The organism is Thermostichus sp. MS-CIW-37, assembly GCF_054060065.1.
The window spans coordinates 115,344-173,014 of record NZ_JBSSCV010000001.1 but is presented as its reverse complement, the minus strand read 5'-3'; the positions used below and the strand labels follow the sequence as shown (position 1 = coordinate 173,014).

General features: G+C 59.1%; 46 protein-coding genes and 2 tRNA genes (2 of these 48 cut by a window edge). 21 read left to right on the top strand and 27 right to left on the bottom strand.

What is annotated here, in order from left to right; genetic code table 11:
* From ACVWYZ_RS00730 to ACVWYZ_RS00715, 4 genes are all read right to left on the bottom strand, one after another.
* A protein-coding gene (locus ACVWYZ_RS00730) for an Hsp70 family protein (RefSeq protein WP_457465495.1) crosses the window boundary here: on the bottom strand, nt 1-685 show its 5' end (the start). The gene continues 908 nt to the left of window position 1, outside the view; the window shows 685 of its 1,593 coding nt (coding positions 1-685); the start codon lies at nt 683-685; its stop codon lies beyond the left edge, outside the window.
* Nucleotides 685-1,248 (bottom strand): helix-turn-helix domain-containing protein, encoded by a 564-nt coding sequence (locus tag ACVWYZ_RS00725; RefSeq protein WP_457465493.1) that lies wholly within the window; start codon nt 1,246-1,248, stop codon nt 685-687. Before ACVWYZ_RS00725 ends, ACVWYZ_RS00730 begins: the two co-directional genes overlap by 1 nt.
* Nucleotides 1,249-1,296: 48 nt before the next feature.
* A complete protein-coding gene (locus ACVWYZ_RS00720) occupies nt 1,297-1,839 on the bottom strand; it encodes a hypothetical protein (RefSeq protein ID WP_457465491.1) in 543 nt (180 codons plus the stop codon).
* 259 nt (nt 1,840-2,098) lie between these two features.
* Complete coding sequence (locus ACVWYZ_RS00715) at nt 2,099-2,458, bottom strand: hypothetical protein (RefSeq protein WP_414344375.1); 360 nt, start codon at nt 2,456-2,458, stop codon at nt 2,099-2,101.
* A 208-nt stretch (nt 2,459-2,666) separates the two neighbouring features.
* Between ACVWYZ_RS00715 and trpB the strand changes: the two genes are divergently transcribed.
* From trpB to lysS, 7 genes are all read left to right on the top strand, one after another.
* Nucleotides 2,667-3,920 carry a tryptophan synthase subunit beta gene (trpB, locus tag ACVWYZ_RS00710; RefSeq protein ID WP_457465489.1) on the top strand — a complete coding sequence of 418 codons (1,254 nt, stop codon included), beginning with the start codon at nt 2,667-2,669 and terminating at the stop codon, nt 3,918-3,920.
* A gap of 37 nt (nt 3,921-3,957) precedes the next feature.
* Nucleotides 3,958-4,740: an AMMECR1 domain-containing protein gene (locus ACVWYZ_RS00705; protein ID WP_414351904.1), complete on the top strand. Its 783-nt coding sequence runs from the start codon at nt 3,958-3,960 to the stop codon at nt 4,738-4,740.
* Nucleotides 4,730-5,494, top strand: coding sequence for a pantothenate kinase (locus ACVWYZ_RS00700; protein ID WP_011433124.1), 765 nt, complete (start codon nt 4,730-4,732; stop codon nt 5,492-5,494). Before ACVWYZ_RS00705 ends, ACVWYZ_RS00700 begins: the two co-directional genes overlap by 11 nt.
* 53 nt (nt 5,495-5,547) lie before the next feature.
* On the top strand, nt 5,548-6,684 hold the full coding sequence (aroC, locus tag ACVWYZ_RS00695; RefSeq protein WP_414351901.1) for a chorismate synthase: 1,137 nt from the start codon (nt 5,548-5,550) through the stop codon (nt 6,682-6,684).
* Nucleotides 6,685-6,696: 12 nt separating this feature from the next.
* On the top strand, nt 6,697-8,091 hold the full coding sequence (gene radA, locus ACVWYZ_RS00690) for a DNA repair protein RadA (protein ID WP_457465488.1): 1,395 nt from the start codon (nt 6,697-6,699) through the stop codon (nt 8,089-8,091).
* Between the two features lie 266 nt (nt 8,092-8,357).
* A complete protein-coding gene (locus ACVWYZ_RS00685) occupies nt 8,358-9,170 on the top strand; it encodes a Uma2 family endonuclease (RefSeq protein WP_457465487.1) in 813 nt (270 codons plus the stop codon).
* Between the two features lie 50 nt (nt 9,171-9,220).
* Entirely contained in the window at nt 9,221-10,756 is a 1,536-nt protein-coding gene (lysS, locus tag ACVWYZ_RS00680; protein ID WP_457465486.1) for a lysine--tRNA ligase, read from the top strand.
* 88 nt (nt 10,757-10,844) lie between these two features.
* On the opposite strand, the gene ACVWYZ_RS00675 is transcribed toward lysS, so the two are convergent.
* The 5 genes from ACVWYZ_RS00675 to ACVWYZ_RS00655 all read right to left on the bottom strand — a co-directional run bounded on the left by ACVWYZ_RS00675 (nt 10,845) and on the right by ACVWYZ_RS00655 (nt 17,717).
* The gene (locus ACVWYZ_RS00675; protein WP_457465485.1) at nt 10,845-14,609 is read right to left on the bottom strand and encodes a tetratricopeptide repeat protein; all 3,765 of its coding nucleotides are present in this window, start codon (nt 14,607-14,609) and stop codon (nt 10,845-10,847) included.
* Between the two features lie 157 nt (nt 14,610-14,766).
* The gene (locus tag ACVWYZ_RS00670; protein ID WP_457465483.1) at nt 14,767-16,362 is read right to left on the bottom strand and encodes a copper resistance CopC/CopD family protein; all 1,596 of its coding nucleotides are present in this window, start codon (nt 16,360-16,362) and stop codon (nt 14,767-14,769) included.
* Nucleotides 16,363-16,379: 17 nt separating this feature from the next.
* Complete coding sequence (locus ACVWYZ_RS00665; RefSeq protein ID WP_457397589.1) at nt 16,380-16,973, bottom strand: YcnI family protein; 594 nt, start codon at nt 16,971-16,973, stop codon at nt 16,380-16,382.
* 55 nt (nt 16,974-17,028) lie between these two features.
* On the bottom strand, nt 17,029-17,328 hold the full coding sequence (locus ACVWYZ_RS00660; protein WP_457397592.1) for a hypothetical protein: 300 nt from the start codon (nt 17,326-17,328) through the stop codon (nt 17,029-17,031).
* A 47-nt stretch (nt 17,329-17,375) separates the two neighbouring features.
* Nucleotides 17,376-17,717 carry a c-type cytochrome gene (locus ACVWYZ_RS00655; RefSeq protein WP_011433133.1) on the bottom strand — a complete coding sequence of 114 codons (342 nt, stop codon included), beginning with the start codon at nt 17,715-17,717 and terminating at the stop codon, nt 17,376-17,378.
* Between the two features lie 135 nt (nt 17,718-17,852).
* Here ACVWYZ_RS00655 and dnaG point away from each other — a divergent pair, with 135 nt between their 5' ends.
* On the top strand, nt 17,853-19,793 hold the full coding sequence (gene dnaG / locus ACVWYZ_RS00650; protein WP_457465481.1) for a DNA primase: 1,941 nt from the start codon (nt 17,853-17,855) through the stop codon (nt 19,791-19,793).
* A gap of 147 nt (nt 19,794-19,940) precedes the next feature.
* Here the strand turns inward: dnaG and alaS are convergent, their stop codons facing one another.
* A complete protein-coding gene (gene alaS, locus ACVWYZ_RS00645) occupies nt 19,941-22,595 on the bottom strand; it encodes an alanine--tRNA ligase (protein ID WP_457465479.1) in 2,655 nt (884 codons plus the stop codon).
* 284 nt (nt 22,596-22,879) lie between these two features.
* On the opposite strand from alaS, the gene ACVWYZ_RS00640 reads away from it, so the two are divergent.
* Nucleotides 22,880-24,541, top strand: a complete 1,662-nt coding sequence (locus ACVWYZ_RS00640; protein WP_457465477.1) for a protein kinase domain-containing protein — start codon at nt 22,880-22,882, stop codon at nt 24,539-24,541.
* Between the two features lie 232 nt (nt 24,542-24,773).
* Here ACVWYZ_RS00640 and ACVWYZ_RS00635 read toward each other — a convergent pair whose 3' ends face one another.
* Nucleotides 24,774-25,277 (bottom strand): hypothetical protein, encoded by a 504-nt coding sequence (locus ACVWYZ_RS00635; protein WP_414342275.1) that lies wholly within the window; start codon nt 25,275-25,277, stop codon nt 24,774-24,776.
* Nucleotides 25,278-25,326: 49 nt separating this feature from the next.
* Here ACVWYZ_RS00635 and ACVWYZ_RS00630 point away from each other — a divergent pair.
* From ACVWYZ_RS00630 to ACVWYZ_RS00620, 3 genes are all read left to right on the top strand, one after another.
* Nucleotides 25,327-25,400 (top strand) — tRNA-Asp (locus ACVWYZ_RS00630).
* Nucleotides 25,401-25,558: 158 nt separating this feature from the next.
* Complete coding sequence (locus ACVWYZ_RS00625; RefSeq protein ID WP_457465475.1) at nt 25,559-26,740, top strand: aldo/keto reductase; 1,182 nt, start codon at nt 25,559-25,561, stop codon at nt 26,738-26,740.
* Nucleotides 26,741-26,874: 134 nt separating this feature from the next.
* A complete protein-coding gene (locus ACVWYZ_RS00620; RefSeq protein ID WP_457465473.1) occupies nt 26,875-29,271 on the top strand; it encodes an exonuclease domain-containing protein in 2,397 nt (798 codons plus the stop codon).
* A gap of 227 nt (nt 29,272-29,498) precedes the next feature.
* Here the strand turns inward: ACVWYZ_RS00620 and ACVWYZ_RS00615 are convergent.
* Nucleotides 29,499-29,572, bottom strand: a tRNA-Pro gene (locus ACVWYZ_RS00615).
* Nucleotides 29,573-29,862: 290 nt separating this feature from the next.
* On the opposite strand from ACVWYZ_RS00615, the gene rpsB reads away from it, so the two are divergent.
* The 5 genes from rpsB (at nt 29,863) to ACVWYZ_RS00590 (ending at nt 35,637) form a co-directional block, all read left to right on the top strand.
* The gene (gene rpsB / locus ACVWYZ_RS00610) at nt 29,863-30,657 is read left to right on the top strand and encodes a 30S ribosomal protein S2 (protein WP_011433146.1); all 795 of its coding nucleotides are present in this window, start codon (nt 29,863-29,865) and stop codon (nt 30,655-30,657) included.
* A gap of 144 nt (nt 30,658-30,801) precedes the next feature.
* Complete coding sequence (gene tsf, locus ACVWYZ_RS00605) at nt 30,802-31,593, top strand: translation elongation factor Ts (RefSeq protein WP_457387299.1); 792 nt, start codon at nt 30,802-30,804, stop codon at nt 31,591-31,593.
* Nucleotides 31,594-31,815: 222 nt separating this feature from the next.
* Entirely contained in the window at nt 31,816-33,231 is a 1,416-nt protein-coding gene (locus tag ACVWYZ_RS00600) for an amidohydrolase (RefSeq protein ID WP_457465471.1), read from the top strand.
* A 2-nt stretch (nt 33,232-33,233) separates the two neighbouring features.
* A complete protein-coding gene (queG, locus tag ACVWYZ_RS00595; protein ID WP_457465469.1) occupies nt 33,234-34,235 on the top strand; it encodes a tRNA epoxyqueuosine(34) reductase QueG in 1,002 nt (333 codons plus the stop codon).
* Nucleotides 34,236-34,437: 202 nt separating this feature from the next.
* Nucleotides 34,438-35,637, top strand: coding sequence for an AAA family ATPase (locus tag ACVWYZ_RS00590; protein WP_414408708.1), 1,200 nt, complete (start codon nt 34,438-34,440; stop codon nt 35,635-35,637).
* Nucleotides 35,638-35,713: 76 nt separating this feature from the next.
* Here the strand turns inward: ACVWYZ_RS00590 and dnaN are convergent, their stop codons facing one another.
* From dnaN to pyk, 4 genes are all read right to left on the bottom strand, one after another.
* Nucleotides 35,714-37,105 (bottom strand): DNA polymerase III subunit beta, encoded by a 1,392-nt coding sequence (gene dnaN / locus ACVWYZ_RS00585; RefSeq protein WP_457465467.1) that lies wholly within the window; start codon nt 37,103-37,105, stop codon nt 35,714-35,716.
* Between the two features lie 741 nt (nt 37,106-37,846).
* Nucleotides 37,847-40,129 (bottom strand): RelA/SpoT family protein, encoded by a 2,283-nt coding sequence (locus ACVWYZ_RS00580; RefSeq protein ID WP_457465466.1) that lies wholly within the window; start codon nt 40,127-40,129, stop codon nt 37,847-37,849.
* A 150-nt stretch (nt 40,130-40,279) separates the two neighbouring features.
* A complete protein-coding gene (locus ACVWYZ_RS00575) occupies nt 40,280-40,510 on the bottom strand; it encodes a DUF4327 family protein (protein ID WP_457465464.1) in 231 nt (76 codons plus the stop codon).
* Nucleotides 40,511-40,647: 137 nt separating this feature from the next.
* Nucleotides 40,648-42,507, bottom strand: a complete 1,860-nt coding sequence (gene pyk / locus ACVWYZ_RS00570; RefSeq protein WP_414408711.1) for a pyruvate kinase — start codon at nt 42,505-42,507, stop codon at nt 40,648-40,650.
* Between the two features lie 170 nt (nt 42,508-42,677).
* Here pyk and ACVWYZ_RS00565 point away from each other — a divergent pair, with 170 nt between their 5' ends.
* A complete protein-coding gene (locus ACVWYZ_RS00565) occupies nt 42,678-42,920 on the top strand; it encodes a hypothetical protein (protein WP_414329067.1) in 243 nt (80 codons plus the stop codon).
* Nucleotides 42,921-43,008: 88 nt separating this feature from the next.
* Here ACVWYZ_RS00565 and ACVWYZ_RS00560 read toward each other — a convergent pair whose 3' ends face one another.
* The 4 genes from ACVWYZ_RS00560 to tnpA all read right to left on the bottom strand — a co-directional run bounded on the left by ACVWYZ_RS00560 (nt 43,009) and on the right by tnpA (nt 46,122).
* Nucleotides 43,009-43,671: a hypothetical protein gene (locus ACVWYZ_RS00560; protein ID WP_414423997.1), complete on the bottom strand. Its 663-nt coding sequence runs from the start codon at nt 43,669-43,671 to the stop codon at nt 43,009-43,011.
* Nucleotides 43,672-43,814: 143 nt separating this feature from the next.
* Entirely contained in the window at nt 43,815-44,561 is a 747-nt protein-coding gene (locus tag ACVWYZ_RS00555; protein ID WP_011433160.1) for a GvpL/GvpF family gas vesicle protein, read from the bottom strand.
* Nucleotides 44,539-45,660, bottom strand: coding sequence for a sugar phosphate nucleotidyltransferase (locus ACVWYZ_RS00550; protein WP_457403506.1), 1,122 nt, complete (start codon nt 45,658-45,660; stop codon nt 44,539-44,541). The genes ACVWYZ_RS00555 and ACVWYZ_RS00550 overlap by 23 nt, the downstream gene beginning before the upstream one ends.
* A gap of 54 nt (nt 45,661-45,714) precedes the next feature.
* Nucleotides 45,715-46,122, bottom strand: coding sequence for an IS200/IS605 family transposase (gene tnpA, locus ACVWYZ_RS00545; protein ID WP_457465461.1), 408 nt, complete (start codon nt 46,120-46,122; stop codon nt 45,715-45,717).
* Nucleotides 46,123-46,156: 34 nt separating this feature from the next.
* Here tnpA and ACVWYZ_RS00540 point away from each other — a divergent pair, with 34 nt between their 5' ends.
* Nucleotides 46,157-47,350 carry an RNA-guided endonuclease InsQ/TnpB family protein gene (locus ACVWYZ_RS00540; RefSeq protein ID WP_457465459.1) on the top strand — a complete coding sequence of 398 codons (1,194 nt, stop codon included), beginning with the start codon at nt 46,157-46,159 and terminating at the stop codon, nt 47,348-47,350.
* Nucleotides 47,351-47,360: 10 nt separating this feature from the next.
* On the top strand, nt 47,361-48,185 hold the full coding sequence (locus ACVWYZ_RS00535) for an RNA methyltransferase (RefSeq protein ID WP_457465457.1): 825 nt from the start codon (nt 47,361-47,363) through the stop codon (nt 48,183-48,185).
* 140 nt (nt 48,186-48,325) lie between these two features.
* Here ACVWYZ_RS00535 and ACVWYZ_RS00530 read toward each other — a convergent pair whose 3' ends face one another.
* The 3 genes from ACVWYZ_RS00530 to pstS form a co-directional block, all read right to left on the bottom strand.
* Nucleotides 48,326-49,285 (bottom strand): DnaJ C-terminal domain-containing protein, encoded by a 960-nt coding sequence (locus ACVWYZ_RS00530; protein WP_457465455.1) that lies wholly within the window; start codon nt 49,283-49,285, stop codon nt 48,326-48,328.
* Nucleotides 49,286-49,493: 208 nt separating this feature from the next.
* The gene (gene dnaK / locus ACVWYZ_RS00525; protein WP_011434322.1) at nt 49,494-51,386 is read right to left on the bottom strand and encodes a molecular chaperone DnaK; all 1,893 of its coding nucleotides are present in this window, start codon (nt 51,384-51,386) and stop codon (nt 49,494-49,496) included.
* Nucleotides 51,387-51,676: 290 nt separating this feature from the next.
* Nucleotides 51,677-52,777 carry a phosphate ABC transporter substrate-binding protein PstS gene (gene pstS, locus ACVWYZ_RS00520; RefSeq protein WP_414329476.1) on the bottom strand — a complete coding sequence of 367 codons (1,101 nt, stop codon included), beginning with the start codon at nt 52,775-52,777 and terminating at the stop codon, nt 51,677-51,679.
* 439 nt (nt 52,778-53,216) lie between these two features.
* On the opposite strand from pstS, the gene speA reads away from it, so the two are divergent.
* Nucleotides 53,217-55,139, top strand: a complete 1,923-nt coding sequence (gene speA / locus ACVWYZ_RS00515; RefSeq protein ID WP_414407052.1) for a biosynthetic arginine decarboxylase — start codon at nt 53,217-53,219, stop codon at nt 55,137-55,139.
* Nucleotides 55,140-55,252: 113 nt separating this feature from the next.
* Here speA and ACVWYZ_RS00510 read toward each other — a convergent pair whose 3' ends face one another.
* From ACVWYZ_RS00510 to ACVWYZ_RS00495, 4 genes are all read right to left on the bottom strand, one after another.
* Nucleotides 55,253-55,492, bottom strand: a complete 240-nt coding sequence (locus ACVWYZ_RS00510) for a hypothetical protein (RefSeq protein ID WP_414329398.1) — start codon at nt 55,490-55,492, stop codon at nt 55,253-55,255.
* Nucleotide 55,493: 1 nt separating this feature from the next.
* Entirely contained in the window at nt 55,494-55,868 is a 375-nt protein-coding gene (locus tag ACVWYZ_RS00505) for a hypothetical protein (protein WP_414350220.1), read from the bottom strand.
* Between the two features lie 82 nt (nt 55,869-55,950).
* The gene (locus ACVWYZ_RS00500; protein ID WP_011434318.1) at nt 55,951-56,196 is read right to left on the bottom strand and encodes a GlsB/YeaQ/YmgE family stress response membrane protein; all 246 of its coding nucleotides are present in this window, start codon (nt 56,194-56,196) and stop codon (nt 55,951-55,953) included.
* A 529-nt stretch (nt 56,197-56,725) separates the two neighbouring features.
* Nucleotides 56,726-57,671 carry the 3' portion of a metallophosphoesterase family protein gene (locus ACVWYZ_RS00495; RefSeq protein ID WP_414417917.1) on the bottom strand. The gene runs 359 nt beyond the window's last position, so only the last 946 of its 1,305 coding nucleotides appear in the window; its start codon lies off the right edge, out of view; it ends in the stop codon at nt 56,726-56,728.

The following is a 57,671-nucleotide window of genomic DNA, read 5'->3' as shown; positions in this document are numbered from 1 at the left end:
AGTCGGCAATCCAAATGTCGATGTCCACCCCGCCCACATAGGCATCGGCCTTGGCGATCACCTCCGCTTTGAGGACAGGGCTACCCGCTTGGGGAGCGAGGGTGCGCACCAAGCTGAGATCCAAGGTACCGCCGCCGAAATCCACCACCAGCACTAGGGATCCCGGCTGGCCAACCGCATAGCCCAGGGCTGCTGCCGTGGCTTCATCGACAATTTGAACGGGATCCCAGCCACAGGCACTGGCCACTCCCCGCAGCCAATTGAGGTAGCGCTCAAAAGAGCCGACAGGGGCGGTGAACACCAGCTGTTGCGGCTGCAGGTGTTCTTTCGGGACAGCTTCCATCACCGTCTGCAAAAAAGCTTGGGCCACCCTCTCGGCGTCGTAGCGCTCTCCATCTAGAACTCGCGGCGGAGGGACAAACTCCGCCACCAAGTCCCGCTTAAACCCCTGAAACAGCCGTTGCGGATCCACTGCCCCCCACCGACCGGCGCGCACGGTTTCCCCCACCAGGAGCTGGCCTTTTCCCTTCACGTAGACCAAGCTGGGAATAGCCGAGTGGTCTGGGCGAGAGAGGCCGGGAAGAGTGAGGAGACGGGGCACTGCTTGGGCGGGATCCCAAACTGCCACCACCGTGTTGCTGGTGCCAAAATCAATGGCTAGGGTCGCTTTGGGGGCAGGTGCCATCAGCTCAATCCTCCAGGCAGGGAACGGCTGACTTTGGCCGGGCAAAGGATGTGATCTCCCCGACGGTAGCCGACAAAGCGGATGTAAACGGGATCCCCCTTCTGAATATCCGGCTGATCCGGTTGATGCAGTTGCGGATCAAAGGGGACGGACTCCAGGGGGTTGCCGATGGGCTCATACCCCCAGCGCTGCAGCAGAGCGTCTAAGGATCGAAACAAGGCAATCACGTTTTGGGCCGGCCAATCGGGCTTGCGCTGGGCAATCTGGCGGACAGTGGGGTAGCTGGTCAGCAGCGGCTGCAGCAGAGAGAAGAGGACTTCTGAGGAATCGGTGGCTCCCATTTTGTCATTCCCGTTGAGGCGCAGCAGGGATCCCAAATCCCACTGCAGAGCGGCAGCCAACTTTTGCAGTTGCTCCAGGCGCAGGGATCCCCACTTCCCTCGGCGCACCTGATCAAGGGCGCGGCGGCTGATCCCGGCCTGGGCCTGTAAAGCCCGCCAAGAAGACAGGCCAACAACCCGCATGCGTTCCTGCAGCCAACTATCCAGCGGTCTCTCGGCCATTGGGTTTTGCCAGGGATCCCTACGATCATGCCCCAACTTGGGTCTAGCTCAGGGATCGGCAAGGCGCAGGGAACGGGCTATAGCTTCCACATCTCGGTCATAGCGCTCGCGCCGGCTGGCCGGGTACACGAACTCAAAGCCAGCTTGCAGCGAAGGGCGGACAACTGTTTTGAGATAGAAAATCCGCTGGCCAAAGGGCTCCGCACCGCTGACACGAACGGGCTCGTAGCCAGAGACCACAAAGAAATCCCGGCCAACAGCTTGGTAAGTAACCCGGCGTTGGTTTTCCCGGCTGCGGCGAAGTTCTTCCTGCAGGGCGCTGGCGGGCGTTGCTTGAAAAATGTTGTACCCACCCCAAACGCGCAGCTCAGCCCCGTCTTGACCGAGAAACACTTGGCCGTCGCCATTGTCGGATTCCCCTTGCGGGATAAAGTCTGCCGGGTAGTCGATGCGGTAGCCAAAGCGGGCGTTGACGTAGGGCTGGAAACCAACTTGGGCAACGGGAAGGGCGGGGGCGGGAGCAATGACGGGGATCCCCGCTCCTAGGATCAGTCCGGCAAGCAGACAAGCTAGGCGAGCAGCAGACTTCATGGTTTTGATTGCTCTAATCTGTAGCTATCCTAAGCTCTCTCACCTCCAGCCCCTCTCCTAGGGGGACAGAATTTGGTTTGTCCAAGCTCTTTCCCAAAAGACAAAGGGAATAGGAATCCAAGTTTCACTGCCGTTGAGAATGGGTCGGTTGCGCCGCTTGTATCTGGGTGCCACTTGAAATAGTAGGTATAGCATCTTTTTCGAGAGTTTGAAATAAAATACCGATTTTTGGGCCACTATTTTGTTTTGTCGACCAAGTTTAAGTTTGCCGATCAACATCAGGGTTTTGGCCGGAGCGCAGCCGTTCGATTTCTTCTCTTGCCCGCTGGATAGCGCTGCAATTGTCTACCGCTGCCCAGGTAGAGGCCAGAAACAGCCCAGGGAGAGAAACCTCTCCTTCTTCGTCGCTAAACAACACGCCGATGAAGAGACACCACCCCAGAAAGATCATCAGAGCTTTCCACCGCCGCGTGTAAATGTAGGCTGCAAAAGCAAGCAGAATGGACAAAAAGATCGCCACCCCCTGAGACTTTTGAGAAAGGGCATAGGTACGACGAATTTCTGCATCCGCTCTTTTTTGATCTTCTTGCCGCAGCAACTCTTGTAGATGTTCGTCCATAGGCCACCCAAACCTGACGGCCTCATCTTAAAAATCCTTGGAAGCCCCCTGTTCAAAGACAATTGTTCGGGATCCCTGTTGGGGGAGAACGGCAGGAAAAGAGAGGAGAGGTTGGCCACCCCCCCTTCTCGAGTTCCCAACTTCTGTAGAATGGGAAAGCTCGTCTCAATCTCTTATTGCAGGCTGCAAGGCCCGGACGGATTTTGCCATGACCTCAGCTCCTCTTGCTTCTCCCCCTCGTGTTTTGGATCCTCTCGACCCTCAAGTGCGTCCGGATCCCCAGGGGCGGTTTGGGCCGTTTGGGGGCAGGTTTGTGCCGGAAACCTTGATGAGCGCCCTGACAGAGCTGGAGGAAGCCTTTGAGCAGCATTGGCGGGATCCCGATTTTCGCGCTGAGTTTCACAGCCTGCTGCGGGATTTTGTCGGGCGGCCCAGCCCTCTCTACTTTGCCCAGCGGCTCACAGAACACTACGGTGGCCCGCAGATCTACCTGAAGCGGGAAGATCTCAACCACACCGGCGCCCACAAAATTAACAACGCCCTTGGCCAGGCCCTGCTGGCAGTGCGTATGGGCAAGCGACGGGTGATCGCCGAGACCGGCGCCGGGCAACATGGGGTGGCCACGGCAACCGTGTGTGCTCGTTTTGGGCTGGAATGCGTTATCTACATGGGGGCACTGGATATGGAGCGGCAGGCCCCCAACGTGCAGCGAATGCGCCTGCTGGGTGCTGAGGTGCGGGGGGTGGAGGCGGGCACGCGTACCCTCAAAGATGCTCTGTCGGAGGCGATCCGCGACTGGGTGACGAATGTGGAGACCACCCACTATGTGATCGGTACGGTGGCAGGGCCCCACCCTTACCCGAAGCTGGTGCGGGCCTTTCACGATGTCATCGGCCAGGAGACGCGGCAGCAATGCCAGGAGAAGTGGGGAGGGCTGCCGGATGTGCTGCTGGCCTGTGTGGGAGGCGGATCCAATGCCCTGGGCCTGTTTAACGAGTTTGTCCGGGATCCAGGGGTGCGACTGATCGGCATCGAAGCCGCCGGAGAAGGGCTGCACACGCCCCGCCACGCTGCCACCCTCAACCGCGGTCGGATTGGAGTCCTGCATGGAGCCATGAGCTACCTACTGCAGGATGAAGAAGGGCAGGTGCAGGAGGCCCACTCCATCAGCGCCGGCTTGGATTACCCCGGTGTAGGGCCCGAGCACAGCTATCTGAAAGAAATTGGACGAGCCGAGTACTACGCTGCCACCGATGATGAGGCCGTAGAGGCGTTGCTGCTGCTGTCGCGGCTGGAAGGGATCATCCCCGCGCTGGAGACGGCCCATGCGCTGGCCTACCTGAAAACTTTGGCCCCACAGCTCGGATCCCAGCAACGGGTAGTGGTCAACTGTTCTGGGCGCGGCGACAAGGATTTGAACACCGTTTTCAAGTATTTGCAGCAGAGAGGGCGTAGCTTTTAGAGTACGGTTGTTGTGACCACCAACGGGATTCTCTTGGGTGTTCACCTGCCGAGTTCACTTCACGGTTCGATTGCTGGGTCTTCAAGGACTCCGTCCCGCTAACGCGATCGGCCTGCTCCTGGCTGCGGGGCTGGGCTTGTGGACGGGATCCCTGCCGCAGCCTTCTGAGACAACTGCCCCTGTTCCTCCGCCGGAGTCCATGGGTGCCTCGCACCGCTTACGGGATCGCACTGGCGGGACGGAGTCCGATTCAGAAGGGATCCCCTCTCCCAGCCGGCGACAACCTCTCCCTGACACCCTGCCGGCGCTGGCGCGTCAGGCCATTGCCTACTACTTTGCCACCGGCCAGGTGCTGCCACCTCCAGAGGAGATCCCGCCCCACTGGCGGCGCTCTGCGGGGGTTTTTGTAACGGTGAGTACAGAGGGTCGGCCCCGTGGCTGCTGGGGCAGCTTGGATCCCAGCGGCGAGGACCTGGTCAGGGCCACCATCCGGGCGGCGGTGGGGGCAGTCACCCGCGATTGGCGCTACGTACCTCTGCAACCCGGGGAGCTGGAGTCGGCCTCCATTCAGGTAGCCATTGTGCGGCGGGTGGTGCCCATTGCGTCGGCGGGACGGAGTCCTTTTGCCGCTGTGGAGCAGGTGGATCCCACCCGCATGGGCCTATTTGTCCGCTCTGGAACCCGGGGAGCGGTGTTGCTGCCGGGAGAGGCTTTGACGACAGAATGGCAGCTTGCTACCGCTAAGAGGTTGGCCGGGATCCCTGCCGACCAGCCGGTGGAGCTGTTTCGCGTGGAGGCAGAGCTGTTGCATGAGTTTTGAGGAGGGGGCAGATCTCAACGCTTCGCACTGTTGTCGTGAGTGGCTGGCAGCCGTGCTGGGCAACACTCACGTGCGCTGGGGTTGGTTTGTGGAGGAGACCCTGGTGAAGGTGGAGCGGTTTCCTGCTCACCAGCCCTTGTCCTGGCCGCAGCAGACAGAGCTGTGGCTGGCTCCTGTGGGCTCTGCCCCCCTGCCGCCAGCATCGCCCTGGGTGCATCAGTTGGAGCTGTCGCAGGTGCCGCTGCGGGATCCCTACCCGGGGTTGGGGCTGGATCGGGCTTTGGCCCTGTGGGCTGCTGGGATCCACTACGGCTGGCCCTGTTTGGTCATCGACGCGGGTACTGCCCTGACCCTCACAGGAGCTGACTCTGAAGGATCCCTGGTGGGAGGGGCCATCTTGCCCGGCCTGGGGTTGCAGGCGCAGGCGTTGGCTGATCACACAGCCCTGCTGCCCAAAGTGCAGTGGGATCCGCAGGATCCCTTGCCCCCTCGCTGGGCCAACGACACCGTGGCTGCCATCCGCAGCGGCATCCTCCACACCCTCTTGGCTGGCTTGCGCGAGTTCATTGCCGACTGGCGTCGCCGCTTTCCCCAAGGCCCCCTGCTGCTGACCGGCGGGGATGGGAAGTGGCTCCACCCTCACTTGGGCCCGCTTGACCCAGAGCTGCGCTGGGATCCCCACCTGGTGTTGCGGGGAATTGCCGGCTGCCGCCAGCTGCACCGCACTGCCCGCCACTCCCCTAGTGCAGAATAGAAAACAGTCTCTCCCAGCCGCCTGCGAGTAACGACTTCTTGCTTGGGGATCCCATGGCCAACGGCAACTCCTTCGGTGTCCTGTTTTGCGTGACCACCTATGGCGAGTCCCACGGGGGGGCGGTGGGGGTGGTGGTGGATGGCTGCCCGCCGCGGCTGCCCTTGAGCGAGGCCGACATTCAGGCAGAGCTGGATCGGCGGCGTCCTGGCCAGAGCCCCATCACGACGCCCCGCCAGGAAGCGGATCGCTGCCAGATCCTCTCCGGGGTTTTTCAGGGCTTTACGCTGGGCACCCCCATCCACATCCTGGTGCGCAACCAGGATGCCCGCCCCCAGGACTACCAGGAGATGGCCACCACCTTCCGCCCTTCCCATGCTGATGCCACCTACCAGGCCAAGTACGGCATCCGCAACTGGCAGGGGGGCGGACGGGCCTCAGCGCGAGAAACCATTGGCCGGGTGGCTGCCGGGGCCATTGCCAAGAAGATCCTGCGCCTAGCGGCAGGGGTGGAGATCCTGGCCTACGTGCAGCGGGTAAAAGACGTGGAAGCCCAGGTGGATCCCAGCTCGGTAACTGCAGAGCAGGTGGAGGCCAACATCGTCCGCTGCCCCGATCCCCAAGCGGCGGCGGCCATGATCCAAAAAATTGAGGAGGCGGCGCGGGAAGGGGATTCGCTGGGGGGAGTGGTGGAGTGTGTAGCCCGCCGGGTGCCGCGCGGGCTGGGATCCCCGGTGTTTGACAAGCTGGAGGCCGACTTGGCCAAGGCGGTGATGTCCCTGCCAGCCAGCAAGGGGTTTGAGATTGGCTCGGGGTTTGCCGGCACCTACCTGACGGGTAAGCAGCACAACGACGAGTTTTACATGACCCCCGGCGGCTGGCGCACCCGCAGCAACCGCTCCGGCGGCATCCAGGGGGGCATCAGCAACGGCGAAGACATCGTCCTGCGGGTAGCCTTTAAGCCCACTGCCACCATTCGCCAGCCTCAAAACACCGTCACCCTCAATGGGCAAGAGACGGTTTTGGCGGCGCGGGGACGCCACGATCCCTGTGTCTTGCCGCGGGCAGTGCCGATGGTGGAGGCGATGGTGGCCCTGGTCCTCTGCGACCATCTGCTGCGCCACCACGCCCAGTGCGGATCCCTGGTCTTGCCGGAGGTGCCCCTCCCTGTCGCCGCTGCTCCCCAGGCCTAGGAGTCCCCGGCTATGGCCAAGGCCAAAACCGTCTGGGAGTGCAGCCAGTGCGGCGAGCGCTATGCCAAGTTTTTGGGCCGCTGCGACCATTGCGGCGCCTGGAACACCCTGACGGAAGTGGTCGTCGCCCCAGCGGCCAAGTCCCCACGGGCCCAAGCCCTCGCTCCTAGGTCCAACCGCGCCAATGGGATCCCCCGGTCGGCCCTCCCCCTCTCCCAGGTCTCCTCAGATCGCCACCCTCGCCTCTCCTCCGGCTATGGCGAGTTTGACCGGGTGTTGGGAGGTGGCATTGTGCCGGGATCCCTGGTGTTGATTGGCGGGGATCCGGGCATTGGCAAGAGCACCCTGCTGCTGCAGAGCGCTGCCCACCTGGCCAAGAGCGGGCCCATCTTATACGTGTCGGGGGAAGAATCAGCCCAGCAGATCAAGCTACGCGCCGAGCGGCTGGGGGTGGAAAGCGAGCAGCTCTACCTCTTGGCCGAGACCGACCTGGAGGCCATCGTGGCGGAGATCCAGGCTCTGCAACCGCAGGTGGCGGTGATCGACAGCATTCAAGCCATCTTCTGGGGGCAACTCACCTCGGCGCCGGGATCCGTTTCCCAGGTGCGGGAATGCACCGGCCTGTTAATGCGGCTGGCCAAAAAACTGGGGGTGGCTCTGCTGATTGTAGGCCATGTTACCAAAGACGGATCCCTGGCCGGGCCGAAGGTGCTGGAGCATTTGGTGGACACGGTCTTGTACTTTGAGGGGGATCGCTTCCAAAGCCACCGCCTATTGCGCGCCGTCAAAAACCGCTTTGGGGCAGCCCAGGAAATGGGTGTTTTTGAGATGACCGCCTCTGGCTTGGTGGAGGTGGACAATCCTTCTCAGCTTTTCTTGAGCAGCCGGGATCAGGCCACACCCGGAACGGCCACCATCGTCGCCTGTGAGGGCACCCGTCCTCTGGTGGTGGAAGTGCAGGCCCTGGTCAGCCCCACCAGCTACAGTTCCCCCCGCCGCACCTCCACCGGCATTGAAATCAACCGCTTTTTGCAGATCTTGGCTGTGCTGGAAAAACGGGTGGGGATCCCGCTTTCCAAATACGATGCCTACATCGCCTCTGCCGGCGGTATTCAGGTGGCCGAGCCGGCTGCCGACTTGGGGGTGGCAGTGGCTGTGGCCGCCAGCTTCCGGGATCGACAAGTGGATCCCTTGACGGTCTTGATCGGCGAAGTGGGGTTGGGAGGACAGGTGCGCCCGGTGGCCCAATTGGAGCAGCGCTTGAAAGAAGCCAGCAAACTGGGGTTTCGCCACGCCATCATCCCCAACAGCCCTGTGTTGTCGGATCACGGCCTGCGCCTGAGTCGGGTGCAGCGGGTGTTGGAAGCCCTGCTGGTGGCTCTGCCCGGTTCCCAGAGCGCAGAGTGAACATCCCCTTGCCTTCCACCCGTCGCCGGCTGCTGGGCTCTGCTGCGCCTATCTCCAAAGGCCAAGCAAGGACTCCGTCCCGCTAACGCGATTGGACTCCGTCCCGCTAACGCGATCGGCATCCGCTGCTTCGGTGGCATGTCCATCATGTTCCCGAAAACTTTTGTTACCCTCGAAAAAGGTTACGCCTGCTGGGCAAACAGCTCAGCAGCCTTAGCTGAGCCCTAGTCCGTAGTTAGCAACACCAGCAAGGGATCCCGGTGAGCATGGTTTCCGCACTCTCCAGCCCAGTCCAGCCCTCGATGCCGGAGGCGGCATTTCCTCTGCCAGAGCCACCGGATATTAGTGACCTGGTCATCGAGGACGATGAGCCTGTGGACAGCATTCACTCGGAGAAGCTGCAGCGCCTGCTCACCGGTGCCCTCTACACCTCATTCCAGCCCAAGGCCAAAGACACCGGGGAACCGATCCCCTTTTTGGCCACGGCCAATGTCGGTCTGTTCTATGCCCTCAAACTGCCTCCCCTGATGCCCGATGTGATGCTCAGCCTGGAGGTAGCTCCCCCCGCCAGCTTTGAGCGCAAGGAAGATCGCACCTACCTGGTCTGGGAGATGGGTAAGCCGCCGGATGTGGTCATTGAGATTGTCTCCAAGCGCAAAGGGGAAGAGCTGGGCCGCAAACGCAAAGACTATGCCCGCGCCGGCGTCAGCTACTACGCGGTCTACGATCGCACAGCGGGCGTAGCCTCTCCCTTGCGGCAACTAAGGGAACTGCAGGGATCCCCTCTGGCCCTTTTTCAGCGGCGGGGGGGTGAATTTGTCCCCTTCGCGTCCACCTGGCTGGAGGATATCGGGTTGGGCTTGACCCTCTGGCAGGGATCCTTCGAGGGCGTGAATACCGAATGGCTACGCTGGTGTGATCGGGAGGGGCGGGTTTTGCCCACCGGCGAAGAAAAGGCTGCTCTGGAACAACAGCGCGCTGAGGCAGAACGCCAACGGGCCGAAGCCCTTTTGGAGCTGCTGCGTTCCCACGGCAAAGGACTCCGTCCCGCTAACGCGATCGCACCGCCGGCAGCCTGAAAAATCCCGTCCCTAACGGGGCTTCCATTGTCCATTGCCTATCCACCGCCATGTCTACCCTCCCTAGCAGCAGCGAAGCCGCCCAACGGGCCGCCCGCCTGGAAAAAGCCCAACACCTGCGGGAACAAGGGATCCCGCCCTATGCCTATTCTTTTCCTGTTACCCATCTGGCTGCCGAGCTGCAGGAGCAATTTGCCGACCTAGAGCCCGGCGGCGAGCGGGAGGATGTGCAGGTGGCGGTGGCCGGGCGGATCCGGGCGCGGCGGGTCATGGGCAAGCTGGCTTTCTTTACCCTTCAGGATCGCTCCGGCACCATCCAGCTTTACCTGGAGAAGCAACGGCTGACGGAGCAGATGGGGGAGTTGGCCTTCAAGAACCTGGACAAGCTCATCGACGTGGGCGATTGGCTGGGGGCCAAGGGCTGCCTCAAGCGTACCGAAAAAGGGGAATTGTCGGTGCGGGTGGATGAATACCAAGTGCTGACCAAGGCCCTGCTGCCCCTGCCGGACAAGTGGCACGGCCTGCGGGATGTGGAGAAACGCTACCGCCAGCGCTACGTCGATCTCATCGTCAACCCTGAGGTCAAGCAGACCTTGCTCGACCGCGCCCAGATCATCCGCTCCCTGCGGCAGACTCTGGAAGAGCGAGGTTTTGTGGAAATTGAGACGCCAGTGTTGCAGGTGATCCCCGGCGGGGCGGAGGCGCGGCCTTTTGTTACCCACCACAACGCCCTGGATCTGGATCTCTACTTGCGCATTGCCACCGAGCTGCACCTGAAGCGGTTGGTGGTGGGCGGGATCGAGCGAGTCTATGAAATTGGGCGGGTCTTTCGCAACGAAGGCATCTCCACCCGCCACAACCCGGAGTTCACCTCTCTAGAGGCCTATCAAGCCTTCGCCGACTACCACACCATGATGGAGCTGACGGAAACCCTGGTCTGCAACGCCGCCCTGGCGGTGCGGGGATCCCTGCAGCTCACCTACCAAGGGGAAGCCATCGACCTCACCCCTCCCTGGCGACGGGTGACGATGCAGGAGCTGGTGGAGGAGACCACCAGCATTTTCATCGACGTGGAAGCGGGATCCACCGCCAAGCTGTTGCCCGCCTTGGCAGAACGGGGGATCCCCGATCTCTCCCCCCAGGACTCCCCCGGCCAGTTGCTGGTCAAAGCCTTTGAGCACTGCTGTGAGAGCCACCTGCGCCAGCCCACCTTTGTTCTGGACTATCCCCTGGAGGTGTGTCCTCTTACCAAGCCTCACCGCAGCAAACCGGGGTTGGCAGAGCGCTTTGAGCTGTTCATCGTGGGGCGGGAGACGGCCAACGCCTACTCAGAGCTCACCGATCCGGTGGATCAGCGGCAGCGGCTGGAGGCCCAGGCAGCCCTGAAGGCAGCCGGCGATGAAGAGGCCCATTTTCTGGATGAAGACTTTCTCACCGCCTTGGAATACGGCCTGCCCCCCACAGGTGGCCTGGGCGTGGGGATCGACCGCTTGGTGATGCTGCTGTGTGATGCCCCCAGCATTCGCGATGTCATTGCCTTTCCGCTGCTGCGGCCCGAGACGGGAGAAGTGGCGGAGGAGGCTTGAGAGGATAAAAGAGCAAAGAGGAGAGAGGAAAGAGCAAAGAGAAGAGATTCCGTCCTCACTTCTCACTTCTCCCTCCTCCACTCCTTATCTAAAGCCGACCTTCGTACCCTTGCATCTGGAGGGCAGTTTGAAAATCTTGGCAGGCTCCCTGCCAATCTCCCAGGGCAGCCCGAGCCAGGGCGCGGTTGAAGTGGGCCTTGAGGTGGCAGGGATCCCTATCGCTCGCGTCAGCAGTGCAGAGTGTTATGGCTTGGTCGTAGTCGCGGATGGCCGCCGAAAAATCCCCCTGTTGGGCATAGGCCCAGCCGCGGTTGTTCAAAACCCAGACCCGCTCCTGGGGATCCAGCTCCAGTTGCAGCAGTCGGGTGTAGTCTTCTATCGCTTTGTCCGTCTGTCCCGCGCGATCCCACAAGAGAGCTCGGCAGAGCAAAGCAGAGTGCTCCTGAGGGTTCAAGGCCAGGGCCTGCGTGTAGTCGGCAATGGCCAGCTCAGGGCAATTGGCCTGCCGGTGTAGATCCCCCCGTTGACGGTAGGCCAGGGCAGCATCGGCCACCCCCCAGTTCTGGTCGAGGCTCAGAGCTTGGTTGAGATCCGCCAATGCCGCCTCTTGATCCCCCAAAGCCAGATGCACCCTTGCCCGCAAAGCAAAAGCCTGAGAAGCCTGCGGTTGCTGCTGGATCAGCGCCGTGAAATCGGCCAACGCCCCAGCCAGATCCCCCCTCTCTTGGCGACACAAGCCCCGATACAACAGGGCTTCGGTGACCAGCACTTCTGGATCCCCTGGGCTGGCCAGCTCCAAGACCCGATCCCAATCGGCTATTGCCCCCTCCAGGTTGTGGCGCAGGCGGCGGACTTGGGCCCGCTTCAGGTGGGCCTCCAGATAGAGCTGCCGGGACTGTTCCCCGTCTTGGGCCTCTTCCTGGATGACTTGGTCGAAGTCGGATTCAGCCTGCGCGTAGTACCCCAGCTCCAAGGACTCCGTCCCGCTGACGCGATCCTGCTCCGCACGGTTGGTAGGGCCATCGGTGCCGCGCACCGCCAACGCCAACAACAGAGAGCCGCGGGCCAAGCGGGCCATCCTGTGTTGGGGATCCCGCTGCAGCAGACGGTTTAGATCTTGCAAGGCCGCTTCGGTCTGACCCAACTGCTGCAGGGCTTGTCCTCGGTGCCACAGCGCTTCCCTGTGGTCAGGATCCTGCTGCAAAACCCGGCTGAGATCCTGAATGGCGGAATCCCAGTTGCCCACCTGTCCATGGGCCATGCCCCGTCCCAGCCAAGCCGTCCAGTCCTGAGGATCCTGCCGCAACACCTCGTCGTAGTCGGCAATGGCCTCTGGCCACCGGCCTAGCCGTCGGCACAACTCAGCTCGCTCTTGGCGCAGATCCCGCCGTTCCGGCTGCAAGCGCACCGCCTCGTTCAACTGCTCCAAGGCCGCCTGCAGATCTCCCGTCTGGATTTGGGCCCGCGCCAGATCTCGGCGGATATCCGCCTCGGCCACTGCCACCCCCAGCGCCAAAGCCTGGTGGTAATCCTGGATGGCCCCCAGCCCATCTCCCAGAGCAGCCCGCACTTGGCCGCGATGGAAATAAGCCAAGCCCGACTGAGGATCCCCTTGCAGAGCTTGGTCGAAATCGGCCAACGCCCCCTGCCAATCCCCCAGCCGTTGCCGTGCCATACCGCGGCGCAGATGGGCATTAACCAGCAGCTCCGGCCCGCGTGGGATCCCCCACTGCAACACCTGCGAGAAGTCCTCACAGGCTGCCGGCCAATCTTCCCGCTCAGCATGGAGTTGGCCGCGGTTGAAGTAGAGCTGAGGGTTCTGCGGATCCCGCTCCAGGGCAGCCGTGTAATCCTGCAGAGCCGCTAGGGGATCCCCCAACAGCCAATGGATTCGCCCGCGGCTGCTGTAGGCACTGGCATCTTGGGGATCCAGAGCGATAGCCTGGCTCAAGTCCGACAAAGCCGCTTCGATGTTGCCCAAGTCCAGGTGGGCAATGCCTCGGTTGAGGTAGGCTTTGGCCATGTGGGGATCCAGCTCCAGGGCGCGGTTGAAGTCTGCCAGAGCGCCGCCGGGATCCCCCAGCCCCTGACGGGCCAAGCCCCGGCAGAGATAGGCCCGCGACAGCTTAGGATCCAGATGGAGAGCCTGTTCACAATCGGCCAGCGCCGGCTCCAGGGCGTTGCTGCTCAGGTAGGCCATGGCCCGCTGCAAGTAGAGATCCGCCTGGGCTGCCGCCTCTGCCTCAGGTAGCTCAGTGGCCTCAGCAGACCGTAGGGATAGGGCCTGAGAAAAATCTTCAACGGCCCCTTGGGGATCCCCCAACGCTTGCCGGGCCAGGCCCCGGTGGTAATAGGCTTTGCCGTGGCGAGGATCCAACTGCAGCGCTTGGGTGTAGTCCTCGACGGCCCCTTGCAAATCTGACAACTGGACCCGCGCCACTCCCCGGTTGAAGTAGGCTTCCCCGTCCTGAGGGTCCCGCTTGATCACCTCGGAAAAATCGGCTGCTGCCCCCTGCGCATCTCCCAGATGGCCGCGCACCACGCCGCGGTTGAAATAGGCCCGCACATCTTCCGGGTTGAGCTCAATGGCCCGCGAATAGTCTTCGATGGCCTGCTGCTGCTGATTGAGTTGCCGGTAAGCATTGCCACGGTTGTAGTAGGCCACCGCCCATTGTGGGTTGAGGCCGAGAGCCTGGGTGTAGTCGGCAACAGCTCCCTCGTAGTCCTCCAGCCGGTAGCGGGCAATGCCGCGGTTGAAATAGGCGCGGGCGTCCCCTGCCAGTTGAATGACTTGGGTGTAATCTGCGATGGCCCCTGCCAAGTCCCCACTTTTGTAGCGGGCGCTGCCCCGCTGGCTGTAGGCGCGGCTATTTTGGGGATCCAATTGAATGGCCAACGTACAGTCGGCAATCGCCCCCTGGAAATCCCCTTGGCGGGCTTTCTCCTGTCCGCGGGCCAACAGGCGCGTCACCAAAACCTGATCCACCGAAACATCGCCGAGCGTCGCCTCTTGGGGAAAAGGCAACAGGGGCCGCAGCGCCTCCAACACCTCAGCAGCCGATTGGAAACGCTCTTGCCAGTGGGGGCAGATCAGGCGATCCAAAATCTCGGCCAGCTCCTCGCTGACCTGAACCAAATCCCGCCAGAGCAGTTGGCCGGTGCGGGGATCGTCCCGGATCTTATGGGGAGGACGACCGGTGAGGGCTTGGATGGCCAGCACCCCTACGGAGTACAGGTCGCTGCAGGGCTGGGGCTTGCCGTTGAGCTGTTCGGGCGCCATGTAGCCAACCGAGCCAATCACCGTCGCCAACTGAGTTTGGCCGGGGGCATGGCTGACCAACCGCCCCACTTCCTTGACTGCCCCAAAGTCGATCAACACCAACTTGCCATCGGCATCGCGGCGCATCAGGTTGGCCGGCTTGATATCCCGATGGACGATCTGGTGGGCGTGTACATGGCGCAGGATCTCCAAAATATCCCACAACAGTTTCAAAACCTCGGCCTCGCTCAGCGGCTTGCCCGGGATCAGCTCCTGGCTGAGATCATGCCCGGCAACAAACTCTTGCACCAAGTAAAAATCCTGATCCTGCTCGAAGTGGGCCAAAAGGCGGGGCACTTGGTCGAAGTGGTTGAGCCGGTTGAGAACCTTGGCTTCCCGTTCAAAGAGCTTGCGAGCCGTGGCCAGTGTATAAGGATCCGTGGAGAGGGGGCGAAGGCGCTTGACGACGCAGGGGCTATCGAAGGTGTCTTGATCCACCGCCTTGTAGGTTATGCCAAATCCCCCTTCCCCGAGGGGATGGAGAATGCGATAGCGTCCCCTGAGCACACTTCCCGCTCTGATCTTGTCTTCCATGGCCAAGTCAGTCCCTGAGCGGCGCAGCCTTTTGCCACTGCAAGCTGGCTCGATTCTGCCACAGGCGGACGCCCTTGGGCGGAGCAATCCACAGCTCCTATCCAGGGTCTTTTTCTGCTTTTTCTTTTCGCGATCTTCAATGTCTGTAACAATTCAGTCAGAGAGAAACCGCGATCTGACCTCGCCGCTCTTCAAAATCGCTGATCAGCAGTCTCACCTCGATCTGCCATTCCCCCGCCAGGGCTAGGGGCACATTTTCCACCACAAATTGGCCAGGCCCATCCGGCGCTACAGTGCGGCGTAGAGGGGGGATCCCGTGTTCCGGCAGGGAAAACCCAAGGGTCAATTCCTGAGCCGGGATCCCTTTCACTTCGACTTGGATCTGGTTTTCTCCGGGACGGCAGGGCAGAATCTTCAGGTGCAGGCTGCCTTCCGGCCAGTTCAAGCGCTCTTCACAACTGGTCTGCAAGCCCGACTCCAGTGGGGCTCCCATGCCCTGCCTTCCATTACTGGGAGGAGCCTGGGCCACCAGGAAGCTGGTCAAGGCCAGCACCAGCATCAGCCCCACCAACTCCAGGCGGACGATCCGGCGCAGCGACCGGCCCACCGTCTGCCCACCCTGTTGCAATGCCGGCACCAGCCAAAACTTGTTGTGGGCGCCCAACCCCACCATCATCAGCACCAGCAGCAGCTTGGCCCAGAGATACTGCCCATACGGATGATCCCAGTCCCAGCCGCGGTGGATCCCACCCATCCCCACCCCCGCCAGGATAAGCCCCGGTACCGCCCAGGTGGCCACGTCAGAAAACCGTTGGATGATGCCTACAGATGGGTAGAGAGCAGATTCCTTGCCCAGCAGGCGCTCCAGCCCCCACAACCCTCCCAACCAGAAAGCTGAACCGGCCAGATGCAGCCCCAGCAGCGCCATTGTCCCCATCGGATGCTCACTGGTGAGAGCATGGCCAATGGGCAAAAAGGAGCCGAGCACCAACACCGACCCCATACCGCTGGCCCAGACGGCACCTCCCTCACAGGCCCAGATCAGGATCCCTAGCCCCACCAGCCGCAGCCCTGTACCCCAACCGTAGGGAGAAAGCATCACACGCAGCAGCTCTCGCCCATTAAAGTAAGGGTAGAGCTGGGCCAAATGCAGACTGAAGGCCACCGCGGTCAAACTGAGGGTGATCCAAGCTGTCGCAAAAGCCCAAGATCCGGCCTCGGCGTTTAACCGCCCCCGCAACAGTCGCCACCAGCCCAGCACCCCCACCACAAAAAGGCTGCCCAAGTAGATCCCCCAGCGCACCCCCACCAGCGGCCAGTACAAGGGATCCCTTCCTTGGGCGTGAGCTGTCCTCGCCGCCTGCAATTGCCCAGGATCGGCTGCCCCCACCTGGAAGGCAAACGATCCACTCACCGGATGAGAATCGGCAGAAATGGCCCGCCAGCTGACGATGTAAACTCCCTCGGGGATCCCCTGCGGCAAATCCCCCTGCGGTGCCTCACCCCTGGTCACCCGATTTTCCAAGGGCAGAGCTCGTCCGTTGCTGTCTAAAACCTGGAGCTGTGTGATCTGCACCGGCTCATTGAAAACAAGCCGCACCTGGGCCGGAGCTTCCTGCAGCACCGCCCCATCCTCTGGGAAGGTGGAGAGCAAGCTGGCATGGGCAAAAGCGGGCTGGATCCCGGCCACCCACAGCAAGGCGCAGAGGATCCCAGACCAAATCCAAGCAAAACCCCTTTTGGGATGAAACATGCTCCTAAGCAGACCGCTTAGCGGGTACCGTGTCCATGGCCGTGCCCATGGCCTTGACCGTGACCCTGTCCACTGTCTCCACCTGTCAGCTTCAGCAGCGGAGCCGGCTCCGGCAAACTGTTGGGATCCTCGCCAGGCTGAGCCACCTGAATCCAGCGGTACATGCCCTGCTCGCACTCCTGAATCACTGGGATGGGGATGACCTCGCCGGGCCGATCCGGCAGCTTGGCGCGGATGCTGAACTCATCCATGAACTCATCGGGCAGCGAGCCGCCGCTCCAGATCACCTCGGCAACCGTTTCGGTAATCATCTTCCCATGCGACTCATAGGGGGTCTCCAGCGGCTTTTTGACCGTCTCGATTTTCCACAGGGGATGCACCATCGGCTTCACAGAGACGAATCCCTCTGGGATCTGCACCCGCAGGCGAACGGTCGGGGATCCATCGCAGCCATGGGGCACCCGAAAGGTGAGCTTAGCATAGCTGCCCGCCGGGGCTTCTTTGGGATGGACGGTGACATGAGCCCAAGCGGAAGAAAGAGGCAAAAAGCTCATGCCCAAAGCCAGCAGAGATTTCTTGGCCAGGGTCAAGTAACTTTGCAGACTGAACATTGCCAATGCTCCTTACAAAACTGTGCAGAAAATGCAGAGCCATTCGCCAAGACCTCTAAGGATGGCGATGGGATCCGTGGGATTCCGTTACGCTCATGCTGTGCTGTCCCCAACTGGAGAGGCCCATCGACACCAGGCCGGCACTGGCCAAGCCCATCGACACCAGCCCGAACGAGAGCGCTCCCATAGCCACCAGGCCGATAGAGAGGATGCCGTGGGTCACCACGCCGATGGCCACCACCCCATGGGCGGAAATGCCCACCGCCACCAAGCCATGGGCTCCCACGCCAACCGACAGGATTTTGCGGCGGGATCCCTGTCCTTCACATCCCTGCTCGTGAGGCAGCCGCTCCACTGGTCTCCCCTGGAGCAGGGCTGGATCTTGAGTCCTCTCTTTGGACACTAGCCTCTACTCCAGTTGTGCTCAGCGCGATCCAAGACATAGGCCGCCACCGCCTCGATCTCCTCCGGCTTGAGAATCTTGGCAAAAGCCGGCATGGCCCCTTTGCCGTTTCTCACTTGGGCCTGGATCAGCTCAGGGGTGTCTACGTGGTACTCATGAAGAGCCGCCAGAGAAAGGTTTTTCGCTGCCACCAAAGTGTTGCGCCCGTTCAAGTGACAACCCACACATTTGGCCTGAAAGACCTTGGCTCCCAAGGCCAAATCAGGCTCAGCAGAAGCCATTTGCGGGCCTAAAAAGAGGGCAAATACTGCCACCAAAAGCCCGATAAAAAGGTTGATCATTCGCATTTTCATCTCAGGGACTGACCGAAAACTAGCCTTTAAAGCTTACCCATTATCCCAAGCCCGTTGGGCCAGGTCAAAAGACAGCCTGTCGAGTTTCCCCCGGCTACCATAAGGTCAGGATCCCCCGAAGCCATGAGCGGTCTGCCCCCCGATTTCATTCAGTTGGTGCGCCAAAAGGCCGACCTCGTGGAAGTGGTGGCCGAAAAAGTGGTGCTGCGCAAGCAGGGAAAGAACTTCGTTGGGCTTTGCCCTTTCCACAACGACCACAAACCCAGTTTTCAGGTCAGCCCCAGCAAGCAGATCTACAAGTGCTTCTCCTGCGGGGCAGGGGGAGATGTGCTGCGCTTTGTCATGCAGACCGAGCATCTCTCCTTTGCTGAGGCCGTGCGCCACTTGGCGAGGCGATACCACATACCTCTGCCCACCCGCAATCCCGAGGCGCAGCCCTTGGGATCCCTTGATGAGCGGGAGCTCTCCCACCGGGAAAAGCTGCTGGAGATTTTGGCCATGGCTGCCGATTTTTATCGGCATGCCCTCCGATCCCAGCTAGGATCCGCCGCCCGCCAGTACCTGCACAGCCGCCACCTGAGCGAAGAAACTTTGCAAAAATTTCAAATCGGCTTTGCTCCCCCCGGCTGGCAATCTCTCTACGAATACTTGGTCAACCACAAGCGCCAACCGGTCAAACTTTTAGAAGAGGCTGGATTGCTGGTTCCCCGCCAGCAGGGATCCGGCCACTACGACCGCTTTCGCAACCGGATCATGCTGCCCATTTTCGATGTGCAGGGGCGGGTGATCGGGTTTGCCGGCAGAGCCTTGGGGGAGTCAGGACAGCCCAAGTACCTCAACTCTCCAGAAACAGAGCTCTTCAACAAAAGCCAGGTGGTCTATGGCCTCAACTTTGCCCGCGATGCCATTGCCAAGGCCGATCAAGTCCTGGTGGTGGAAGGCTACTTCGATGTCATCGCCCTGCATCAGGCGGGGGTTGCCTATGCCGTAGCCGCTATGGGCACTGCTTTGACGCCCCACCAGGTGAAGACCCTGCTGCGCTACACCCAGTCGAAGCGGCTGATCCTCAATTTTGATGCGGATCGGGCCGGTTTGAACGCCGCCAACCGAGCCATTGAAGCCGTTGAAGAACAAGCGCGGCGCGGAGAAATTGAGCTGCGCATTCTCACCCTTCCTGAGGGCAAAGATGCCGACGAGTTTTTGCGGGAGTACAAGAGCTCGGCCCCGCCGACGCGAGCGGTTTCTGAACTGCAAACCCTGATCGAGCAAGCTCCCCTGTGGCTGGATTGGCGAATTGAACAGGTGTTGGCTGGTCGGGATCTGAGCCGAGCCACCGATTTTCAGCAGGCCCGTCAAGCCCTTGTGCAACTGCTGGCCGGTTTGGGTGGACAATGGCGCTCTTTGTATTTGCACAAAGTGGCAGAATTGCTCAGCCGCGGCAACGGTCGCCTCAGTCGAGATTTGGAAGAAGACCTGCGCCGAGCCGTGCGGCAGTACCGCTGGGCCAAACCCCAGCAACCTTCCCTCAATAAGGGATCCAAACTCTTGCAGTCGGAGTCCCATCTTTTGCAGATTTTTCTGCATTTTGGCGAGTATCGCCGCGAAATTCGCCAAACTTTGCTGGAGCGGGAGCTGCAATTTAGTTTTCGCCCCCACCGCGAGTTGTGGCAGTGGATCTTGGAGCTGATCTCGGCACAGCCAGAGCTGGAAGAGCAAGAAGAGACGTTGCTGACGGCTTTGCGCACCCTCTGTGCCCAAGATGAGCAGCTCAACGAGCGCCTCAGCCATCTGCTCTGGTTGGACGAAAATACCCGCGTAGCCCTGATGCGTCCACGGATGGTGGTGCGGGCCGCCATTGCCAACATGGAGCTGGAAATTCGCCAGAAGCGCTACCGCTACTGGACCCAACTGTGGGATCAAGCCTTTTCCGAAGGCAACACTGCCCTGGCCGCCCAGTACCAGGCCAGCATCCAGCAGGAATACCAAGCGATTCAGGCGCTGCAGCGGCAGGTGCAACTGAGCTTGGAAGACATGTCGGAAACCCCACTGGCCGAAGATTTATAGTCATTTCGATTCAAACTAGGACACTAAACCCATAACCCAATACGCGGCCAGAAGGCTTCTCTCTATAGCCCGAGTGTCTCACCCTAAACTGAACAGACTGTAGTGGCTGATGGACGGCCTGTTGCTGCTCAAAGGGGCTTCGCTCCGCTAACGGGAGATTAGCTCCGCTTGCAACCGCTCCCGGGCCACCTGCAAAGCCTCTGCCAATTTCTCCGGCTGTTTGCCCCCAGCTTGGGCCAAGTTGGGCCGTCCGCCGCCGCCCCCTCCGGTGAGTTTGGCAATCTCGCCGATGAAGGATCCCGCCTTCAGGCCAAGTTGCTGCACAGCAGGGCTAAAGGCAGCCACCAGGCTGACCTTGCCGGCTTCCGGCACCGATCCCAGCACCACTGCCCCTTCCCCCAGCTTGTGGAGCAGATGCTCGGCAGCGGTTTTGAGGGCCTCAGGGGTGGTGGATCCCAGCTCGGCCACCAGCACCTTGAGATCTGCGACGGCAACCGCTTGGGCCAGCAGACCTTCGGCCTGTAGCAAGGCCAACTGGCTGCGCACCTCCTCCAGCTCCTTCTGGGCAGCTTTCAGCTCCGCCTGTAGGGCGGCAACCCGCTCCGGCAGTTCCTGGGGCTTGGCTTTAAATTGGGCGCTCAGCTCCCGCACCACCCTGTCCCGTTCGTTCAGGTATTCCAGCACAGCCGGCCCGGCCACGGCCTCGATGCGGCGGATCCCGGCAGCCACTCCCGTCTCGGCGATGATCTTGAACAGGCCGATCTCGGCGGTGTTGTTGACATGGGTGCCACCGCACAGCTCCATCGACACCCCCGGAAAGTCGATCACCCGCACCTCAGCGCCGTATTTTTCCCCGAACATGGCCACAGCACCTCTGGCTTTGGCCTCGGCCAAGGGCATGATCGCCACCTGAGCAGCATGGGCCTCGGCAATCCAGGTGTTCACCAAGTTCTCGATCTGTTCCAGCTCCTCAGGGGTGACTGGCCGGGATAGGGTGAAATCAAAGCGCAGCCGGTCAAAGGCCACCAGGGATCCCGCCTGACCAATCGAGGGATCGACAATTCTTTTCAGGGCCGCCTGCAGCAGGTGGGTGGCGGTGTGGTGGGCTTGGGCGCGCCGCCGACAGGCCAGGTCGATTTGGGCTTGGACGGGATCCCCCACCCGCAGGATCCCGCGTTCCACATGGCCAAAGTGAACGAACAGATCCCCTTGCTTTTGCACATCTTCAATCCGCACCAGCAGGCCGTCCCCAGAAAGGTAGCCCCGGTCGCCAATTTGCCCGCCGGACTCGGCGTAGAAGGGCGTGCGATCCAAAACGACCTGCACTGCCTGCCCTGCCTCCACTTGGGGCACCGATTTCCCCTCGACCAGCAGGGCCTCGACCACGCCGCGGGCAGAAGATTGGCTGTACCCCAAAAACTCCGTTTGGCTGAGGAAATCCGCCAGCTCGTCCAGGGATCCCTGGGCTGTGAGGTCGATGGTTTGGTGGGCGGCGCGGGCCCGCTGCCGCTGTTTCTCCATCTCTTGTTCAAAGCCCTCCAGATCCACGTTGAAGCCGTGTTCCTGGGCAATTTCTTGGGTCAGCTCCAGCGGAAAACCGTAGGTATCGAAGAGCTTGAAGGCGTCGGCGCCGGAGATCTGCTTTGGCGAGCCGCTGTCGCGACGGGAAGATTCGACGGCAGTAAACAAATCCAGCAGTAGCCGTTCCCCCCGCTCCAGGGTTTTGAGAAACTGCTCTTCCTCCCGTTGCAGCTCGGTCTTGATCAGGGTTTCTCGCTCCCGCACCTGAGGATAGGCAGCCTCGGCCAACTGAATCGCGGTCTCGATCACCGGGATGGTGAAGGGCTCGCCAATCCCCAGCAATCGCCCGTGGCGCACCATTCGCCGGATCAGCCGCCGCAGCACATAGCCCCGATCCACATTGGAAGGAAGCACCCCATCGGCAATCAAATGCATCACTGCCCGCGCGTGATCCCCGATCACCTTCAGAGAGATCTGCTGCTCCGGGTTGGCCTTGGAGTAGTTCAGCCCGGCGATCCCAGCCGCCGTTTGAATGATGGGAAAGATCAAGTCCGTCTCGTAGTTGTTGGGCACCCCCTGCAACACTTGGGCCAACCGCTCCAACCCCAGGCCGGTGTCGATGTTTTGCTTGGCCAGCGGCATCAGGTGACCTTCGCTATCCCGGTTCAGCTCCATGAACACCAGGTTGTAGATCTCCAGAAAGCGGGAGTCATCCTCCAAATCGATCCGCTCATCCCCCAGCTCTGGCTTGAAGTCGTAGTAGATCTCAGAACAAGGGCCACAGGGGCCGGTGGGGCCGGCAGCCCAGAAATTATCCGCCTCTCCCATGCGCTGGATGCGGTGGGCCGGGATCCCTATCTCATCTCGCCAGAGGGCAAAAGCCTCCTCATCTTCGCGAAAGACGCTCACCACCAGCCGTTCCGGGGGCAGGCCGAAAACCTCCGTCACCAGCTCCCAGGCCCAGGCGATGGCCTCCTTTTTGAAGTAGTCGCCAAAGCTGAAGTTGCCCAGCATCTCGAAGAAGGTGTGGTGGCGCGCCGTTCGGCCCACGTTCTCGATGTCGTTGGTGCGCACACATTTCTGGGCCGTTGTAACCCGTGGGTACTCCGGATCCCGTTGCCCCAGGAAAATGGGCTTAAAGGGCAACATGCCGGCAATGGTCAGCAGCACCGTTGGATCTTCTGGCACCAAGGAGGCGCTGGGCAACACCTGGTGGCCCCGCTGAGCGTAGAAGTCCAGAAAAGTTTGCCGAATGGCGGCACCGGAAAGAGCTGGAAACATGACAGGCGAAGATGGCTGTATTCATCAATTCTAAGTTTTCCCTCTGCAGGGCAGTCCAGCCCTTGTTGTTCTCCTCTGTTCCACCAAACCCCATCCGCCGAAAACCTAAGCGATTTGTCCGATTAACCTCAGGGCGGGCAGACGCTAAGATCAGCCTATCTGAGGCAGTTGTGCAAGATTTGTTTCTTCTTGGTCTAACCTGTATGTATCTCTCACAACTTGCCTGCCGACTTCTTGGCTCCGTCTCGGTTGTCCGGATCGCCAGCCGGTAACCCCAAACTGGTATGCCCAACTGCTACTGCCTTAACCCTGCCTGTTTGCACCCGGAAAACCCGGCGGACGCTTCTACCTGTGCCTCTTGTGGCCATCCCTTGCTGCTGCGCAATCGCTACCGGGCCTTCAAGCGCATCGGCCAGGGGGGATTTGGCTCTACCTTTTTGGCGCGGGATGAGGACATGCCCTCCAAACCTTGGCGGGTGATCAAGCAGTTGCGCCCGGTCGAGGGATCCCCGCAACTGGCCAAGCTGGCGGAGGAGCTCTTCAATCGCGAGGCCCAAGTGTTGGAGCGCCTGGGCGAACATTCGCAGATCCCCAAGCTCTACGCCCACTTTCAGGAAGGCGGCAAGTTCTACTTGGTGCAGGAATTTATCCAGGGCACCACCCTCTCCCAAGAAATGCGTCGCAATGGGCCCTTTTCCGAAGAACAAACCCGGCAGGTGATGCAGGAGGTGCTGCTGATCCTCAGCTATGTCCACAGCCAAAACACGGTTCACCGAGACATTAAACCTGCCAACCTCATTCGCCGCAAAGAGGATCAGCGGCTGGTGCTGATCGACTTTGGGGCCGTAAAGGAACTGGGGCCAGCCCAGGAGCAGGCGGCAGAAGTGACAGCAATCCGCTCCCTTGGCTTTTCTCCCCCGGAGCAAGTAGCCGGCCAGGCGGTCGGTCCCTCTAGCGATCTCTATGCCTTGGCTGCCACCTGCATCAACTTGATGACGTTGGAATCTCCGGCCAAGTTTTATAACCATGAAACGGGACAGTGGGATTGGTCGGATTGCCTGCAGCTCAGCCCGGAATTCGACGCCATTCTGCACCGCATGTTGCAGCCGGCCATCAACCAGCGCTTTGCCACCGCCACCGAGGTCTTGCGGGCGTTGCAAGGGATCCCGGTGGAAGAGGCAGGCGGCCCGATCTCTCAGCCGATTGTGTTGCCCAGCTCTCCCCTGTCTGCCAATCCCAGCACATCGGTGATCTCCGGCTACTGGGCCAAGCGCCGCTCGGGTGGTTTCGTGCCCACACCCCTCCCTCCGTCCACCGCAGGGGGAATGACAGCCAGCAGCCCGGTATCCATCCCCTCTGAGTGGGGGAGCACCACCGGTTTCACCCAACTGGGCCGAGCCAGCAGCATCACAGGCGGCGGACGGATCAAGCCGGCCACCCCACCGCGGATCCCTTCCATGGCGGGAGCGGATCTGCGGGGAAAGTCCTTTGCCAACCAAAACCTAGCCGGCTATGATTTGCGCCAGGCCGATCTGCGGGGGGCCGATTTCTCAGGGGCCAACTTGCAGGGGGCGGATCTGCGCGGGATCCTCTTCAACACCCCTCAACCCCATTGGCTACGGGTTTTGAGCCAACTGTCTGGATCGGCCAAAACATTGGGAGGGATCCTGACAGGCTTGGGGGGGCTGCTGGGCTCAGGGATCCTGGCCTTTTTGCTTGTCCGCCTGACCACGGGCAATTTGGTTTATGCGTTAGGAGCGGCTGGGATCGCCTTGGTGGTGGCCAGCTCGGTGATCTGGTCGATGGGCGGTGGGGTTCGTTTGGCTCGATCCCCAGAAGAAAAGAGCAAGCGCTTCACCAACTTTTGCAAAGCAGATCTGCGAGGGGCACAGATGGACGAGAAGCTGCGGAAGTTTGCCCGTCGGCAGGGAGCCATTTTGAGCTGACGCAGGGCGGACTGCGGATCTGGCGGATCTGGAATTTTGCGTTGCGATCTTTAAACTTTATAGATCTTTAATAGTTTTATAGTTGTTTCAGGTTAGGATGAGACGTCTGGGCTACTGATCGCGCCGGCGGGACGGAGTCCTTAGAAAAGCCTTCTGGCCCTCCGCATTCAACGCTTTGTCCTAGTTTGAATCGAAATGACCACAAAACCATAAAAGAGAAAAGTTCAAGAGCTCAAGCCATCGAAGGGGGTGGAGAGGCCCATCTGCGAAGCGATTGATTGACCTGTTCCATCAAAGCTCGGCAGGCCACGGTCTTGCCCTGTTGCCGATCCCCAGCTTGGTCGTAAAAGACGATGCCATCGGCCCGAGAAAGGCCCAACGCCAAGAACAACAGCTCCAAGACCCCAAAAGAAGCGGTCTCCAGCTCCGGCGCTCGATCCTTAAGCTCTGCCAGCGTGGTGTGGGCATCTTCCAGGTGGCCGAAGGCCGGGATCCACAGATGGGTCGTCGGCTGGGATCCCTCTGAGGATGAGTCGCCAGCAGCAGGATCCTCGACCACCCGCACCGTCAGCCAGCCGCCATCGGGGTAGCGCAAGGTGGTGTATTGCAGGTGATCCAGGTGTTGGGCCACCTGAGTGAGCACATCCGCCACCTGTTGCATCGCCGCCGTTGGGATCCCATTTTGCGGAGCGGTATCCACAAGGGTTGCGGCCTGTGCTGCCAGACTAACCACCATGATTGACAACAATCCTCGTCCACATCCAGAATAGATATTCGCAGCGATTGGGGCTGTAGTTCAATTGGTTAGAGCACCGCCCTGTCACGGCGGAAGTTGCGGGTTCGAGCCCCGTCAGCCCCGTACTCCTAAAACACTCTAGCTTAGTCGCTCTCCTGCAGCCTCATATCTCCAGACTGATCTGATTTCTGATGGAGACTGCTGCGCAACGCGGTCGGCCTGGGGTTTAAGCTTCGGCGGTGGGGCCACTCTAAAATGGGGCTTAGTCCAGGGGAAAAACCATGCAGTATCGCAGATTTGGGCGTACCGAGCTGTCTATGCCCGTGCTGAGCTGTGGTGGCATGCGCTATCAACACAGTTGGCAAGATACTCCTTGGTCAGGGATCCCAGCGGCAAGCCAGCAGAACCTGGAGGCGACGATTCGCCGGGCCTTGGAGGTGGGCATCAACCACATCGAAACTGCCCGCGGCTATGGCACTTCTGAAATGCAGTTGGGCCGCATTTTGCCGCTCTTTCCCCGGCAAGATCTAATTGTGCAGACGAAAATTGGCCCCAGCGCCGACCCGCAGCAGTTCCTGGCCAAGTTCGAGCAATCGATGAGCTACTTGAACCTCGACTACGTGGATCTGCTGGCCATCCACGGGTTGAACACCTGGGAAGACTTGGAACACAGCCTGCGTCCAGGGGGGTGCCTGGAGGTGTGTCAGCGCCTAGTACGGCAGGGACGGGTGCGTTTCGTTGGCTTCTCCACCCATGGGCCGACGGAGTTGATTGTGGAAGCCATACAGTCAGGGGGCTTTGATTACGTCAACCTGCACTGGTACTTTGTCAACCAAACCAACTGGCCCGCCATTGAGGCTGCCGCCCAGCAGGATATGGGGGTATTCATCATCAGTCCCTCAGACAAGGGGGGCAGGCTTTACGATCCGCCCGCCAAGCTGGTGCAGTTGTGCCAACCCCTCAGCCCGATGGTCTTCAACGACCTGTTCTGTCTGTCCCATCCCCAGGTTCACACCCTCAGCATTGGGGCGGCCCGACCCAGCGATTTTGATGAGCACCTGCAGGCGGTGGAGTTATTGGATCGGGCTGATGAGCTGTTGCCGCCGATCCTGGCCCGCCTAGAGCAAGCTTTGATCGAGCAGGTGGGGGAACACTACGCCAAAACTTGGCACCAGGGCCTGCCTCGCTACGACCAAACCCCCGGACAAGTGAATATCCCGTTCATTCTGCTGCTGCGCAATTTGGTCTTGGCCTATGACTTGGTGGACTATGCCAAGAGCCGTTACAACCTGTTGGGCAATGCCGGCAGTTGGCTCCCCGGCCAGCGGGCAGACAAAGTGGATGCCGAAGCCCTGCGACCTTATCTTATCCACAGCCCCCACCGCGACCGGATCCCGGCTTTGTTGCAAGAAGCCCATCGCCTGCTCTCTGGAGCTGAGGTGAAGCGCCTATCTCAGAGCTAGCTTGCTCAGGGATCCCCCCGTTTGACGGTCGAGATCCGGTGGAGAAGATGATATGGCAAGGTTTACTCTTTAACCGCAGGAAAAAAAGAGTTGTCAGCTCCCGCCAGCGGCTCCTTATCTCATTTGGGTAGCTCGTGTTAGAGTCTGAGCACATTAGCATCACGGGATCCCGCCCTTCCATGAGCTACTTGGTTATCGACACCGAGGGCAACCCCAACCTCAAAGAAATCGCCCTTATCGACAGCAGCGGCAAGCTTATTTACCATGCCTACACCCAAGAATACTCGCCCCACCACCCCCAGCCCAAGCCCCTGACCCAGATCGTTGCGGATCTACAGCGCTTGACACAAGGTAAAACCCTTGTTTTCCACCATGCAGATCACGACCTAAAAATCCTTAAACAAGCCTTTGACCAAGTTAACCAAGATTGGCTTCCTAACCCCATCTTCTGTACTTGGTCAGCCGCCAAGCAATGTTTTCCCAACCTCGCCGGTTACGGACTCGAGTACCTGAGCAAACATCTTGGGATCCAACTGGAGAGCGGCTACTTCAACTCCAAGTTAGCCCACGACGCCAGCTACGATGCCCTCTTTACCTATCACCTTTACCGCCACCTCACCCACGCTCAGCTCAAAGCCCAGAATGTTCCCAATCCTTTCGCCAACAGCAGAGTTGACAATCCCTTTCAGCATTATCCCGACGAGACCACCATCTATCAGCCTCAGTACCAGCAGCTCACTGCCACCCTACAGGAGATCCAACGGGATCCCAACCACCAGAGCCGAGGGGTTGTCTTACTGGGAGAACCTGGATCCGGCAAGACCCACCTGATCATGCGGGTGGCCCAAAACCTCCTGCGCTACAACCGTCTCCTGTTTATCCCTCAGCCCACCCATCCCGACAACATCTACCACCACATCTACAGCCACACCCTGGAATCCCTGCGCGAACGGGTAGATGCCCATCGCCACACCCAGCTCGACTACTTGATTGCCAAGAGCTTTGTGGAAATCTTGAAAACCTTCCCCCAAACCTCAAAAACTGAAGAGTTTCTCTCCCTTCTCACGGCGGATCCCCTCAACCTCTTTCATCGCCTGGGAGCAGAAGGCACCGAGCGTCGTCGTCAACAATGGCAAGCCATTGAAAAACAGGTTCTGCGCTGGTGGGCAGAGCAAAACTTCCTTACCGGTTCCACCGAAAACATTCTCAAGGGCATCATCAAATACTGCAGCTACAGGGATCCCAACCGCCGTCACCAGATCATCCGCTGGCTCAGCGGTACCGACCTGGATCCTGAAGAAACCAACTTGATTGGGTTGCCCCCTTGGAGTGCAGATCTGGATCGCAACACCTTTGCCCTAGAAGGGATGAAAGTCATCGGCAGGCTTTCGCTGCTCGACCAGCCCCTGATCATTGTCTTCGACCAATTGGAGGCTCTGGGCCGAGAGGAAAATCGAGATATCCTTCTCAACTTTGGCGATGCTCTAAAAGAGCTTTTTACCCGTATTCCCAACAGTCTGTTTATCCTCAATCTGTTCCCCGACCGTTGGCAACATTTCCAAACCCAATTTGACCGGGCTACCGTCGATCGCCTCTCCCAAACCGTCCTCTCCCTAGATCTCCCCTCTCTTCCCCAGCTTCAAGCCCTTCTCCAGAGCCGCCTGCCCTCAGGGATCCACCTCCAAGCTCTCTTCACCGCCGATGACCTCAGCGATATCCTCAGCCAACCCTCCATCCGCGCCATTCTCAACCGAGCCTCAGCCTACTACCGCCACTACATCAACGGGATCCCTCTCCCTCCCCAGGTGCAAGTTGTACCCACTGCCAGCAATCTAGCCGTCCGTGTCCAGCGGCTCGAAACTGAGCTGCAAACCCTCAAACAACTGCTCATCCCCCTTCTGCCTGCCCACGGCCCCTCCATCGTTCTATCTCCACCCCTTCGGGATCCCAGCCCATCTGCCGATCTTGTTGAGACGCTGGATCCCTATCTCCGCACCACTGAGGCTCAGCTCCGCGCCGCCTATCCCCAAGAGGCGATCATCGACAGCACAGCTGATATCGGCAAATTGCGCACCATCGTCAATGCCCTGCAAGGGATCCATCCTCTCCCCATGAGTGCCCTGAAGCTGGGCAAACACAAGCTTCCAGATCACCTCTATTTCCCCAGCAAAAAGCGGGTGATTGCCTTTATCCAAGTGGGTCCCAGCAGCATGTATGGACAGCTCAATAACTTCAACCAATTGGTGATTGCTCACCCTGAGCTTCAGTTTCTTTTGCTACGGGATGCCCGCCTTAAGCCTCCTTCCAAAAAGGCTACCGCCACCCAAGCGGCCTTGGCCGCCCTCAACAACAGCCCCAATGGCAAGTATGCTCTGCTCACCCAAGACGACCGCATCCATCTGGAGCTTATGCACAGGATGATCACCGACATCCAAAACCGCGACCTGGAAATCGACCTGACCCAAGCCGTTCGGTATTATCTTGACCACAGGGATCCCCCCCTTATTGCCTGGATCCTGGGCCGTGATTAAGCGCTCCAGATCCGTCGAAACCCCATGTTGTTCAAGGTCGGCTCCGCATCGGGATCCAGCACCGTAAAACCGGGATCCCACATTGTCCGGCCAAGCTTGTGACCTGATTCTTAAGGCTGCCGATCAACGGAGCCAATGGCAAGGGATTGACAGCGGAGCCAAAGTACCTCAAAGTTTCCGGCATAGTGGGCTTTGTCCGGCTCAAGCCCTCCCCTGATTACTCAGTATCGGAGCGGCGGGATTTGAACCCACGACCCCCACTACCCCAAAGTGGTGCGCTACCAAGCTGCGCTACGCCCCGACGCACTTACGGGTAGAAGCCCATGAAGTGCCTAGCTAGTCTAGCATCGGATCGCGGCCAGAGTTAACCCCAAGCTGCGGGATCCCGTGGAAAACATGCTAGCTTAGTTAAGCCGTTAAGAAATCGCACGCCTGAACCACCGGGTGTCCTTACAGCCCTTTCGCGGTTTGCTGCAACAGCTCCTGAGTTCCTTGCCAATGGGGGTAGAGCGCTCTGTGCAGGTAACCGGCGGGAAGGCCGTAACTGGGATCCGTTCGGGCGGAGGCTAACCCGTAGGAGAGGAAAAACTCATGAGCGTAGTCAGTTTGCCTCAACTGTTGGAGGCAGGGGTTCACTTCGGCCACAAGGCCAGCCGCTGGAACCCGAAAATGCGACCCTACATCTTTACCGAGCGGAACGGCATCCACATTATCGATTTGGTGCAGACGGCCCGCTATCTGAACGAAGCCTACGAGTATGTGCGGGATGCTGCTGACAGGGGTTGGCGCTTCCTGTTTGTGGGCACCAAACGGCAAGCTGCCGGGATCATCGCTCAAGAGGCTCGTCGCTGTGGCAGCTACTATGTCAACCAGCGCTGGTTGGGGGGTATGCTCACCAACTGGGCCACCATCAAAACCCGCATCGACCGCCTCAAAGAAATTGAGGAGATGGAGAGCAGTGGTCTTCTGGATCGCCTGCCCAAACAAGAGGCCAGCCGTCTGCGGCGAGAGTTGGCCAGGTTGGAAAAGTACTTAGGCGGCATTAAAACGATGCGCAAGCTCCCCGATGCGGTGATCATCGTCGATCAGCGGCGGGAGGCCAACGCCGTTCAGGAATGTATCAAGCTGAACATCCCGATCATCTCACTGCTGGACACCAACTGCGACCCCGATCTCAGCGATATCTTCATTCCCTCTAACGACGATGCCATTCGAGCGATTAAGCTGATTGTAGGCAAGTTGGCGGATGCCATCTACGAAGGGCGGCATGGGCAGCTCGACACCGTTGAGGAGGATGAGTACGACTACGAAGGGGCGATGGATCTGGACGACGACATTCTGGAAGACATGGAGGACGAAGAAGAAGGAGAAGCCGAGGAAGGCTAGACCGAAGGCAGGGATCCCGTGCAATCCGGGCACTTCCCTGCCTGTTCCCTATCCAGAGGCGTGTATTCTTGAAATCTAGGTTTACAATTCTATCGAAGCCCGCTCATTCTCACTCATATCCCGCCACATTCTTCCCGTTCTTTCATTCGAGGAGCCCTCATGAGCATTGATGCCAAACTGGTCAAAGAGCTGCGCGAAAAGACGGGCGCAGGCATGATGGACTGCAAAAAAGCCCTGGAAGATTCCGGTGGCGATATGGAGAAAGCCATCACCTGGCTGCGACAGAAAGGGTTGGCAGGGGCAGCCAAAAAGGCCAGTCGCGTCGCGGCAGAGGGGGCAGTTGACAGCTACATCCACTTCGGCAATCGAATTGGGGTGTTGGTGGAAGTGAACTGCGAGACGGACTTCGTGGCCCGCAACGAAGATTTCAAGAAATTGGTGCAAGACATCGCCAAGCAGATTGCCGCCTGCCAAAACGTAGAATACGTCAGCGTTGACCAGATCCCTGCTGAAGTGGTGGAGCGGGAAAAAGCCATTGAAATGGGCAAAGAAGATCTGGCCAATAAGCCGGAGAACATACGCGAGAAGATCGTGCAAGGTCGCATCGAAAAGCGCCTGAAAGAGTTATCCCTGTTGGATCAACCCTTTATTAAAGATTCCTCGATCACGGTGGAGGAATTGGTCAAGCAGCACATTGCCAAACTGGGGGAAAACATTCGGGTGCGGCGGTTTGTGCGCTTTGTCCTGGGAGAGGGGATCGAGAAAGAAGAAGTGGATTTTGCTGCTGAGGTTGCCGCTCAAGCCGGTCTCAAGCCGGCAGAGGCCCCCAAAGTGGAAGAGACTCCACCCGCTCCTCCTGAAGAACCTGCCCCAGAACCGGCCCCTGCTGCCGAGAGCAAGCCGGCCAAAAAAGGCTCCGCCAAGAAAAAGAAATAGCCGGTCAAGGCTGAGCTGTAGGGCCATGTCGGCGGTGCAGAGGCGTTGAAACTGCGTTATGGAGAGTGTGGGCACCTCTATGTCGGCAGTTCTATAACCACTACGCTTGGGTATCCCTTGGGGGAAAGGCTAGGTTATGCATGCAAATGTTCTGATCCTCCCGCCTTGGCAGGGTTAACTCCAGCACGCTAAGGTAGCAGACGGCCTTTTTGGATCCCGGGCATGAGTTTTATCTTGCGCAATGCGTTAATTCCCACCGCCACCGGCTACGAAACCGCAGATGTGCGAATCGAGGGGGAACGGATTGCTGCCATAGGCAGAGGGTTACCCGCAACGGGCGCAGACAGCCTGGAACTGGATGCCAGTAACCAACTCTTGCTGCCGGGCTTTGTCAATGCCCACACCCATTCTTCCGAAATGTGGCAACGAGGGATCATACCGCCCTATCCGCTGGAGCTGTGGCTGGCACAACTGCACGAGTATGCGCCGCCGGATCCGGAAAAAATCTATCTCAGCGCGCTGGGGACGGCGGTGGAAACCCTGCTGACGGGGGGCACCTCGGTGGTGGATCATCTGGTGTTGATCCCAGGCCAAGAGTTGGCCACCATTGAGGCGGCGGTACGGGCCTACCGAGAAGTCGGGATCCGCGCCTTCGTGGGCCCCTTGATCCAGGATCAGGCTCTCTCTCGGGGGTTGCCCAGCAGCTCCTCTTGGGATCGGGAGCCGGAAACCTATCCCCTCTCCACAGCAGAGGTGCTGGCCATTGTGGAAGAGGCGGTGCAGCGCTTTCACCGGCCAGAAGAGGGCATTACCCTCATGGTGGCTCCCACAGGGATCCAACTGTGCTCAGACGAGCTGTTCAAGGGCTGTGCGGAGTTAAGCCAGAAGTATGACCTACCCCGCCACGCCCACCTGTTGGAAACCCGCGCCCAGCAGATGTTGGCCCAGGAAAAGTACGGCTGTAGTGCTGTGGAGCATCTGGAGCGCTTGGGCTACCTAGACCGGAAAACTTCCTTGGCCCACTGCGTCTGGCTCAGCGATGCCGATATCGAGATCTTGGCCCGCACCGGCTCTACGGTTGTTCACAACCCCTTGAGCAACCTGCGCCTGGGCAGCGGCATTGCCCCCATTTTGAACTATCGCCGGGCAGGGGTGAACGTGGCCTTTGGCTGCGATGGATCCGCCAGCAACGATTCGCAGGATTTGCTAGAGGCCATCAAAATCGGCACCATCCTTCACAACATCACGGATCCCGACTACCGCCACTGGATTTCTCCCCGCGAGAGCATCGAGATGGCAGCCCGAGGTGGGGCAATCGGCTTGGGCCTGGGGGATCAGATGGGATCCCTGGAAGTGGGCAAGCAAGCGGATCTGGTGCTGTACGATCTCACCCAACTGTCGCTGTTGCCCCGTACCGATCCCATTGGGCTGCTGGTGTTGGGTCGGCCCACCCAGGCAGTGCATAGCGTTTGGGTGCGAGGAAAACAGGTGGTGTCCAGCGGAGCCGTGACGACGGTGGATGTGGCCAAGCTGCGGCAGGATCTGTTTGCCCACAGCACCTGGGATCCCTCCCGCCGCTCCCAGCAGGTGGCACAGCTGGAGGCCCGCTACCGCCGCGTGATGGGTTTGCCGGCATAGCCATGGCAGGGATCCCTGCGGGTTCAGAGGTCGACTGGTCCAGAGCCACTGCGCAGGTGAAACGACAGGCCCTGGCCCTGGGTTTTGACAAAGTCGGCATTGCCAGCACAGAGGATCCCCCCGACTTGCGGGGTCTGCAAGCTTGGCTGGCTGCGGGCATGGCCGCCGACATGGCTTGGATGGCGGATCCTAGGCGAATGGATCCAAAGCAGGTGCTGCCGGGGGTGCAGTCGTTGGTCTGTGTGGCTTTGAATTACTACACCCCCATCCGCCACAGCCAGGATCCCGGCAAGGGCAAGATCTCCCGCTACGCCTGGGGTCGAGATTATCACCGCGTGTTGGGACGGCGGCTCAAACAACTCCACCTCTGGATGCAAGCCCAGTTCCCAAATCATACGGGTCGATTCTACGTGGATACCGGCCCGGTGGCGGAAAAGCCCTGGGCCATGCAGGCGGGCTTGGGTTGGATCGGCAAAAACAGCCTGTTGCTCACCCGCGAGTACGGCTCCTGGGTGTTTCTGGGAGTGATCCTGACCACCCTGCCGTTGCTCCCTGACCAGCCCCACACCGCTCACTGCGGCACCTGTACCCGCTGCCTAGAGGCTTGCCCCACGCAGGCCATCGTCAGCCCAGGGGTGGTGGATTCCCGCCGCTGCGTTGCCTACCACACTCTAGAAAGCCACGCCGAGCGGATCCCTGCCAAGATTGCCCAGAACCTGCACAACTGGGTGGCCGGCTGTGACATCTGCCAGGAGGTCTGCCCTTGGAACCAACGCTTTGCCCAACCCAGCCGGATCCCGGATTTTCAGCCTTACCCTTGGAACGTTGCCCCCGATCTCCAAGAACTGGCCCAGATGGAAGATGGGGAATTCGACCGGAAGTTTCCCGCCTCTGCCTTGCGCCGGCTCAAGGCCCGCCGACTGCGACGCAACGCCCAAGCAGCCCTAGAAGGCAATTCCAGCTCCGCAGCCCACAGCAACGATTTGGAAGCCCTCCCTACCTAATTGGGATACACTTTCCCAGCGGGATCTGGCACCGGAAAACGGTGGGGCTGTTGCCCCTGGGCCGGGGACGCAAGCTAACATACATGCCCTACCCCCTTTTTGAGACCCCAGTGCCGGGCCGCCATAGTTTCGCTCTCGTGGGAGAGGCATCCACGCCCCAGCAAGCCCACCGATTCCCCCTTTTCCTAGCCCCTAACCCTGCATGGATAACGGTTACGACGACTATTACCCCAGCTACCGGCAGACCAACAGCTACAATCTCCTGCAATCCGGGTGGAGACCTCTGCTCCGCCATTTCGATGTCGAGTATTTCTGGCAACTGGCCATGCAGGATCCCTGGGAATTGGCCGAGAAAATTCTGGATGTGTGCAGCGATATCGCCAACGCAGTGGGACGCAACGAATATAGCCCGCTGGCCAATTTGCTTAACCTGTTTTCAGAGAACACCCGTTACGAGATCGAGGAATTCTGGAACAGCATTACCCCACCCCCACCCGGCCCCGACTGCACCTTTCGAAGCTATCTTTCGACGGAAACTCCGCTGCGGCAGCAGGTGAGCCGCGACCAGATTCCCATTCATTACGTCTTGAATTGTCTGCAAGAAGTTATCGTTCTCAAAATCTTGGCGCATCTGGGGCGACCGGCACAGATCGTGCAAGTGTACATGGATCGCTACTTCTACTACCCGGTTGAGCATTTCAACGGCTGGGATCAAATCAGTAGTCCGGGCACCGTCTATGCCTTTTGGCCGGAGCATCAGATTTGGCTGCAAATCCAGACCACCTATCAAACCCGCCGTCGCTACACCCTGATTGGGGTAGATCTCAAGCCCTTGATCCGCAAGGTTACCTACAACCTGGCGGTGATGGTGAGCGGCTACCAAAGCCGAATTGGGCAAATCCAGAGCCCACATCCAATCAGTTCTTTTCCCGCCGAGATTCAAGCCTTCACCGATCAGGTTCAACAGCGAATTCTGCAGCAGGAGCGATTGGCGGTCTTGGTACACGGGATCCCAGGTACCGGTAAAACTGCCTGGACGCAAGCGGTGGCCCACGAGCTGCTGGTACCACTGGGCTATGTGGTGTTCATCTTGGATCATGAAGCCGTGCAAGAGTTCATTGCGCCTTCCTATCTGGAGCGGGTGTGCCTGATCATCAATGAGGCAGATAACCTCGCCCAAGACCGCGCCAGCGAGGTGGCCCAACGGAGCACCAAAACTGAGCGCATCCTCAGCCTGCTGGATGGCACCCTCCACCAAAGCGTGCTCGACGCAGAATACGCCGACTGTGAACAAAGGCTGGTGGTGCTGATGACTTGCAACACGACTGAACGTTTGGATCCGGCAGTTTTGCGCAAAGGGCGTGTGGACTTGGTGCAGGAGTTTACCTACCGCTTTGTTTGAGCTGGATCGGCATCCACCTGCTCTCTGAACATGGGACAAGAGCCACCGAGGCTGTTCTTCAATTAGTTCCCTAGGACTAGGTAGCCCGTAGCTGCACCGGCATGACCAAATAACAGAGCCGCATCGCCCCAAGGGGCTTCCAAATAGCTGGCTGAGTGGCACCGTTTAGCTCCAGGCTCACCTGCTGCGTATGAAACACCTTAAGGGCATCCAGCAGGTAACGCACATTGAAGGCCAGCTCCAGGTCAGGGCCGGACATTTGCACCGGCAAAGATTCCTCGCCACTGCCCACATCGGGCGCCTCGGTGCTGATGCGCAGGGTTTGGGCTGCGGCAGAAAGATTGAACTTGACGATGTCGTTTCTTTGGGCAGCAAGTACTCCCACCCGTTCCAGCGACTCAATCAAAGGCCGACGCTCCAGGGTTATCTGCCGCTCAAATTGCCTGGGAATCAGGCGGTTGTAGTCGGGATATTGGCCCTCCAAGAGACGGCTGGTGATCCGCTGTTGGCACTGCGTTTTGCTGGCGCGAGGAGGCAGCACAAACTGCACCTGGGATCGGTCAAACCGCAATTCCACCGTAGAGGCCGCGGTCTGGGTGCCGAGGATGCGCTCCACCTCTCGCAAAGTGCGAGCGGGAATGGTGAAATCCAACCCTATTTCCCCATGGGCCGAAGCAACCGGGATCCCTTCGGCCTCCACCTGCACCATCGCCAGACGATGCCCATCGGTGGCTGCAAACTCCAGGCAAGGGGGATCCCCTGGCAAGAGCTTGACATGCACTCCTGTGAGCACCTGCTTGGTCTCATCTCCAGAGGCCGCAAAAAGGGTTTGGCCGATCCCCTGCAACAGGCTCTCGATGGGCAGCTCCAGAGCCTGAGCTGTCGGGCTTTCCTCCCCCGCAAAATCGCCATCTGCGTCGGCGGCGGGAAGCGATATCTCCGGCAGGGTGGGGTACTCTTCAGCCGACAGGCTGCGCACTTGATACTGGCCGGCTGCCGACGTGAGGAGCACGGGGGCGTCATCTTGAGCCTGGCCGTTCGCGTTGGTGGCGCGGAGCGCCAGAGTCATCGGGCCGCTGGGCAGGCGGCTGACGATGTCGCTGAGCAGCTTTGCAGGCAGGGTGGTGCGACCGGATCCCTTGACCTGAGCCTCGAACTCGCTGCGAATGCACAAGTTCAAGTCAAAGGCGGTCAAAGCAACCCGCTGAGTTTCCGCGTCGGCCTCCACCAACACATTGGCCAAAACGGGCAGGGCGGGGCGGCTGGCCACAGCCCGTCCAACGGAAGTGAGGTGGTGGCTGAGATCGGCTTGCTCGCAGGTGAAGCTGAAACCCTCCGGAGACGAGTCCACGGCCCCGTCAAGGTATCCCTCCCCACGCTGAGGAGCTGCAGTCTTGCTGCTGCGCAACACTGCCGCAAATGACTCGGCCTCGAGTTCTCGATCCACAGGACGTTGAGCTTGCACCATGGGGGGCACTTGAGGGCTGCACACGCAGATCCTACACCGACTGCCCCGGTTGGATCCCTCCCCTTGCGGTCGAGTTTTGGAAAATTTGCCTCGCGCGTAGGACAGATCTGAAATTTCGATCCCTGCCTAATTTAATTTTTTGATCTAGTAGTAGTAGGGGCTGTGGAAACTGTGGAAAGTGATCGTCAACACCTTGTGCCATGAGCTTTTGAGCCTATTCCCCACCTGTGGAAAAACTGTGGATAACTTGGCCACTTTTCCACAGGGTATTTATACCTGTTAATAACTTGGGGGGTTTTTCCACAGGTTTTCCACAGATTTTCCAGGTTTTTCCACAGATTTTCCACAGGCTAATGTTATGGTTTTCTGATAAATTCATAAAAATTAACGCACAGTCAGTGTGAGATCCCCTAAGGTAGTGAATCCTTCCCCCTAGATATGGCTGGGGATTCCACCGGAGCTGGGGCGGGCTTCGCTGGATTTCCACAGGTTTTCCACAGGCTGTCGAAGAAAGCCTGGGACATTGCTCTGGGCTTGTCGGCCTTGACTGGCCACCTGTGAGCTGACACGGGATTTTTGGCAAGACCCCAGAGGAGCGGGAAAGCGCTCTGCGCACCAGAAGCGGCAAAGGAGGTCAGGATGAGGATGGGACAGCGCCTGACCCAAAATTGGGCTGCTGCAGGAGCGAGTCGCAATAGGGATGCGGTCTAGAGTCCGTACCCGCGAAGGGCCAGGCGTAGGTCAACGGGATCCGTTTTGGTGATGGCGGGAGCGCAGCACGATCACGTCAGAAAGCTGGCGCAGTTGACTTTGAACCTGGGTGAGCTGTTTCTTATCACGTACATCGATACAGAGATCGATCAGGGCGGTGCGGTTGGCAAAAGTTTGTACCTTAGCATTGCGAACATTAATGCCTTGATCCGATAGACGGGAAAGAATGTCCCGCAGCACCCCAACGCGGTCGATAACCTCCAGATGCAGTTCTACCGGGTAGATCTGGGCGCTCTGCCGCAGTTGCTCTTCGTTCCATCGTACTGGCACCAGGCGTTCCCCCGAAACCTGAGCCACCCGTGGACAGTCCTGATGGTGGATACTAATACCCTTAAAGCGGGTGACTACGCCCAAGATCGGATCCCCCGGCAGCGGATTACAACACTTGGCCAACTGGTGTTTCAGACCCTCCACCCCCAGAATGGGAGATTGGGATTTGATAGAACTGGGAGCCGCAGAAGCCCGTGGCAACAACAGCTTGGATCCCTCAAGCGATTCCTCCTCTGTGGGAGCAGATACTGCCGGCCTGCTGACCTCCTGCAGCCGATGGATCACCAGCGTGGGGGTTGTCTCACCATAACCCAGAGCGGCTAACAAATCCTCTACACTGGCGTAGTTGAGCTTTTCGGCTACCTTCTGCATCCGCTCTGATTTGAGCAGGGCATCAAAGCCCGTTTTGCCCAGCTCCCGCTCCAGCAAATGCCGGCCCCGCGCGATGTTTTGCTCGCGATTGGAGCGCTTAAACCATTGGCGAATGCGATTGCGGGCAGAGCTGGTGGCAACGAAATTGATCCAGTCCAGGCTGGGATGGGCATTTTTGTGCGTGATGATCTGCACAATGTCGCCGTTGCGCAGGCGGGTATCCAGGGGCACGATCTTGTTGTTTACCCGCGCTCCTGCACAGTGATCCCCAATTTCGGAGTGGATGCGATAGGCGAAGTCCACCGGACAGGATCCCTGGGGCAGGGCCAGCAAGTCCCCCTTGGGCGTGAAAACGTAAACCTCGCTCTCAAACAGATTCTCGCGAAGGGTGTCCAGATACTCTTTGTCGTCTTTGAGGTCGTTTTGCCACTCCAAGAGCTGCCGCAGCCAGGTGAAGCGCTCCTCGTCCGCCTTGACGGTGGTGCTGCCGGCCTCCTTGTACTTCCAGTGGGCGGCGATCCCGTACTCAGCCACGCGGTGCATCTCTTCGGTGCGGATCTGCACCTCCACCGGTCTTCCCTGCGGGCCAATCACCGCCGTATGCAAAGATTGGTAACGATTGGCCTTGGGCAGACCAATGTAGTCTTTGAAACGCCCAGGGATGGGGCGAAAGCAGTTGTGAACGACTGCCAGCACCCGATAGCACTCGCTGTTGGTATGCACGATCACCCGCACTGCCGAGAGATCGTAAATCTCGTGAAATTCTTTGTGCTGCTGCTGCATCTTGCGATAGATGCTGTACAAATGTTTGGGCCGTCCGCTGATCTCAAAGCGTTCCAGTCCCGCTTGAAGAAGGTTCTGCCGCAGCTCTTCGATAAAAGCTTGGATCTCGGCCTCTCGCTCGGCGCGCTTGGCGTTGACCAATTCCTGAATCTTCCGGTAAGCCTCGTAGTCCAGATACTTAAAAGCCAAGTCTTCCAGTTCCCATTTGAAATGCCAGATCCCCAGCCGGTTGGCCAAAGGGGCGAAAATTTCCATGGTTTCGGCTGCAATTTGCCGTTGCTTACTGGGGGAGAGATACTGCAGCGTGCGCATGTTGTGTAAGCGATCCGCCAGCTTGACCACGATGACTCGAATATCTTTGGCCATGGCCACAAACATGCGGCGGAAATTTTCCGCTTGCTGCTCGGTTTTGCTGGAGAAATTGAACTTAGAGAGTTTGGTAACTCCTTCTACCAGTAGGCGAACTTCAGAGCCGAATTCAGCTTCCAGGGCTTCTGGGGTAACTTCTGTATCCTCAATAACATCGTGCAAAAGGCCCGCTGCCACCGTCACCGCATCTCCCCCCAGCTCCCGCAGGAGAGTGGCCACGGCTACCGGATGGGCAATGTAGGGATCCCCTGATTTGCGTTTTTGGCCCTGATGCAAACAGTAAGAAAACTCAAAGGCACGGCGCAGCAGATCGGCTTCTTCAGCCGTGTAGGGCCGCAACCCATCGCCGGGATCCTCGGCACCGGAAAGCAGAGCACGCAGCCACCCTGGCACCTCAAAACCGAGGCTATTCAGGTCGAGACCTCCATCTGAGGTGGCAATGACAGCCGTCTGACCCATGCGAACCCGGCGAAAAGGGATGTTTGATTACTGACTATAGTTCATCCAGCTTAGCCGCCGACAGATCAAGAGGGAAAAAACGGGTGGAATAGAAAGAAGCATTGGCTGTCTGCCAACGCCGACCGCTTGCCATCCTCGGCAGATCGAGGCTTAGTCTTCGCCCCACTCCTCGCAGTCGCCGATTAAATCGCAGAGAGGATCCGAGGGGCAGTAGTCTTGCAGCTCCAGCTCTTGGGCAATCGCCTGCCACTCCCGCTGGGGGAAGAAGGGTTGCAGGTGGGCAATGGCTGCAGAGCGGCGCAAGACCCCCTGCCGGACAAGGCGACGAGCTTCCTCCTGGATGGCCTCAACCGCATAGTGGGTGGCTTGTAAAGTGGGCATAGCTTAACCTACACGTGGAATGGATGGGACGCACCGAGGGGTCGGGAAAATCTTGCCTCGCTACCCCCATCATAGAACTGGGTCTCGTTTCGTAGCAAGAGATACAAGTTTGTATTGCAGGCAACCTTAAGGCCCGCTTAAAAGCCCAAGCCATCGGCTCCTGCGGTCACTATGCCTTTTTCTGGGTTCAGAGTGACGATAGATCCATCCCGGATTAAGCGGGTAGCATCCTTGACCCCCACCAGCACCGGCACCCCCAGTCGCAGGCCAATGACTGCTGCATGAGAGGAGGCTCCCTCTTCTTCGGTAATCACGCCGGCTGCCTGTTTGATGGCCTCCACATAGTTGGCGTCGGTGGATTGCGCAACCAAAATGTCTCCGGCGGTGATTTTGCTGGCATCGAGGCTGGATCTCAAGATGCGGGCCGGGCCGCTGACAATGCCTTTGCCAAACCCTTTGCCTTGAGCCACCACCGCTTTCACCACATCCACCTTGATCAGATCGGTGGATCCCGCAACGCCTGGCAGGGTTCCTGCACTGAGCACCACCAAGTCGCCATCCTTGAGCAAGCCATCTTCCTGAGCCAAGCTGATGGCCGCTTGAAAGGTCTGGCGGGTGGTGGCCAAATCCATAACCAACAGCGGATGTACCCCCCAAACCAACTGCAGCCGCCGTGCCACTTCCACATGGGGGGTTACGGCTAGGATGGGAGTGCGGGGGCGAAACTTAGAGACATTGCGAGCAGTAGCCCCTGTTTTGGTCAGGGTCATCACGGCTACAGCATCCAACTCTTGGGCGATCTCCCCCACGGCGCGGCTGATCGAGTCGGTGATCAGGGTTTTGGGCCGCATTCCAGCAGGACTGTTGCCGTTGTTTTGGCTCAGCTCCTGCATGGCAAGGGCGCGAAGGCGTTGTCGTCGGTCGGCGGAGGTCAGGTCAAAGTAATCGCGCTCGGTGCGCACGGCAATGCGGGCCATGGTGGCAACGGCCTCGACAGGGTATTTGCCCACAGCCGTCTCGTTGGAGAGCATGACGGCATCGGTGCCATCCAAAATGGCGTTGGCCACATCGGAGATCTCGGCACGGGTGGGTCGGGGGCTGTGCACCATGCTGTCCAGCATTTGGGTGGCCGTAATCACCGGGATCCCCAGGGAGTTGGCCAGGGCGATCACCCGCTTCTGCAGGATCGGCACCTCTTCCGCAGGCAGCTCTACCCCCAGATCTCCCCGCGCCACCATCACACCGTCGCTGAGGGCCAAAATCTGGGGCAGCTGTTCAATGGCCTCGTGTTTCTCGATCTTGACGATGATGGGTACCCGCTTGTCGGCTGAGCCCGAAGAAGGCCGTTTGGCTGAGGCAATGAGCTCCCGCAGCTCCAGCACATCAGAGGGATCCCGCACAAAGCTGAGGGCCACCCAATCCACCCCTTGGTTGAGGCCGAAGTAGAGATCTTCTTTGTCTTTTGGAGTCACGGCGCGGATGCTCAGGCGCACACCGGGGAAATTGACCCCCTTGTTGTTGGAGAGGGTACCCCCGACAATGGTGCGGCAGAAGAGTTCGCCCGCTTCCGGATCCACGGCTTCCACCCGCATCTCCACTCGACCATCGTCGATGAGGATCGTCGCTCCTTCGGGCACTTCTTGGGCCAGCTTGTCGTAGGTGACCCAGCTGCGCTCTTGGGATCCCAAGACAGGTTTGCTGGTCAACACAAAGGGATCCCCAGCCTTGAGGGTGATCGAGCCTTCGGCGAACTTGCCCAAGCGGATTTTCGGCCCCTGTAGGTCTTGCAAGATGGCGACCTGAATGCCCAGATCCATCGCGGTTTGGCGGATCAGGCGAATGCTGCGGCGGTGTAGCTCGTGATCCCCATGGGAGAAGTTCAGGCGAAGGGTGGTTGCCCCTTGCAGGATCATCTCCCTGAGAATGGCTGGATTTGAGCTGGCAGGGCCGATGGTGGCAACAATTTTGGTGCGTCGAAAAGAATCCCTCAAATGCATGTCCACTGTTCCCAAGGGAGAGCAGCCCAGATCCTTCCCCCACATAGGGATCTCTCTGATTACGATAACCCGTTATGTCTTTTTTGAGGCACCGCTTTTTTAAAATCCCCAGCGAGAGAGGATGGGAAAATAGGCAAAGCAGAGTGTAGAGATCCATCTGGAGTCGAGCGATGCCGGTTGCCCCCGAATACGCCTTCCCCTTCGAGCACCATCAGAAGTTCTCTCTGGACAACCCCACCATCTCCAGCCCAGGGGTTTCCAAGCGGGAATACATAGCCAGCAAGGTATTGCAAGGTATCGTGAGCAATCCCCAGACTCCTGTTGGCGATTTGTCTCCTGAGCAACGACAGGCTTTGGTCTATACGGCGGTGTTGTTGGCAGATGATTTGTTGGCGGCCCTCGGCGCTCAGTAGAGAGGTTCTTGAGATTGCAGCGCACCCTCTTGGGGTGAGGTTTAGGCTGAGGTTAGCTGCTTGCGGCAGCGGGCCGTAGGCTCTGCTGCTACCTACGCCGCAGCTGTTGCGTCAACTCTTCCCCCAAGCGCATCCATTTTGCTATCTCTTCGGGACTCACCTGTCGGTCATTTTGCCAAAGAATGAGGTGGGCGCCAGCTCCTTCGGCGCAATAGTTGGGATGCTGCTCCCAAAAACCAAGGACGCCAGGATGGAACCGCAGCCGAACTTGGGCTTCATTCTCTCCTCGCAAGAGATAGCTCCGGGAGAACTTAGGGTGGCTCTCGAAATTGATATCTTGCATGCCAAAAGCTTTGGCGATGCCATGGAAAAGGGCATTTTCGGGGTGCAGCCGAAAACGGGGCAGATGAAGATCCTCGTGATAGGCGTAGAAGACGGACTGGCGATAAGTGCTAGAACTCTTGCCACTGCCGCGGGTGTATTGGTAATCAAAAACGGTAATCTCAGTGCCATCGATCAGCCGCTTGGACATCGAATTATAGAAACGCCGCCCATGGCCTCGTTCAAACAGTCCAAAGCCTGCTTGCAACAAGCGAGATCGAATCTCTTCAGGCAACTGGGCAGAAAAGCGCATTCCTAGCTGTGCAGCTACCCGCTCCAGAGCTTCTCGACGTTTCTTTTCGTGGTAAAGGGCTAGAGCCAAGATCCCGGCAGCCAGAGCTAAAAACAAGATAAAAATAAGCAACCCCATGCCGTCTCCCTCGGCTTACAGACTGCAGCGCCCATCCCCACAATACCTGAGCAGATTTCCAAAAGGATCCCTGCCTTCGACCATTCAGCCGAGCGGTCTCCTCTTGTCTTTTGTAGAGAAGTGACCCAATACAGCTGAGTGTGTCAAAGTTTGACGAAATTGTAGGGAGCGGTGAAGTTGTTGTAGCGAATGCGCAGCCGCCCCTGGAAGGTCTGGTCTAGCTCCTCTACTTTTTGGGCAAAAACCGGCTCATCTTCCCAATTGATCAAAAACGAGCCGTTGTAGGCCATGTTTTCGGTGAGCAGATCTCCTTCTACGCGGTCGCTGGCCAAGGGGCTGAGGGCTGCTGTAAAGGTCTGGGCAATGCGCTGACGTCGCTGCTCTAAGAGCTGCTCCAGAGCCCGTCCGATCTCGACTACCGCGTCCAGCCCCAGAGGAGCGCCGGCCATTTCGTCTCGCCGAGCTTTGAGGGCAGGGTTTTCCTCTAGCCCCAGCTTGAGCTCCTGCTCGGGATCCCAGAAGACCTTTACTCCCACCTCCCGCTTGCCCTCTAGGCGCTCCAGCAGAGCCAGCAGATCCGCCAAGCGGGGCTGCACCAAGTCCCGTTCCACCTGCTCCCAGCCGCTGACCACCAGACCAAATTGCAGAGGCAGCAGAGCCCGGTGTCCCTCGTTCATCACTTTTTCCAGCACGGCCTCATGGGCAAGCAAGTTGGCCCGGCTGGCCAGGTAGCGCTCCTGTCGAGCCTGGGAATACAAGAAGGCCAGGGATCCCAGCCCGTGAACCTGCACCGGCTGCTTGTCCAGCCCCACCACACTCAGATGACGCGGGCCAGGGGCAGCGACGATCCCGTAGAGGTAGAGGGCGCTATGGGGATTTGCCGTTGGCATTGCTGCGGGCATCTCCGATCAGCCACGTGAGGTTGGACTCTTCGGTGTCGATGGCATTGCCATCCGAGGAAATGCAGTAGCGACCCATCACCATCTGGTGGCGTAGGGTCACGCCTGCCGCAATCTGGGTGTAGTTAAAAATCAAGCTGCCATCCAGCGTACACCCTTCATTCAACACACATCCGTAGCCAATTGCCGTGGGGCCGATGAGTTTGACCCCGTCCGCCAAATAGCTGCTGGCCCCGATGTAGACCGGTGGCTCGATGTGGATGCGATCCCAGTTGGCGCGGATGTTGATCCCCGTCCATACGCCGGGTTGAATCTGGATCCCGGGCACCTTGACCCCCTTGATCTCGCCGCGCAGCACTTTTTGCACTGCCAGCCAGTAGTCGTGGGTGCGGCCAATGTCCACCCACTGAAAGTCAGCCGTGATCCCATAAAAGGGGGCACCCGCTTTCACCAAGGCCGGGAAGAGATCGCTGCCGATGTCGTAGGGGCAGCCAGGGGGAATGTAGTCGAACACTTCCGGCTCGAAAACATAGATGCCGGTGTTGATGGTGTGGCCGAGGGCCTCTTCCCGCCTAGGCTTTTCTTGGAAAGCAGTGATGCGACCCGTCTCGTCGGTGACTACCACCCCATAGCTGGAGACCTGGCTGGGATCCACCTCGCGCAACACCACGGTGGCCAGCGCTCCCTTGGCTTTGTGGAAGTTGACGATCTGCGTGAGGTTTAGGTCGATTAGCGCATCCCCACAGAGCACCACAAAGGTACTGTCGAAAAATCCGGAGAAATCCTGGATCTTGCGCATACCGCCAGCGGAGCCCAGAGGTTCGGCCACCGGCTGGCCGTTCTCAAAATGGCCTTCGAAGGAAAAGCCGATGTGAACCCCCCATTGCTGCCCATCTCGAAAGTAGTCTTCGATTTGGTGGGCCAAGTGGCTGGTGTTGACCATGATCTGGTCGAAGCCGTGTTCCCGCAGCAGCTCCACCAAAAATTCCATGACAGGCTTGTGCAAAATGGGGATCATCGGCTTCGGCATCATGTAGGTGATGGGCCGTACCCGCGTGCCTTTGCCTGCTGCCAGGATCATGGCTTTCATGCCGTCGTCACTCCTCCGGGCTAACCGTGCTCTGACTTTATCAAAAATTTGGGTCTAAAACCCCGCCCTTGAGGGCGGCTTTTCTTGATTTTGGCTGTAAGCAACTAAGACTTGTAGAGGAGCCCCACCCACACTCGATGCAAAATAGCTAGGGCTCCACAAGGCAGTTTTGCCGTAGGGCTTGGGAAACTTAGCCTGGCCGTACCTGCGACTGGAGACTCTTGAGAGCGTTAACCATCTGGAAATAGACCACTTAGGTGGGTAGAAAATCAAAAGATGAATATGGTCTGCTCCACCGTTAAACTCTAAAATCTCAAAATCCATCGATTGGGCAACGCTCTTAAATGCTGCCGCAATTAAGTCCAAACCTTCCTGCGTTAGTATCCTGCGTTTGTATTGGGTGACAAACACCAAGCGCGCTTGCAAGCTGGAAACGCTGTTGCGGTCTCTCCTTAATCCCATATGCTAAGATGACGCGCCAACCTAACTTCAACCCATGCAAGCCCGCTATAGGTATAGGTTCTACCCTACAGACCAACAGAAGCAAGCCCTAGCCAAAGTATTCGGTTGTGTCAGGTTTGTCTGGAACGAGGCCCTGGCCCACTGCCAAGCCGTTGGCAAGTATCCAGGGTACAACGCTTTGTCAAAGCGGCTGACAGGGTTAAAGCAATCAGTGGCATGGCTCAAGGAGGTATCCAGTGTTGCCCTACAGCAATCCTTGAGGCACTTAGACCAAGTGTACCGGCGTTTTTTTGAGAACAAAGGAGGTTTTCCACACTTCAAGAAGAAACAATCAAAGCAGTCATTGACTTTAGTGGCCAATAGCTTTTCCCTGAAAGGGGAGCGTGTGCATCTCGCCAAGATAGGAACTATCCAGCCTATCTGGAGCCGTCCGCTGCCAAGTCAACCAAGCTCTGTAACCGTAATCAAGGACTGCGCGGAGCGGTACTTTGTTAGCTTCGTCGTAGAGGTGGAGCCTATGCGTGTTCCTGCTCAGTCTCCCAGCGTTGGGGTGGATTTGGGCATCAAAACCGTTGCCGCTGTAAGTAGCAGAGCTCAGTACCACAGCCCCAACGATGAGCCTTTGTACCGGCGCATCGCTCAGTTGCAAAAGCCATTGGCCAGACGGGTCCAAGGGTCAAAGCGGTGGGAGCGGACAAGGCTGAGGATGGCCAAGTTGCACCGTCGCCTTGCTGACCTGCGGTTGGACTTCCTGCACAAGCTGTCTACCAAGCTCATCAGCGAAAACCAAGTGGTTTGTTTGGAAGACCTGAATGTAAGTGGGATGTTGAAAAACCGCAAACTGTCCAGGGCAATTAGCAGGCAAGGGTGGGGGATGTTTCGCGCTTTGTGCGAGGCAAAAGGGGGCAAGTACGGCAGGGAAGTGCGGGTCATTGACCGCTGGGCAGCAACCAGTCAGCACTGTTCGAAGTGTGGCTGGCATTGGGGCAAGCTTGACCTAGCTACTCGGGTGGTGGTCTGCGACGGTTGTGGCACAGTCCACGACCGGGATGGGAATGCTTCCCGAAGCATAGAGCAAGTCGGGATGGGGCAAAGCGCTCCGCGCCGCCAAGGCGAGCGCCCGACTCTAGAACGGATGTGGAGACTGTTCGCGCCAGCGGGACGGAGTCCTAGTAAGACCAGCTTGCTGGCATCGGTCTGTGAAGCGTCAAGAATCCTTGCTCTTTAGGGCATGGAGTATGTCAACCCACTCTGGCCCTGAACAACTGGCGCAGGTGCGGCTTGTGTTGGTGCAGCCGGCTGGGCCACGCAATTTGGGCGCTGTTGCTCGCATCATGAAAAACATGGGCCTCAGGCAATGGGTGCTGGTGGATCCCCAATGTGATCCCCTGGATGCCGAGGCGCTCACCGCAGCCGTGCATGGGGCGGACTTGCTCCACCAAGCCCAGAAGGTGCATACCTTGCCCGAAGCCCTGCAAGGGTGTGTGCAGGTTTTCGGGACAACGGGACGCAGCCAAACCTACCCACCCGAATGGCAAATTCAGTCTCCTCGCCAAGCCTTCCCTGCCCTGCTGGCCGCCGGCCCTGCTGCCCTCGTGTTTGGCCCCGAAGATCGCGGCTTGAGCAACGAGGAGCTGGCCCTCTGCCATCGCCAGATCCAGATCCCCACCGATGCGACCTATCCCTCTTTGAACTTGGCCCAAGCCGTGGCCATTTGTTGCTATGAGCTGTACACCCTTGCCTGCGAGAGCCCTTCTCCCGCTCCTCCTGTGCCCTCACCGCAAAGGCTTGCCTCCTTCGAGCTGCTGCAAGGCTTTTTCGCTCACCTGGAAGCGCTGTTGCTGCAGATTGGCTACCTGCGCCCCCACACAGCCCGCCGCAAAATGCTCAAGTTTCGCGCCCTGTTCCAGCGGGCCGGCCTAACCGTGGCCGAGGTGGCCTTGCTGCGCGGGATCCTACGGCAACTGCAATGGAGCCAGGGATGCTCTCGTCAGGAACCTCTGGAAGCAAATGCAGCTCCCGTCCCGCCGACGCAACCAGATTCCAGCAGGACCCCATCTTGACCCCAAGGCTGGGCCTCCAGCCCCGCCCTACCGCTACCGGAAGCAAGCTAGAAGGGCGGCTTCCTGCTTTCAGGCGGCGCGGAGCGCTTGTCAAGAATCTTGAGGCTTTGGCCGTGGGAGAATATCGGAGAATATCAATGCTAGAGCTTAAGGGTGGCGCGGGGATCGTAGGATTGAACCCGCTGCAGCTTTTCGTAAAGTTCTCGCTCTTCTTCGGAGATCTGGGTGGGCAAATGGATCTGCACCACCACGTAAAAATCCCCCCGTTCTCCGTTGCCTTTGGGAAATCCCCTTTCCGCCAGCCGCAACTTTCGCCCCGGCTGCATGCCAGGTGGGATCCGCAGCTTCACCACCCCATCTAAGGTGGGCACTTCCACCTGGGCACCCAAAACCGCTTCGCTGGGACTGATGGGCAGATCGCAGTAAACGTCGAATCCCTCTAGGCGATAGAAGGGGTGGTCTTTCAGCTCAATTTTAAGGTACAGATCACCGGCACCGCCGTTGGGGTTGGGGTGGCCTTGGCCGCGCAGGCGAATCCGCTTCCCTGGCGTAATTCCCGGCGGGATGTTTACCTCGAGCACGCGATCCCCGCCCACCCGCAGGCGACGCTTGCCCCCCTCAAAAGCTTCTGGAATGCTGATCTGGATGGTGGCCTCAGCATCGTAACTGGTGTTGCCGCTGGATCCCGAAAATCCGCTGCTGCGGTCTGTGGTTTGGCTGCGCACCCGGCCCAGCAGTTGATCGATGAAGTCTTGAAAATCATCAAATTGGCTGAAATCGACGCCACTCCCCCCAAATCCGCTCCCCCCAAAGTCTTGGCTGAAGGGGCTGCTGCTGTAGGTGTAGGCATCGCGGCTGGAGCGAAACCCGCCCTGCTGATAGTATTGGCCAAATTGGTCGTATTGCCTGCGCTTGCTGGGATCCGAGAGAACTTCGTAGGCTTCGTTAATGTCTTTGAATTTCTCTTCAGCCGCTTTGTCGTTGGGGTTGACATCTGGGTGATACTTGCGGGCTAGGCGCCGATAGGCTTGTTTCACCTCATCGGCAGTGGCCGTTTTGCTGACCCCCAAAATCTTGTAGTAGTCCTTAAAGTTTTGCATGGAGGCGTCCGCAGGCAAATCGCTGAGAGTGGGCAGAAAACCACGAGGCTAGGCGTCCCCGGCAAGGGCTCCTTCCCTCCGACCTACTGAAGAAAATGAGGAGGCGGGCTAGACGCCATCGCCCATCCCGTCCCTCCTCATTATCGGCGCTACAAGTAAGGGCGGGATCCGCCCTGGGCCCGCAGCCCACGGAGGGATCCCTGAGCAGTCACTTGCTCTCGGTGAAGTCGGCATCGATCACATCATCGCTGCCGCCGGAGGTTTTCCCTGAGCCGGGAGTGGGGCCAGAGGAGGCCCCCGGCTGTTGATACAGCTCGCTGCTCATGGCGTAGAGAGCCTCTTGCAGCTCCCGCTCTTTGCTCTGGATGGCGCTGTCGTCCTCCCGCTGGATGGCCTCCCGCAGTTCTCGCACCAGAGTCTCGATTTGGCTGCGTTTGCTGGAGGAGATCTTGTCGCCCAACTCCTTCAACTGCCGCTCGGCTTGGTAGGCCAGCGAGTCGGCCTTGTTGCGGCGCTCGATTTTCTCCCGGCGGGCCCGGTCTTCGGCAGCGTATTTCTCCGCCTCGGCAATCATGCGCTCCACCTCTTTGCTGTCCAAAGTAGAGGCACCGGTGATGGAGATGCTCTGCTCTTTGCCGCTGCCTTTGTCTTTGGCCGTCACCTTGAGGATGCCATTGGCGTCGATGTCGAAGGTGACCTCGATCTGGGGCACACCGCGAGGGGCCGGCGGGATCCCGTCCAGCTTGAAGCGGCCCAGAGATTTGTTGTCGCGGGCCAGCTCTCGCTCCCCTTGCACCACGTGGATTTCCACGGAGGTCTGCCCATCTTCGGCAGTGGAGAAGATCTCCGACTTGCGGGTGGGGATGGTGGTGTTGCGCGGGATCAGCTTGGTGGCCACGCCGCCCAAGGTTTCCACCCCCAAGGACAAGGGGGTGACATCCAGCAGCAGCACGTCTTTGACTTCGCCCGCCAGCACACCCGCTTGGATGGCCGCCCCAACGGCCACCACCTCATCGGGGTTGACACTTTGGTTGGGTTCTTTGCCCAGCAGCTCCCTCACCAGCCGCTGCACCGCCGGAATGCGGGTGGATCCCCCCACCAGCACCACTTCGTTGATGTCGGCTTTGGTGAGCTTGGCATCCCGCAGGGCTTGCTCCACCGGCCCCTTGCAGCGCTCCAGCAGGTCGGCACAGAGGTGCTCAAACTGGGCGCGGGAGAGCTTCAGCTCCAGGTGCTTGGGCCCATCGGCAGTGGCAGTGATGAAGGGCAGGTTGATGGTGGTTTCGGAAACGCTGGACAGCTCGATCTTGGCTTTTTCCGCGGCTTCCGTTAGCCGTTGCAGCGCCTGCCGGTCTTGCCGCAGGTCGATCCCTTCCATTTGCTTAAACTGCTCGGCCATCCAATCGACGATCTTCTTGTCGAAGTCATCGCCGCCCAACTGCGTATCGCCGCTGGTGGATTTCACCTCGAAAACACCATCCCCCACTTCCAGGATGGACACGTCGAAGGTGCCGCCGCCCAGGTCGAAGACGAGGATGGTCTCGTTGTTGCGCTTGTCCAAGCCGTAGGCCAAAGAGGCTGCTGTCGGCTCGTTGATGATGCGCAGCACTTCCAAACCGGCAATGCGGCCCGCATCTTTGGTGGCCTGCCGCTGCGAGTCATTAAAGTAAGCAGGAACCGTGATCACCGCTTGGGTGACCGGCTGGCCCAGGTAGCGGCTGGCATCATCCGCTAGCTTGCGCAGCACCATGGCCGAAATCTCTTCCGGCGCAAATTCCTTGTTCAGGCGGGGGGCGTATAACTTGACATTGCCCCGCTCATCCCGCCGTACCTGGTAGGAGACCCGCTTGGAGTCGGCATTCAGCTCATCGTACTTGCGACCGATGAACCGCTTAACGGAGTAGAACGTGTTTTCGGGGTTGAGCACCGCTTGGCGGCGGGCCATTTGGCCCACCAGGCGCTCTCCATCTTTGGTGAAGGCAACCACCGAGGGCGTGGTGCGAGTGCCCTCAGCATTGGCGATGACGGTGGGGACACCCCCTTCCATTACGGCGACAACCGAGTTGGTTGTGCCCAGGTCAATTCCTACAACTTTTCCCATCGGCTCCTTATTCTCCTCTTCTTGAGTACATTGCTTCGGTTACCGCCGCCAGCCTGTGTGAAGTAGCTTGGGCAGCCAATCTGTGAAAATCCGGCAGATGCTTGGTCACTTCCTGGGTCGATCCTAACCAGCTGGTTGGCGAGGCCAGGGCGAGAATGCCGCCCATTTCTCGGGGCTGAAGGGCAGACCGGTTACGGATCTCCGTACCTGCAGCAGCCTTGCTTTCGGTGCCGCTTGGGGTATGGCCTGGGTTGGCAGCTATTGGCAACTCTTGGGGGACTGCTGCCAGGCTAGCTCTGGATAAGCTGCAGCGCCTCCAGGCCGCGGTTCACAACGGTTGCGGCCAGGGGCAGGTAGCCCATCTCCTCGGCCAGGGCTTGTCCTTCGGTAAGGGCCCAGCGGAGCACAGCTTGCAGGGCGGCGGCCATGGCGGGATCCGAGTACCGGCGGTAGGTCAGGATCCAGGTGTAGGTGACGATGGGATACGCTCCAGGGCCAGCGGGATCCGGCACAAAAGCCCGCAGGTTTTCCGGCAGCTCAATTTCGCTCAAGGCCAGGGCCGAGGCTTCCGGGGAGGGGAGAATGAACTCGCCGCGGCGGTTCTCCAGAGCTGCCACCGACAGATCCAGCTCGCGGGCATAGACCGACTCCACGTAGCCGATCACCCCTTCGCTGAGGAGCATTTGGGCGCTCATGCCCTCGTTGCCTTTCACCCCAATGCCCACCGGCCACTCTAGCGACATGCCAACACCGATTTCTGAGGCCCAAGCCGGATCGATGGCCGCCAGGTGGCGGGTAAAGGTATCGGTGGTGCCGCTGCCATCGGAGCGGTAGCAGACGGTGATGGGCAGATCGGGAATGGTTAGCTCCGGGTTCAGGGCCAGGATCTCCGGATCCCGCCACTGGTCGATTTGGCCGCGAAAGATCTTCACCAAAACGGGTCGAGACAGCTTGAGTCCAGAAGGGATCCCCGGCAGGTTGTAGCCTACGGCAATGCTGCCTGCGGTCATCGGGATCATGACCACACCCCGCTTCACCTCGGCGATCTCGGCGTCGGTCATGGCCACGTCGCTGGCGGCAAAGTCCACCGTTTGGTCGATAAATTGCCGGATCCCAGCGGCGCTGCCCACCGGTTGGAAATTGATCTCCACCTTGGGATCCACCTGGCGGTAATCGGAAAACCAGCGCAAGTAAAGAGGAGCCGGAAAGGTGGACCCGGCCCCGTTGATCAGCAAAACTTTGTCGGAGGACTGGCTGCCGGAGGCAGGAACGGGATCCCTGCCGCTGGGTTGGTCAGAACGGGATCCCCTTTGGCAGGCGCTCAAGGTAGCGCCGGTGGCCAATAAAGAAAGCAACACTTCTCGGCGACGGAAGCGGGGCAGTTGAGCCATGGTTCAGGTTCTCCGAGGTCACCGCCCCGATCCTTGTCTTGCCTGCGGGGCCCTGTCAAGGGTTGCCAGTGGGATCCCCTGCGTAGGTCCACTTGCCCCAGGTGGCTGTCTTTTCCCTCTGCGCCATCCCCGTATTCCTCGCTACGCTTCCCAGCAAAACTCAGGATCCAACCCAAGTCCAGAAAGGAAAGACAGAAAATGGAGAATTCAAGAGAAAAACAAAGAAAAACAGCGCAAACAAGAGATTGAGCGAGCTGAGTTCTGCGGCAGTTGCACAGAGATCCCCAAGCCAAAGCCTTGTCTGGCAAGGCTTAGCGGTTTTTGGGCCTGAGTCCCCCCGCACCAGAAAAATCTTGACATATTCTGGAATAAGGCAATATATTGTGGATTCTGTGCAGAAATCCTGCGCTGTTCACATCTCGGTATCTGGGGGACTACTATGCCGACTTTGACTCGTTCTCCCTGGACACTGCGAGACAGCGAAAAGCTCTATCGCATCTCAGGTTGGGGGGATCCCTACTTCCGTATCAACGCCGCCGGTCATGTGGAGGTGACCCCACAGGGCTTACAGCAGCAGGAACCGGGCATTGACCTGTACCACTTGGTGATGGATCTGGTGGCGCGGGGCCTGCAGTTGCCCCTCTTGATTCGCTTTCCCGAGATCGTGGCCGACCGCATGCGGCAAATTTGCGAGAGCTTTCAGCAGGCCATCCAGCGCTTTGGCTACCCCAACGTCTATCGGGGGGTTTACCCCGTTAAGGTGAACCAGCAGCGCCACCTGGTAGAAGAAGTGGTGAAACACGGTCGTGCCTACCACTTTGGCCTGGAGGCGGGATCCAAGCCGGAGCTGTTGATTGCCCTAGCTTTGCTGGATACTCCCGGGGCTTTGCTGATCTGCAACGGCTACAAAGACCGGGATTTTATGGAGACGGCTCTCTTGGCCCAGCGGCTGGGGCGCACACCCATCATCGTTTTGGAGCGGCTGCAAGAGCTGGAGCTGGCGCTGCAGGCTGCCGACCAACTGGGCATTGACCCCATCTTGGGGGTACGGGCCAAGCTCTCCGCCCAGGGCAGTGGACGCTGGGGCACCTCGGCTGGGGATCGGGCTAAGTTCGGCCTGACGGCCACCGAGATTTTGCAAGTGGTGGAACGGCTGCGGGAAGCGGGCAAGCTGCATTGTCTACGCCTGTTGCACTACCACATCGGCTCCCAGATCTCGATGGTGAGCGTGCATGGACGGGCCGTGCGGGAGGCCAGCCAAATCTACATCGAGCTGGTCAAGCTGGGGGCCCCCATGGGCTACCTGGATATCGGCGGTGGCTTGGGGGTTGATTACGACGGATCCCAGTCCCCCAATCCTTTTTCCCAGAGCTACAGCATGGAGGACTACGCCGCCACCGTGGTGCAGACCGTGCTGACCGCCCTAGAACCCCACGGGATCCAGCCGCCGGTACTGGTGACCGAAAGCGGACGCGCCCTGATGTCCCACCAGTCGGTGCTGGTGTTTGACGTGCAAGATGTCAACGCTGCCAGCCCCTACCCGATGCCCACCCAGCTTACTTCCGATGCAGAGGTGATCCAGAAGCTAAACCAGCTCTACTACCAAATCCAGCCCGATACTCTGGTGGTCAACTATCGCCGTTGTCAGGAGCTGAAGGAGGCTGCTCTGCGTCAGTTCACCGAGGGATCCCTCAGCCTGCAGGAGCGAGCTGAAGTGGAGCGGCTGTTCTGGAACTGCTCCGACAAGATCTGCACCTTGGCCTACGAGCAGCACCAAGCGGGGCATCCGGTGGCGGTGGATCTCTTGGATCTGGACGAGATGCTGGCCAGCATCTACTACGGCAATTTCTCCCTGTTCCAATCCCTGCCGGATAGCTGGGCCATCGACCAGGTCTTCCCCATCATGCCCATCCACCGTCTGGATGAGGAGCCACGCCAATGGGCCACCCTGGCCGATCTCACCTGCGACAGCGACGGCAAGATCAACCGCTTCTTCGGCGAAGATGGGCAGATCACCTCGGTCTTGCCGCTGCACGACCCCAACGGACATCCCTACCTGCTGGGGGTGTTTCTGGGGGGCGCTTACCAGGAGATTCTCGGAGATCTGCACAACCTGTTTGGCGATACCAACGCGGTGCATATTCGCTCCCGCCCCGGCGGCTACCACGTTTCCCAAGTCATCAAGGGGGACACCATTGGCGAAGTGCTGAGCTGGGTGCAGTACAACAGCGAAGATCTGGTGGAGACCCTCCACCACGCCACCGAGACCGCCCTGCAGCGAGGGCAGATCACGCTGGATCAAGCCCGCGCCTTGCAGCAGCACTTTGAAGACAATCTGCGGGCCTACACCTACTTGCACTGAAGGTGGTGTTCCTCGAAAAAATCCCTAAAACCAAACAGGGATCCCGGCCTAAAACCGGGATCCTTTTTGCTTCCAGATCAAACCAAATCAAAACCAGATCAAAAATTTGTCGATCACAGACGCACCGGACTGTCCAAAGCCAAGTTAATCGTTTGGTTAGGGCGCAACACCACGACTTGAGGTGCCGTGATATTGCCCACCGCCACTCCGGCTCCAGCTCCGCCAATAACCCCTAAAGCAGAAACGCCTCCTGTGAGCAAGCCCAGCACCGTACCCCCCACAGCACCAATGGCTGCATCTTGAGCAATCGCTTCGGCAGAATAGTGGCGCGGGTCTTTCTCAGTGTGGATCAAATCAGTGGATCAAATCAGAAGACATCTGCACCGAGTAAAGTCGCCCATTGGCAATCAAAGCTGTGCCGAAGAACCTGGCCCCTCCCTGAGTCGGTCGCAAGCTGCCTCGCACCTCGCTGCCTGCTGGAATCGCCAATTGGCCGCTGCCGTTGTAGATGTCCTGGGCTACCCGCAGGGTAAGTGGGTGGGTGCTGTTGGGACTGAAGTACTGGGGCTCTTCTCCCTTGAAGCTCTGGACGGGAATGATGGTGCCCGGCTGCAGTTGGCGCACTCCCAAATCAAACAAGTGCTGGGCAGAAGCAGATGGCATTGTCAACAGACCCATGCTGGGGATGGCTAAGCCAATCATCGCTGCCGAAAGAACACGAATGCTCATAAAAATTCTCCGGTAAATGTTCGATTAAATGTTCGATCAAGATCCCAACGGAAACACAAGCCCTTGCGGGCCATCTTAAAGATCAAGCCTGACGAACGAAGCCAATTAACGCCAACAAAACCAAAGCCCCAACGGTAGCCATCAACAAACTTCCCAAAAGACCTGTAGCCGACAGGCCAAGCAAATCGAAGAGGAACCCGCCAAAAAATGCCCCGCAAACACCAACGATTATGTTGCCTATCAATCCAAATCCGTAACCGCGTCGAATATTCCCTGCCAGCCAACCCGCCAGGGCTCCGATCAAGAGAAACCAAAGGATACTGTCCATAGAACCTACTTCTCCATAGTATGCTGTTTCTACAGCATACCTATTGTTGTGAGAAAATAAATTCCCTGAGAACCAACCTTCTGTACACTTGGCACACTTGACGCCCACTTGACAAATTGGTAGCCTCTGCCGAGAACAGATCGTTATTTGTCTTTTAATATACAGACTCTATAGATTTAATAGACTGACTCTATAGAAAAGAAGATGGGAATTTCATGAATGCTAGAAAGGGATCCCCTGCTTGCTGCAGCTTCACAATACCTAAACCTCAAACAAAAAAAGACTGGCAGTGTGAGGTCTACCAGTCTGAGTCAGTTCCCTGTGAGTGAGCTGATGCCGTCGTTGCCAACGTCTTCAACCCGATTCCCAGTTTGTGTTGCTTTTTGCCATTTCGAAGTGATTCAGATCACTTGAAACTTGAGGAGCCCGCAGCTTTGGCAAGCACTCCTGTCCTGATTTCTTCGTACAGGGATCCCCCATCCCCACCCCTATGAACCCTGAGGCGACAAAGAGAGCATCTCAAAACCAATCAAAACAAAGGCAACTGCTCCTCTTCCACTGGGGCAAGGCTTGAAGATCCCAGCTCCTCCCAGTTGGGGGCCCAGTCTTGTAAAGGATCCACATATTCCTCCAACAACTGACGGGCCGCGGCCAGCAAATCGTTGTGCAAGGGGGCCAGATCGCTGCGGTCGGCCAGATACTGCTCCAGAGCCGTCAGGGGCTCAAGTCGGCTGGGATCCCATCCCGGCAAACGGATACGGCTGGGGCTGACCACTTCTGGGGCGATGGTGTAGCTAAAAGCAGGGGCAAGAGCGTTGTGCAGAGCCCGCTCATCAATGCACTCTAGCTGGTCGGGCCGTATGCGGTAGATCAACCGCAGGATGGAGCCGGCCACGGGGGCCTTGGCGATGGCGGCCAGCAGCTTGGACTGCGCCTGCTGGGGTGGATCTGCGCTCAGATCCAGGCGAATGGTGTGAAAGGTACGGGTTGGCAGGGGCAAAAATTCATAGCTGGCCCCCGTAGGGGTGACTTCCACCAGCACACAGCCTTTTTCCTCTTTTTCTTCGCCAAAATCCACCCGCTCAATGCTGCCGGGATAGAGCATCAAGGGATCCCGACACAGCACCTGGTGACGGTGGACATGCCCCAAGGCAACATATTGATAGGCAGGCCGAGCCAGCAGCGAAAGGGGCACCGTAAATCCTCTGCCCACCGAGAGATGGCGTTCTGCTCCGTAGCGGGCTGTCTCCACCATGACGTGAGCCAACAAAATCGCCGGGATCCCTGGCTGCAGGGTGCGGATCTCCCCTTCTAGGGCTAGGCGGAGGCGCTGCAGGAGCTGATGCGCGAGGATTTCCCCTTCAAGCGCCAAGCTTTCCTGTTGGGCGAGTAGAGCAGAGCGACTCAGCCAAGGTAAAGTGGTCACCTGCACCGGGCCACCGCGAGTTTCGATCCGATGAGTTTCCAGTCTGTCC

Bases quoted from the DNA above. Each gene is read 5' to 3' on its own strand.
- dnaG (WP_457465481.1), top strand. From the start codon at position 17,853: ATGAGCGGTCTGCCCCCCGATTTCATTCAGTTGGTGCGCCAAAAGGCC.
- ACVWYZ_RS00670 (WP_457465483.1), bottom strand. From the start codon at position 16,362: ATGTTTCATCCCAAAAGGGGTTTTGCTTGGATTTGGTCTGGGATCCTC.
- ACVWYZ_RS00560 (WP_414423997.1), bottom strand. From the start codon at position 43,671: ATGGGGTTGCTTATTTTTATCTTGTTTTTAGCTCTGGCTGCCGGGATC.
- dnaK (WP_011434322.1), bottom strand. From the start codon at position 51,386: ATGGGAAAAGTTGTAGGAATTGACCTGGGCACAACCAACTCGGTTGTC.
- ACVWYZ_RS00500 (WP_011434318.1), bottom strand. From the start codon at position 56,196: ATGGACAGTATCCTTTGGTTTCTCTTGATCGGAGCCCTGGCGGGTTGG.
- queG (WP_457465469.1), top strand. From the start codon at position 33,234: ATGGCAGGGATCCCTGCGGGTTCAGAGGTCGACTGGTCCAGAGCCACT.
- alaS (WP_457465479.1), bottom strand. From the start codon at position 22,595: ATGTTTCCAGCTCTTTCCGGTGCCGCCATTCGGCAAACTTTTCTGGAC.
- ACVWYZ_RS00655 (WP_011433133.1), bottom strand. From the start codon at position 17,717: ATGATCAACCTTTTTATCGGGCTTTTGGTGGCAGTATTTGCCCTCTTT.
- ACVWYZ_RS00700 (WP_011433124.1), top strand. From the start codon at position 4,730: ATGAGTTTTGAGGAGGGGGCAGATCTCAACGCTTCGCACTGTTGTCGT.
- ACVWYZ_RS00550 (WP_457403506.1), bottom strand. From the start codon at position 45,660: ATGAAAGCCATGATCCTGGCAGCAGGCAAAGGCACGCGGGTACGGCCC.
- ACVWYZ_RS00640 (WP_457465477.1), top strand. From the start codon at position 22,880: ATGCCCAACTGCTACTGCCTTAACCCTGCCTGTTTGCACCCGGAAAAC.
- ACVWYZ_RS00600 (WP_457465471.1), top strand. From the start codon at position 31,816: ATGAGTTTTATCTTGCGCAATGCGTTAATTCCCACCGCCACCGGCTAC.
- ACVWYZ_RS00625 (WP_457465475.1), top strand. From the start codon at position 25,559: ATGCAGTATCGCAGATTTGGGCGTACCGAGCTGTCTATGCCCGTGCTG.
- ACVWYZ_RS00590 (WP_414408708.1), top strand. From the start codon at position 34,438: ATGGATAACGGTTACGACGACTATTACCCCAGCTACCGGCAGACCAAC.
- pyk (WP_414408711.1), bottom strand. From the start codon at position 42,507: ATGCATTTGAGGGATTCTTTTCGACGCACCAAAATTGTTGCCACCATC.
- ACVWYZ_RS00685 (WP_457465487.1), top strand. From the start codon at position 8,358: ATGGTTTCCGCACTCTCCAGCCCAGTCCAGCCCTCGATGCCGGAGGCG.
- radA (WP_457465488.1), top strand. From the start codon at position 6,697: ATGGCCAAGGCCAAAACCGTCTGGGAGTGCAGCCAGTGCGGCGAGCGC.
- dnaN (WP_457465467.1), bottom strand. From the start codon at position 37,105: ATGGTGCAAGCTCAACGTCCTGTGGATCGAGAACTCGAGGCCGAGTCA.
- speA (WP_414407052.1), top strand. From the start codon at position 53,217: ATGCCGACTTTGACTCGTTCTCCCTGGACACTGCGAGACAGCGAAAAG.
- ACVWYZ_RS00725 (WP_457465493.1), bottom strand. From the start codon at position 1,248: ATGGCCGAGAGACCGCTGGATAGTTGGCTGCAGGAACGCATGCGGGTT.
- trpB (WP_457465489.1), top strand. From the start codon at position 2,667: ATGACCTCAGCTCCTCTTGCTTCTCCCCCTCGTGTTTTGGATCCTCTC.
- ACVWYZ_RS00720 (WP_457465491.1), bottom strand. From the start codon at position 1,839: ATGAAGTCTGCTGCTCGCCTAGCTTGTCTGCTTGCCGGACTGATCCTA.
- ACVWYZ_RS00575 (WP_457465464.1), bottom strand. From the start codon at position 40,510: ATGCCCACTTTACAAGCCACCCACTATGCGGTTGAGGCCATCCAGGAG.
- ACVWYZ_RS00635 (WP_414342275.1), bottom strand. From the start codon at position 25,277: ATGGTGGTTAGTCTGGCAGCACAGGCCGCAACCCTTGTGGATACCGCT.
- rpsB (WP_011433146.1), top strand. From the start codon at position 29,863: ATGAGCGTAGTCAGTTTGCCTCAACTGTTGGAGGCAGGGGTTCACTTC.
- lysS (WP_457465486.1), top strand. From the start codon at position 9,221: ATGTCTACCCTCCCTAGCAGCAGCGAAGCCGCCCAACGGGCCGCCCGC.
- ACVWYZ_RS00540 (WP_457465459.1), top strand. From the start codon at position 46,157: ATGCAAGCCCGCTATAGGTATAGGTTCTACCCTACAGACCAACAGAAG.
- ACVWYZ_RS00675 (WP_457465485.1), bottom strand. From the start codon at position 14,609: ATGGAAGACAAGATCAGAGCGGGAAGTGTGCTCAGGGGACGCTATCGC.
- tnpA (WP_457465461.1), bottom strand. From the start codon at position 46,122: ATGGGATTAAGGAGAGACCGCAACAGCGTTTCCAGCTTGCAAGCGCGC.
- ACVWYZ_RS00580 (WP_457465466.1), bottom strand. From the start codon at position 40,129: ATGGGTCAGACGGCTGTCATTGCCACCTCAGATGGAGGTCTCGACCTG.
- ACVWYZ_RS00530 (WP_457465455.1), bottom strand. From the start codon at position 49,285: ATGCAAAACTTTAAGGACTACTACAAGATTTTGGGGGTCAGCAAAACG.
- aroC (WP_414351901.1), top strand. From the start codon at position 5,548: ATGGCCAACGGCAACTCCTTCGGTGTCCTGTTTTGCGTGACCACCTAT.
- ACVWYZ_RS00555 (WP_011433160.1), bottom strand. From the start codon at position 44,561: ATGCCAACGGCAAATCCCCATAGCGCCCTCTACCTCTACGGGATCGTC.
- ACVWYZ_RS00535 (WP_457465457.1), top strand. From the start codon at position 47,361: ATGTCAACCCACTCTGGCCCTGAACAACTGGCGCAGGTGCGGCTTGTG.
- ACVWYZ_RS00665 (WP_457397589.1), bottom strand. From the start codon at position 16,973: ATGTTCAGTCTGCAAAGTTACTTGACCCTGGCCAAGAAATCTCTGCTG.
- ACVWYZ_RS00565 (WP_414329067.1), top strand. From the start codon at position 42,678: ATGCCGGTTGCCCCCGAATACGCCTTCCCCTTCGAGCACCATCAGAAG.
- ACVWYZ_RS00505 (WP_414350220.1), bottom strand. From the start codon at position 55,868: ATGAGCATTCGTGTTCTTTCGGCAGCGATGATTGGCTTAGCCATCCCC.
- ACVWYZ_RS00715 (WP_414344375.1), bottom strand. From the start codon at position 2,458: ATGGACGAACATCTACAAGAGTTGCTGCGGCAAGAAGATCAAAAAAGA.
- pstS (WP_414329476.1), bottom strand. From the start codon at position 52,777: ATGGCTCAACTGCCCCGCTTCCGTCGCCGAGAAGTGTTGCTTTCTTTA.